Source organism: Micromonospora sp. NPDC127501 (genome assembly GCF_040302185.1).
GTDB lineage: Bacteria > Actinomycetota > Actinomycetes > Mycobacteriales > Micromonosporaceae > Micromonospora.
In genome coordinates this window covers 1-57,362 of the sequence record NZ_JBEORJ010000010.1, presented here as the reverse complement: position 1 = coordinate 57,362, position 57,362 = coordinate 1, and the positions used below count along the sequence as shown (strand labels likewise).

General features: G+C 72.4%; 53 protein-coding genes and 1 riboswitch (1 of these 54 running past the window's edge). Of the genes, 25 read left to right on the top strand and 28 right to left on the bottom strand.

Annotated elements, in window-relative coordinates:
• The 4 genes from ABTW72_RS22280 to ABTW72_RS22265 all read left to right on the top strand — a co-directional run.
• Positions 1-803 carry the 3' portion of an acetyl-CoA C-acetyltransferase gene (locus ABTW72_RS22280; protein WP_350861481.1) on the top strand. The gene continues 412 nt to the left of window position 1, outside the view, so only the last 803 of its 1,215 coding nucleotides appear in the window; the start codon falls outside the window, past its left edge; it ends in the stop codon at positions 801-803.
• A 14-nt stretch (positions 804-817) separates the two neighbouring features.
• Positions 818-2,974 carry a 3-hydroxyacyl-CoA dehydrogenase NAD-binding domain-containing protein gene (locus ABTW72_RS22275; protein ID WP_350861479.1) on the top strand — a complete coding sequence of 719 codons (2,157 nt, stop codon included), beginning with the start codon at positions 818-820 and terminating at the stop codon, positions 2,972-2,974.
• The gene (locus ABTW72_RS22270; protein ID WP_350861477.1) at positions 2,971-4,092 is read left to right on the top strand and encodes a CaiB/BaiF CoA transferase family protein; all 1,122 of its coding nucleotides are present in this window, start codon (positions 2,971-2,973) and stop codon (positions 4,090-4,092) included. Before ABTW72_RS22275 ends, ABTW72_RS22270 begins: the two co-directional genes overlap by 4 nt.
• An 84-nt stretch (positions 4,093-4,176) precedes the next feature.
• Positions 4,177-4,452, top strand: a complete 276-nt coding sequence (locus tag ABTW72_RS22265) for a hypothetical protein (RefSeq protein WP_350861475.1) — start codon at positions 4,177-4,179, stop codon at positions 4,450-4,452.
• On the opposite strand, the gene ABTW72_RS22260 is transcribed toward ABTW72_RS22265, so the two are convergent.
• Both ABTW72_RS22260 and ABTW72_RS22255 read right to left on the bottom strand, forming a co-directional pair.
• Positions 4,453-5,340: a cytochrome c oxidase assembly protein gene (locus tag ABTW72_RS22260; protein ID WP_350861473.1), complete on the bottom strand. Its 888-nt coding sequence runs from the start codon at positions 5,338-5,340 to the stop codon at positions 4,453-4,455.
• Entirely contained in the window at positions 5,301-5,783 is a 483-nt protein-coding gene (locus ABTW72_RS22255; protein ID WP_350861471.1) for a DUF2243 domain-containing protein, read from the bottom strand. Before ABTW72_RS22255 ends, ABTW72_RS22260 begins: the two co-directional genes overlap by 40 nt.
• A gap of 297 nt (positions 5,784-6,080) precedes the next feature.
• On the opposite strand from ABTW72_RS22255, the gene ABTW72_RS22250 reads away from it, so the two are divergent.
• The 4 genes from ABTW72_RS22250 (at position 6,081) to ABTW72_RS22235 (ending at position 9,840) form a co-directional block, all read left to right on the top strand.
• Entirely contained in the window at positions 6,081-7,337 is a 1,257-nt protein-coding gene (locus tag ABTW72_RS22250) for a DUF2786 domain-containing protein (RefSeq protein WP_350861469.1), read from the top strand.
• 147 nt (positions 7,338-7,484) lie between these two features.
• Positions 7,485-7,841 (top strand): YciI family protein, encoded by a 357-nt coding sequence (locus ABTW72_RS22245; protein WP_244219096.1) that lies wholly within the window; start codon positions 7,485-7,487, stop codon positions 7,839-7,841.
• Entirely contained in the window at positions 7,838-9,091 is a 1,254-nt protein-coding gene (locus ABTW72_RS22240) for an RNA polymerase sigma factor (protein ID WP_350861467.1), read from the top strand. The genes ABTW72_RS22245 and ABTW72_RS22240 overlap by 4 nt, the downstream gene beginning before the upstream one ends.
• A gap of 92 nt (positions 9,092-9,183) precedes the next feature.
• Positions 9,184-9,840: a class I SAM-dependent methyltransferase gene (locus ABTW72_RS22235; protein WP_350861466.1), complete on the top strand. Its 657-nt coding sequence runs from the start codon at positions 9,184-9,186 to the stop codon at positions 9,838-9,840.
• A gap of 47 nt (positions 9,841-9,887) precedes the next feature.
• Here ABTW72_RS22235 and ABTW72_RS22230 read toward each other — a convergent pair whose 3' ends face one another.
• From ABTW72_RS22230 to ABTW72_RS22200, 7 genes are all read right to left on the bottom strand, one after another.
• Positions 9,888-11,351, bottom strand: coding sequence for an alpha/beta hydrolase (locus tag ABTW72_RS22230; RefSeq protein WP_350861464.1), 1,464 nt, complete (start codon positions 11,349-11,351; stop codon positions 9,888-9,890).
• Positions 11,352-11,476: 125 nt separating this feature from the next.
• On the bottom strand, positions 11,477-11,746 hold the full coding sequence (locus ABTW72_RS22225) for a hypothetical protein (protein WP_350861462.1): 270 nt from the start codon (positions 11,744-11,746) through the stop codon (positions 11,477-11,479).
• Positions 11,743-12,090, bottom strand: a complete 348-nt coding sequence (locus ABTW72_RS22220; RefSeq protein ID WP_350861460.1) for an ArsR/SmtB family transcription factor — start codon at positions 12,088-12,090, stop codon at positions 11,743-11,745. The genes ABTW72_RS22225 and ABTW72_RS22220 overlap by 4 nt, the downstream gene beginning before the upstream one ends.
• Before the next feature lie 163 nt (positions 12,091-12,253).
• Positions 12,254-12,427 (bottom strand): CsbD family protein, encoded by a 174-nt coding sequence (locus ABTW72_RS22215; protein ID WP_203121024.1) that lies wholly within the window; start codon positions 12,425-12,427, stop codon positions 12,254-12,256.
• A gap of 83 nt (positions 12,428-12,510) precedes the next feature.
• Positions 12,511-14,757, bottom strand: a complete 2,247-nt coding sequence (locus tag ABTW72_RS22210; protein WP_350861458.1) for a heavy metal translocating P-type ATPase — start codon at positions 14,755-14,757, stop codon at positions 12,511-12,513.
• 12 nt (positions 14,758-14,769) lie between these two features.
• The gene (locus ABTW72_RS22205) at positions 14,770-15,720 is read right to left on the bottom strand and encodes a DUF8832 domain-containing protein (protein WP_350861456.1); all 951 of its coding nucleotides are present in this window, start codon (positions 15,718-15,720) and stop codon (positions 14,770-14,772) included.
• Positions 15,721-15,733: 13 nt separating this feature from the next.
• Positions 15,734-15,943, bottom strand: a complete 210-nt coding sequence (locus ABTW72_RS22200) for a heavy-metal-associated domain-containing protein (protein ID WP_350861454.1) — start codon at positions 15,941-15,943, stop codon at positions 15,734-15,736.
• A gap of 94 nt (positions 15,944-16,037) precedes the next feature.
• On the opposite strand from ABTW72_RS22200, the gene ABTW72_RS22195 reads away from it, so the two are divergent.
• Entirely contained in the window at positions 16,038-16,334 is a 297-nt protein-coding gene (locus ABTW72_RS22195; RefSeq protein ID WP_030329541.1) for a metal-sensitive transcriptional regulator, read from the top strand.
• 6 nt (positions 16,335-16,340) lie between these two features.
• On the opposite strand, the gene ABTW72_RS22190 is transcribed toward ABTW72_RS22195, so the two are convergent.
• A complete protein-coding gene (locus ABTW72_RS22190) occupies positions 16,341-18,362 on the bottom strand; it encodes a heavy metal translocating P-type ATPase (RefSeq protein WP_350861829.1) in 2,022 nt (673 codons plus the stop codon).
• Between the two features lie 362 nt (positions 18,363-18,724).
• On the opposite strand from ABTW72_RS22190, the gene ABTW72_RS22185 reads away from it, so the two are divergent.
• Positions 18,725-20,095 carry a YibE/F family protein gene (locus tag ABTW72_RS22185; RefSeq protein WP_350861452.1) on the top strand — a complete coding sequence of 457 codons (1,371 nt, stop codon included), beginning with the start codon at positions 18,725-18,727 and terminating at the stop codon, positions 20,093-20,095.
• Between the two features lie 166 nt (positions 20,096-20,261).
• Positions 20,262-20,392, top strand: a riboswitch (cyclic di-AMP (ydaO/yuaA leader).
• Between the two features lie 4 nt (positions 20,393-20,396).
• Positions 20,397-21,416 (top strand): coiled-coil domain-containing protein, encoded by a 1,020-nt coding sequence (locus ABTW72_RS22180; protein ID WP_350861450.1) that lies wholly within the window; start codon positions 20,397-20,399, stop codon positions 21,414-21,416.
• A gap of 56 nt (positions 21,417-21,472) precedes the next feature.
• Here ABTW72_RS22180 and ABTW72_RS22175 read toward each other — a convergent pair whose 3' ends face one another.
• A complete protein-coding gene (locus ABTW72_RS22175) occupies positions 21,473-22,210 on the bottom strand; it encodes a carbonic anhydrase (RefSeq protein WP_350861448.1) in 738 nt (245 codons plus the stop codon).
• Positions 22,211-22,435: 225 nt separating this feature from the next.
• On the opposite strand from ABTW72_RS22175, the gene ABTW72_RS22170 reads away from it, so the two are divergent.
• Positions 22,436-22,771 (top strand): helix-turn-helix transcriptional regulator, encoded by a 336-nt coding sequence (locus tag ABTW72_RS22170; protein WP_112677711.1) that lies wholly within the window; start codon positions 22,436-22,438, stop codon positions 22,769-22,771.
• Between the two features lie 51 nt (positions 22,772-22,822).
• The gene (gene mycP / locus ABTW72_RS22165; RefSeq protein ID WP_350861446.1) at positions 22,823-24,052 is read left to right on the top strand and encodes a type VII secretion-associated serine protease mycosin; all 1,230 of its coding nucleotides are present in this window, start codon (positions 22,823-22,825) and stop codon (positions 24,050-24,052) included.
• Between the two features lie 102 nt (positions 24,053-24,154).
• Here mycP and ABTW72_RS22160 read toward each other — a convergent pair whose 3' ends face one another.
• The 3 genes from ABTW72_RS22160 to eccCa form a co-directional block, all read right to left on the bottom strand.
• Positions 24,155-24,433, bottom strand: a complete 279-nt coding sequence (locus tag ABTW72_RS22160; protein ID WP_030329555.1) for a WXG100 family type VII secretion target — start codon at positions 24,431-24,433, stop codon at positions 24,155-24,157.
• Between the two features lie 25 nt (positions 24,434-24,458).
• Positions 24,459-24,767 carry a WXG100 family type VII secretion target gene (locus ABTW72_RS22155; protein WP_030329557.1) on the bottom strand — a complete coding sequence of 103 codons (309 nt, stop codon included), beginning with the start codon at positions 24,765-24,767 and terminating at the stop codon, positions 24,459-24,461.
• 204 nt (positions 24,768-24,971) lie between these two features.
• Complete coding sequence (eccCa, locus tag ABTW72_RS22150; RefSeq protein WP_350861444.1) at positions 24,972-28,937, bottom strand: type VII secretion protein EccCa; 3,966 nt, start codon at positions 28,935-28,937, stop codon at positions 24,972-24,974.
• A gap of 166 nt (positions 28,938-29,103) precedes the next feature.
• Here eccCa and eccD point away from each other — a divergent pair, with 166 nt between their 5' ends.
• Positions 29,104-30,501 (top strand): type VII secretion integral membrane protein EccD, encoded by a 1,398-nt coding sequence (eccD, locus tag ABTW72_RS22145; protein ID WP_350861442.1) that lies wholly within the window; start codon positions 29,104-29,106, stop codon positions 30,499-30,501.
• Positions 30,502-30,520: 19 nt separating this feature from the next.
• Here the strand turns inward: eccD and ABTW72_RS22140 are convergent, their stop codons facing one another.
• A complete protein-coding gene (locus ABTW72_RS22140; RefSeq protein ID WP_350861440.1) occupies positions 30,521-31,708 on the bottom strand; it encodes a type VII secretion protein EccE in 1,188 nt (395 codons plus the stop codon).
• Between the two features lie 163 nt (positions 31,709-31,871).
• On the opposite strand from ABTW72_RS22140, the gene eccB reads away from it, so the two are divergent.
• From eccB to ABTW72_RS22100, 8 genes are all read left to right on the top strand, one after another.
• Positions 31,872-33,491: a type VII secretion protein EccB gene (gene eccB / locus ABTW72_RS22135; RefSeq protein WP_350861438.1), complete on the top strand. Its 1,620-nt coding sequence runs from the start codon at positions 31,872-31,874 to the stop codon at positions 33,489-33,491.
• 46 nt (positions 33,492-33,537) lie between these two features.
• The gene (locus ABTW72_RS22130) at positions 33,538-33,948 is read left to right on the top strand and encodes a hypothetical protein (protein ID WP_350861436.1); all 411 of its coding nucleotides are present in this window, start codon (positions 33,538-33,540) and stop codon (positions 33,946-33,948) included.
• Positions 33,941-35,236 carry a WXG100 family type VII secretion target gene (locus tag ABTW72_RS22125; RefSeq protein WP_350861434.1) on the top strand — a complete coding sequence of 432 codons (1,296 nt, stop codon included), beginning with the start codon at positions 33,941-33,943 and terminating at the stop codon, positions 35,234-35,236. The genes ABTW72_RS22130 and ABTW72_RS22125 overlap by 8 nt, the downstream gene beginning before the upstream one ends.
• Before the next feature lie 244 nt (positions 35,237-35,480).
• On the top strand, positions 35,481-35,801 hold the full coding sequence (locus ABTW72_RS22120; RefSeq protein WP_350861432.1) for a hypothetical protein: 321 nt from the start codon (positions 35,481-35,483) through the stop codon (positions 35,799-35,801).
• 156 nt (positions 35,802-35,957) lie between these two features.
• Positions 35,958-36,776 carry a hypothetical protein gene (locus ABTW72_RS22115; protein ID WP_350861430.1) on the top strand — a complete coding sequence of 273 codons (819 nt, stop codon included), beginning with the start codon at positions 35,958-35,960 and terminating at the stop codon, positions 36,774-36,776.
• A gap of 33 nt (positions 36,777-36,809) precedes the next feature.
• Entirely contained in the window at positions 36,810-37,151 is a 342-nt protein-coding gene (locus ABTW72_RS22110) for a YkvA family protein (RefSeq protein WP_112581796.1), read from the top strand.
• 31 nt (positions 37,152-37,182) lie between these two features.
• Positions 37,183-37,590, top strand: coding sequence for a pyridoxamine 5'-phosphate oxidase family protein (locus tag ABTW72_RS22105; protein WP_112677704.1), 408 nt, complete (start codon positions 37,183-37,185; stop codon positions 37,588-37,590).
• Between the two features lie 224 nt (positions 37,591-37,814).
• Positions 37,815-38,459 (top strand): C39 family peptidase, encoded by a 645-nt coding sequence (locus ABTW72_RS22100; protein WP_091395184.1) that lies wholly within the window; start codon positions 37,815-37,817, stop codon positions 38,457-38,459.
• Positions 38,460-38,470: 11 nt separating this feature from the next.
• Here ABTW72_RS22100 and ABTW72_RS22095 read toward each other — a convergent pair whose 3' ends face one another.
• Positions 38,471-39,787 carry an FUSC family protein gene (locus tag ABTW72_RS22095; RefSeq protein WP_350861427.1) on the bottom strand — a complete coding sequence of 439 codons (1,317 nt, stop codon included), beginning with the start codon at positions 39,785-39,787 and terminating at the stop codon, positions 38,471-38,473.
• A gap of 200 nt (positions 39,788-39,987) precedes the next feature.
• Here ABTW72_RS22095 and ABTW72_RS22090 point away from each other — a divergent pair, with 200 nt between their 5' ends.
• On the top strand, positions 39,988-40,587 hold the full coding sequence (locus ABTW72_RS22090; protein WP_350861425.1) for a hemerythrin domain-containing protein: 600 nt from the start codon (positions 39,988-39,990) through the stop codon (positions 40,585-40,587).
• A 69-nt stretch (positions 40,588-40,656) separates the two neighbouring features.
• Here the strand turns inward: ABTW72_RS22090 and ABTW72_RS22085 are convergent, their stop codons facing one another.
• Positions 40,657-40,827 (bottom strand): antitoxin, encoded by a 171-nt coding sequence (locus ABTW72_RS22085; protein ID WP_274527910.1) that lies wholly within the window; start codon positions 40,825-40,827, stop codon positions 40,657-40,659.
• 213 nt (positions 40,828-41,040) lie between these two features.
• On the opposite strand from ABTW72_RS22085, the gene ABTW72_RS22080 reads away from it, so the two are divergent.
• Positions 41,041-42,141, top strand: coding sequence for an AI-2E family transporter (locus tag ABTW72_RS22080; protein WP_350861421.1), 1,101 nt, complete (start codon positions 41,041-41,043; stop codon positions 42,139-42,141).
• Here the strand turns inward: ABTW72_RS22080 and ABTW72_RS22075 are convergent, their stop codons facing one another.
• On the bottom strand, positions 42,142-42,792 hold the full coding sequence (locus ABTW72_RS22075; protein ID WP_350861419.1) for a dienelactone hydrolase family protein: 651 nt from the start codon (positions 42,790-42,792) through the stop codon (positions 42,142-42,144). It lies immediately after the preceding gene.
• Positions 42,793-42,982: 190 nt separating this feature from the next.
• Here ABTW72_RS22075 and ABTW72_RS22070 point away from each other — a divergent pair, with 190 nt between their 5' ends.
• Positions 42,983-43,177 carry a hypothetical protein gene (locus ABTW72_RS22070; RefSeq protein ID WP_112581801.1) on the top strand — a complete coding sequence of 65 codons (195 nt, stop codon included), beginning with the start codon at positions 42,983-42,985 and terminating at the stop codon, positions 43,175-43,177.
• A 72-nt stretch (positions 43,178-43,249) separates the two neighbouring features.
• Here the strand turns inward: ABTW72_RS22070 and ABTW72_RS22065 are convergent, their stop codons facing one another.
• The 10 genes from ABTW72_RS22065 to ABTW72_RS22020 form a co-directional block, all read right to left on the bottom strand.
• Positions 43,250-45,622, bottom strand: coding sequence for a glycoside hydrolase family 65 protein (locus ABTW72_RS22065; RefSeq protein ID WP_350861417.1), 2,373 nt, complete (start codon positions 45,620-45,622; stop codon positions 43,250-43,252).
• On the bottom strand, positions 45,619-46,422 hold the full coding sequence (locus ABTW72_RS22060) for an HAD family hydrolase (protein ID WP_350861415.1): 804 nt from the start codon (positions 46,420-46,422) through the stop codon (positions 45,619-45,621). Before ABTW72_RS22060 ends, ABTW72_RS22065 begins: the two co-directional genes overlap by 4 nt.
• 59 nt (positions 46,423-46,481) lie before the next feature.
• A complete protein-coding gene (locus ABTW72_RS22055) occupies positions 46,482-46,946 on the bottom strand; it encodes a DUF4442 domain-containing protein (protein ID WP_350861414.1) in 465 nt (154 codons plus the stop codon).
• Positions 46,947-47,007: 61 nt separating this feature from the next.
• On the bottom strand, positions 47,008-48,006 hold the full coding sequence (locus ABTW72_RS22050) for a ribosomal eL19 family protein (RefSeq protein ID WP_350861412.1): 999 nt from the start codon (positions 48,004-48,006) through the stop codon (positions 47,008-47,010).
• 93 nt (positions 48,007-48,099) lie between these two features.
• Positions 48,100-49,398: an ABC transporter ATP-binding protein gene (locus ABTW72_RS22045; RefSeq protein ID WP_350861410.1), complete on the bottom strand. Its 1,299-nt coding sequence runs from the start codon at positions 49,396-49,398 to the stop codon at positions 48,100-48,102.
• A 126-nt stretch (positions 49,399-49,524) separates the two neighbouring features.
• Positions 49,525-51,735, bottom strand: coding sequence for a bifunctional glycosyltransferase/CDP-glycerol:glycerophosphate glycerophosphotransferase (locus tag ABTW72_RS22040; protein ID WP_350861408.1), 2,211 nt, complete (start codon positions 51,733-51,735; stop codon positions 49,525-49,527).
• A gap of 14 nt (positions 51,736-51,749) precedes the next feature.
• Positions 51,750-53,810: a DUF5941 domain-containing protein gene (locus ABTW72_RS22035; protein WP_502892232.1), complete on the bottom strand. Its 2,061-nt coding sequence runs from the start codon at positions 53,808-53,810 to the stop codon at positions 51,750-51,752.
• A complete protein-coding gene (locus ABTW72_RS22030; protein WP_112581808.1) occupies positions 53,807-54,553 on the bottom strand; it encodes an ABC transporter ATP-binding protein in 747 nt (248 codons plus the stop codon). Before ABTW72_RS22030 ends, ABTW72_RS22035 begins: the two co-directional genes overlap by 4 nt.
• A gap of 1 nt (position 54,554) precedes the next feature.
• Positions 54,555-55,382, bottom strand: a complete 828-nt coding sequence (locus ABTW72_RS22025; RefSeq protein ID WP_350861406.1) for an ABC transporter permease — start codon at positions 55,380-55,382, stop codon at positions 54,555-54,557.
• Positions 55,383-55,453: 71 nt separating this feature from the next.
• A complete protein-coding gene (locus ABTW72_RS22020; protein ID WP_350861404.1) occupies positions 55,454-56,824 on the bottom strand; it encodes an L-serine ammonia-lyase in 1,371 nt (456 codons plus the stop codon).
• Positions 56,825-57,362 lie beyond the last annotated feature (538 nt).

Genomic DNA, 57,362 nt, shown 5'->3' with positions numbered 1-57,362 from the left:
ATCCGCAGACCGCGCTGGCCACGTCGTTCGTGCCGCAGGGCGTCAGCGCCGACCTGATCGCCACAGTGGAGGGTTTCACCCGCGACGATGTGGACGGCTACGCGCTGCGGTCGCAGGAGCGGGCCGCCAAGGCGTGGGCCGGCGGATACTTCGCCCGCTCCGTGGTGCCGGTCCGCGACGGCAACGGGCTGGACATCCTCACCGTCGACGAGCACCCGCGCCCGGAGACCACCCGGGAGGCGCTGGCGAAGCTCACCCCGTCCTTCGCCACGATGGGCGAGGCGGCCGGCTTCGACGCTGTCGCGTTGCAGAAGTTCCACTGGCTGGAGGCTATCGAGCACGTCCACCACGCGGGCAACTCGTCCGGCATCGTGGACGGCGCGGCGCTGGTGCTGATCGGTTCGGAGCAGGTTGGTCGGGATCTCGGCCTCACCCCGCGCGCCCGGATCGTCGGCGCGGCGGTCACCGGCGCCGACCCGACGCTGATGCTGACCGGCCCGATCCCGGCCACCCACAAGGCGCTCGCCGTCGCCGGGCTGACCCTCGACGACATCGACCTGTTCGAGATCAACGAGGCGTTCGCCGCGGTGGTGCTCAAGTACGTCCGTGACCTGGGCCTCGACCCGGACCGGGTGAACGTCAACGGCGGCGCGATCGCGCTCGGCCATCCGCTCGGCGCGACCGGGGCGATGCTGCTCGGTACGGCGTTGGACGAGTTGGAGCGTCGCGACCTGCGCCGGGCCGTGGTGACCCTCTGCATCGGCGGCGGCATGGGCGTCGCCACCGTTCTCGAGCGCTGCTGACCCGGAGGACGACCATGACCAACACCATCCGGTACGACCGCGGCGCCGACGGCATCGTCACGCTCACCCTGGACGACCCCACCCAGTCCGCCAACACCATGAACCGGGCGTACGCCGCCTCGATGAGCGCCGCGCTGGACCGGCTGGAGGCCGAGAGCGATCTCGTTGGCGTCATCGTGACCAGCGCGAAGTCGACCTTCTTCGCCGGCGGCGACCTGCCCGAGATGATCCGGGCCACCCGCGCCGACGCGCCCGACCTGGCCGACCTGCTCGGCACCATCAAGCGGGACCTGCGCCGCCTGGAGACGCTGGGCCGACCGGTGGTCGCCGCGGTCAACGGCTCCGCGCTCGGCGGTGGCCTGGAGATCACGCTCGCCTGCCACCACCGGATCGCGCTGGACGTGCCCGGCAGCCGGCTCGGTCTGCCCGAGGTGACACTGGGCCTGCTGCCCGGTGCGGGCGGCGTCACCCGGACCGTACGGATGCTCGGCCTGGCCGGCGCGCTGACCACGGTGCTGCTCACCGGCCGGCGGATGCGCCCGGCCGAGGCGCTGTCCGTCGGGCTGGTCGACGAGGTGGTCGCGACGCCCGCCGAGCTGCTGGAGCGGGCGCGGGCCTGGATCGCGGCGAACCCGCGCCCGGCACAGCCGTGGGACCGACCGGACTATCGGATGCCCGGCGGCACCCCGGCCAGCCGCTCGCTGGCCGCACAACTGCCCGCCTTCCCGGCAACGCTGCGCAAGCAGCTCAAGGGCGCCCGGCTACCCGCGCCCGAGGCGATCCTGGCCGCCGCCGTCGAGGGCGCACAGGTCGACCTGGAGACCGCCCTGACGGTGGAGACCCGGCACCTGATCGGCCTGCTCACCGGGCAGGTCGCCAAGAACATGATCGGTGCGTTCTTCTTCGACCTGAAGGCCGTCAACGGTGGCGCGGCCCGACCGGCCGATGTGGACGCCCCACCGGTACGCCGGGTGGCGGTGCTCGGGGCCGGCATGATGGGCGCGGGCATCGCGTACGCCTGCGCCAGCGCCGGGCTGGACGTCGTGGTCAAGGACGTCACGCCGGAGGCCGCCGGCCGGGCCCGGGGGCACGCCGAGCGGTTGCTGGCCCGGGCGGTACGCAAGGGTCGCACTACCGAGGCGGACGCCCGCGCCGTACTGGACCGGATCACCACCACCGACCAGGTGGACGCCCTCGCTGGATGCGACGCGGTCATCGAGGCGGTCTTCGAGGACCCGGCGCTGAAACAGCAGGTCTTCGCCGAGGTGCTGCCCGTCCTGGCGCCCGACGCGCTGCTCGCCTCCAACACCTCCACGCTGCCGATCACCGGGCTGGCCGCCGGCGTGGACCGGCCGGCGGACTTCATCGGCATGCACTTCTTCTCTCCGGTGGACCGGATGCCGCTGCTGGAGATCGTGGTGGGCGAGCGCACCGGGGACGTGGCCCTGGCCCGGGCGTTCGACCTGGGCCGGCGGATCGGCAAGACCCCGATCGTGGTCAACGACGGCCGGGGTTTCTTCACCAGCCGGGTGATCGGCAAGTTCATCGACGAGGCGGTCGGCATGGTCGCCGAGGGTGTCCCCGCCGCATCGGTGGAGCAGGCCGCCCTTCAGGCCGGCTACCCGACCGGGCCGCTGGCGCTGGCCGACGAGGTAAGTCTCACGCTGATCCAGCGGATTCGTCGCCAGTTCGAGGCGGCCAGCGAGGAGTTCCGCCCGCTGCCGGCGCACCGCCTGGTGGACGAGCTGGTCGACGCGTACGACCGGCCGGGGCGCGCCGCCGGACGAGGTTTCTACTCCTACGACGACGGCACCCGGGGCCGACTGTGGCCCGGCCTCGCCGACCTGACCACCGACGCCGGTCGGGCGGTGCCGTTCACCGACCTCCAGGAGCGTATGCTCTTCGCCGAGGCGCTGGACGCGCTGCGCTGCCTCGACGAGGGGGGGCTGCGGACCGAGACCGACGCCAACATCGGCTCGATCTTCGGCATCGGCTTCCCGGCGTGGACGGGCGGGGTGATCCGCTACGTCCGGCAGTACGCGGGCGGCCCGGCCGGCTTCGCGGCCCGCGCCACCGAATTGGCCGACCGTTACGGCGACCGGTTCACGCCTCCCGCCGACCTGACCGACCGGCTTGCCGCCCGTCGGGCCGAACCGGCTGACGTCGCGTGACGGCGGCGCGCGGCGGTCCGCTGGCCGGGGTGCGGGTCGTCGAACTGGCCAGCCTCGCGCCGGCGCCGTTCGGCTGCATGGTGCTCGCCGACCTCGGCGCGGACGTGGTGCGGGTGGACCGGCCGGGCGCCCCGGGAGCGGGCCGGCTGGCCGCACCGACCAGCGGGCCGTTGCAACGCGGCCGGCGGGTCACCGCGCTGGACCTGAAGTCCCCGGCCGGGGTGGCGGACCTGCTGCGCCTCGCCGAGCGCGCGGACGTGCTGGTCGAGGCGTACCGGCCGGGGGTGGCCGAGCGGCTCGGCTTCGGACCGGAGGTGTGCCGGGCCCGCAACCCCCGGCTGGTGTACGCCCGGATGACCGGCTGGGGTCAGGACGGCCCGCTGGCAGCCCGAGCCGGGCACGACATCGACTACATCGCGGTGGCCGGGGCGTTGGAGCCGCTGGGACGGGCCGGCGAACGCCCGTACGCGCCGATGAACCTGCTCGGCGACTTCGGCGGCGGCGGGATGCTGCTCGCCGTCGGGGTACTGGCCGCGCTGCTGGAGCGGGAGCGCTCCGGCTTCGGCCAGGTGGTCGACGCGGCGATGGTGGACGGCTCGGCGCTGCTCACCTCGTTCCTGCACGGGCTGCTCGGCACCGGCCTGTGGGCGGCCCCGCGCGGGCGCAACATGTTCGACGGCGGGGCGCCGTTCTATGACACGTACGCCACCGCCGACGGTGGATTCATGGCGGTCGGCGCGATGGAACCGGCCTTCTACGCCGTACTGCTCACCGGCCTCGGCCTCGCCGACGACCCGGACCTGCCCGCCCAGTACGACCCGAGCGGCTGGGACGAGCTGCGCCGCCGGTTCACCGAGCGGTTCGCCGAGCGCACCCGGGACGAGTGGACGGCGGTCTTCGCCGACCTGGACGCCTGCGTCGCGCCGGTGCTCGCCCCCGGCGAGGCGCACGCGCACCCGCACAACGCGGCCCGGGGCACGTTCGTCGAGGTGGGCGGCGAGATCCAGCCGGCCCCCGCACCCCGCTTCGACCGCACCCCGGCCGACCAACCAACCCCCGCACCTGACCCGGAGCAGGACGTCCTACCGGTCGAGGACATTCTCACCGCCTGGCGGTGAGCCCGGCGGTCGGCGGCAGCGCCGTTCCACAGGCACTTTCGCGGCACCTGGGACGGCGCCGAACTTCTTGGGGAGTCGATGAGCATGGGTACGGACAGTTGGAAGGGCCACGTGAACGGGATCCTCTACGGAATCCAGTTCGACCGGGTGCTCGACGACTCGGTGGTGACCCGGGTCGTCGACGGGGTGACCGCCGGGCTCTATCCGGGAGACCGGGCCGAGACGCGTGACGCGCTGGACCAGGCGCTGCGCTATTCGGGCCCGCTGAACGACCAGGCGGAGACGCACCACAGCGAGGACGAGATCCGCTCGTTCTTCCGCCGACTCTGCGCCGCACTAGCCACCCCACCTTCGAGCTGATCAAGAGGTTTGCGTCAAGGAACCGCCTTCCGGTGACGCAAACCTCTTGATCAACGGGGATGGGGACGGGGACGGGCGGGGGCGGCGGGAGTGGTACCACGCCGCGAAGAGGGCTGCTGCCAGGAGCAGCTCGGCCAGATCGCCGCCGTAGTACATGAGTTGGGCGGCCGAGCGGAACGCCTCCGGGTCCCGGTCGGTCAGGCCGGGCGGGAGGGTTTCGGCCTGGGCGTACAGGTACTTGGCCAGCACGGCGTGGCCGGCCGACGCGGCCAGTAACGCGCCAACCCGTACCGCCAGTCCGGGGCGACGCGGTGCCGGGTCCGGCCCGGCCAACGACCAGGCGAAGAGGTAGCCAGCGGCCAGGTAGTGCAGGTGCACGGCGTGGTGTAGGGCGGGTTGCCGTTCGGCCGCCGCGTACAGCGGTGTGAGCAGCACCAACGCCAACCCGCCGGTGGTCAACAGCGCGGCGGTGAACGGGTGGGCGAGCAGGTGCAGCGGGCGGGCGCGCAGCAGCCGACCCACCAGCCGGCGCATCGGCGGAGGCGCGACGTGGAGCAACAGCGTCACCGGGGCGCCGAGCACCAGCCCCAGCGGGGCCAGCATGCCGAGCAGCAGGTGCTGCGCCATGTGCCCGCTGGGGTTGTCGGGGAGTTGGGCCAGCGGCCCGACGGCGACCGCCAGCAGGGCGCACCCGACCAGCCAGGAGGCGGTGCGTCGGTGGTCCCAACCCCGCGGGTCGCGTACGGCGGCCAGCACGTAGCCGACCGCCACCACCGCGACCGGGAACAGCGGGAACCAACTCGGCCCGGCCGCACCGTGCCCAGCGTGCGCCAGCGGCCCGGCCACCGTCATCGGGGGCCGGAGTCGGGCCGCCGGGACCGGGCCCACCACAGCACCCCGGCGCCGGCCAACAGCAGCACCGCGCCGGACGCGATCCACAGCACGTCGTACGGCAGCAGGTGTACGCCGTAGCGGATCTGGTGCAGCCGGAGCACCTTGTGGTCGACCACCCCGTCGAAGACCTGGAACCCTCCGGCACCGAGCAGGAAGCCACCCCACGCCAGCCGGTTCGAGAGGACACGTCGTCGACGCAGGTCGGCGAACCAGAAGAACCCGCCGACCAGGATGATCAGCTCGGCGGCGTGCAGCAGTCCGTCGGAGAGCAGCGCCACCGATGGGGTGGACCGGTCGTAGAAGTGGTGCCACGCCAGCAACTGGTGGAAGACGATCTCGTCCACCGCAGCCATGATTGCGATGCCGATCAGGACGCCGACGAGCGTGGAGGAGCGTCGGTCGGCGGCGCGTGCGCTCGGCAGGCTCGAATCGACCACCACACACCTCGCATCCGCCTCGGGTCAGGTCGGAACTACCCCGAACATGCCGAAACATGCCCGGTCAGCGCCGCCGCGGGCATTCGCGTCGGTGATCAACACGGGATCGGTGACAGTGGGGTGTCCCGCCACCCCGGACCCCGACTTCCAAAACCCCTTGTCGATCAAGGTCGGCCCACGTCGATCGCGGCCGAGCCGGCCCCGGGCCATCCCCGTTTCACGACTCCCGCACCACTAGCGGCATGATCATGCAGCCTGAAGGGGCAGCGACAGCCAGATCCCGAGAAGGAGGTGCCCGTGCCGGACGCGGACGAACTCGTCGCCAACGCGCTCGCGGCGGTGCGCGGCACTGACGTACGGCAGGCCGAACGGCAGCTGGACCAACTGATGGTCGGCACCGGCGCCGCGGACGGCACCACGGCGGTGGACGCCGCTCTGCTGCGACGCCTGGTCCGCGGCCTGGGCCGGCTGTGGCCGCGCGGCTGGCAGCCCGTCGACGTGGACCGGATCACCAGTCGACGGCTCGACGCCCGTGCGGCCCGGCTGGTCCGTGCCGCGATGGCCGCCCAGCGGCGCGACCAGGCCGAGCCGGTCCCGGCCTGGTGGGACGACCAGCTACGCGAGTTGGCGGCCACCGAGGCCGACGGCAGCGTGCTGGCCGGCTGGGCCAGCCGGGAGGGTCTGGACCGGGCCGACGCGCTCCGCGCGGCCGTGGACACTCTCGCGCTGGTGGAGAGCCTGCCGCCGATCGCGGTGCTGCGCCCACCGCCGGGCACGAGCGGCGCGGCACTGCCCCGCACGGCGGGCACGGCTCGCAGCGGGTCGCCGATGCTGGATCGGGTGCGGGCGCTGCTGGCGAAGGCCGAGTCGACCACCTTCCCGGCGGAGGCGGAGGCGTTGACGGGGAAGGCCCAGGAGTTGATCGCCCGGCACAGCATCGACGAGGCGCTGCTGGCGGTCGGGTCGGAGCGCGGGGACCTGCCCGGCGGCGTCCGACTGAGCACCGACGCCCCGTACGCGGGCGCGAAGGCGCTGCTGGTGCAGGAGGTGGCGGCGGCGAACCGGTGCGAGGCGGTCTGGTCCGACGATCTGGGCTTCGCCACAGTGCTGGGCTGGCCGGCCGATCTGGTGGCGGTGGAGTTGCTCTACACGTCGCTGCTGGTCCAGGCCACGGCGGCGATGCTGCGTGGGCGCGCCGAACGCCGGCCGGGGTCGGGGCGACGGACGAAGGTCTGGGACGAGTCCTTCCTCAACGCGTTCGCGCTGCGGATCGGCGAGCGGCTGCGCACCGCCACCGAGGCGGCGACCACCGCGGCGGACCAGGCGGCGGCCGAAACGGCCGGGGCGGAACGGCTGTTGCCGGTGCTCGCGGCGCGGGGCGAGGCGGTCCGGGAACGGTTGGACACGCTCTTTCCCGGCGTCACCCGGCACCGGCTCAGCGTGCGGGATGCCGAGGGCTGGTCGTCCGGCACCTCGGCCGCCGACCGGGCTTCGCTGGACGTCGGCGGCGCCCGGAAGCCCCGACAGGTGCCCGGCCGACCCGATCCGCGCTGAACCATCCGGCGTGGGAACGCCCCCGGCGGATGTTTCTGCGATTTTCTTCGGTACGCGGTAGGGATCGGGGGAACGGCTCCGACCCTCCGGTGAGTCGCGCCCGGATCGGGGTGCGACCAGAGCCTGAGGAGCATCGCCGTGAAGTACATGCTGCTGATCTGGAACCGGCCCGGCTTCACCGAGGAGCTGAGCGAGCAGGAGCGCACCGCCCTCTTCGGTGAGGTCGACGAGATCATGAAGGAGCTGACCGAGACCGGCGAGCTGATCGGCGGCCAGGCGTTGGCCAATCCGTCGCAGACGTTGACGGTCCGGCTCGTGGACGGCAGCCCCGAGGTCCTCGACGGCCCGTTCATGGAGAGCAAGGAGCAGTTCGCCGGTTACCTGGCCGTCGACTGCGACAGCCCGCAGCGGGCTGCCGAGATCGCCGCCCGCTGGCCGGACGTCCGGTACGGCGGCGCGATGGAGGTCCGCCCGATCATGGACGAGGCCGGGACGGAGATGTGACCGAGGACCGGACGGTCGAGGATCTGCTGCGCACGTTCGCGCCGCAGGTCCTCGGCCTGCTGGTCCGTCGGCACGGACAGTTCGACAGGTGCGAGGACGCGGTCCAGGAGGCGCTGCTCGCGGCTGCGACGCAGTGGCCCGGGCAGGGCGTACCGAACAATCCGCGCGCCTGGTTGCTCACCGTGGCCACCCGCCGACTCACCGACGAGTGGCGCAGTGAGAGCGCGCGCCGGGACCGCGAGGTGGCGGTGGCGCGGCGCGAGCCGACGTACGCCGGGGTGGCGCCCGCGGCGGACGCGGAGCCCACCGTTCCGGCCGATGACGACACCCTCACGCTGCTGTTCCTCTGCTGCCACCCGGCGCTGCCCGGATCGGCGCAGGTGGCGCTCACCCTGCGGGCGGTCGGCGGTCTCAGCACCGCCCAGATCGCCCGGGCGCACCTGGTGCCCGAGGCGACGATGAGTCAACGGATCCGGCGGGCCAAGCAGCGGATCGAGGCTGCCGGGGCAAGGTTCACCATGCCCGGGCCGGCCGAGCGGGGTGAGCGGCTTACAACGGTGCTGCGGGTGCTCTACCTGATCTTCAACGAGGGCTACACCGCGTCCAGTGGCCCGGACCTGCGCCGGGCCGAGCTGACCGGCGAGGCGATCCGGTTGGCCCGCATCCTGCGCGGGCTGCTGCCCGACGACGGCGAGGTGACCGGGCTGCTGGCACTGATGCTGCTGACCGACGCGCACCGGGCGGCCCGGGTGGGGCCGGACGGGGAGTTGGTGCCGCTGGCGGAGCAGGACCGTTCCCGGTGGGACGCCGCCGCCATCGCGGAGGGGGTCGCCCTGATCACCGAGGCGCTGACCTGGTCGCCTCCCGGCCCGTACCAGCTCCAGGCGGCGATCGCCGCGGTGCACGCCGAGGCGTCGACGGCGGCGGAGACGGACTGGCGGCAGATCGTCGCCCTCTACCGACTGCTGGCCCGGATCGCGCCGAACCCGATGGTCACCCTCAACCAGGCGGTGGCGGTGGCCATGGTCGACGGGCCCCGGGCCGGGCTCGCCCTGCTCACGCCGTTGGACGCCGACGAACGCACGGCCGGGCACCACCGGCTGGCCGCTGTCCGGGCTCACCTGTTGGAGCTGGCCGGGGAGGTCGGTGCGGCGCGGGAGGCGTACCTGATGGCGGCGCGGGGCACCACGAGCCGGCCCGAGCAGCGCTACCTGGAGGGACGGGCGGCCCGGCTGACCGGGCAGGGGTGAGCGACGTCGTCTTGCCGTTTTGGCAACAATCTTTGCGCATCGCCCGGTCACCGGTCACAGTCGTGGCGGACGCGCGAAGGGGGTAGGCACAGATGACCGAGCAGCACGAGTTCGACAAGGACTACTGGGAGCGGCACTGGCACCAGGCGCACCACGACCGTCCCGGCGCGATGAGCACGAGTCCCGCGCACCCGTACCTGGCCCGGGAGATCGGCGCTCTGGTGCCGGGCTCGGCGCTGGACGCCGGGTGCGGCGCGGGCGCCGAGGCGATCTCGCTGGCCGCCCACGGCTGGCAGGTCACCGCCGTCGACATCGCGCCCGTCGCCCTCGCTCGGGCCGCTGAACGCGCGACGGAGAGCGGGGTCTCCGAACGCGTGCGGTGGGTGGAGGCGGACCTCACGGCCTGGGCCCCGGAGACGCGGTTCGACCTGGTCACGACGCACTACGCGCACCCCGCGATGCCGCAGTTGGCCTTCTACGACCGCATCGCCGGCTGGGTTGCCCCCGGCGGCACCCTCCTGATCGTCGGGCATCTGCACACCTCGGAGGCAGGCGAACAGGGGCACGGCCACGGCCACGGCCACGGGCACCACCCGCCCGACGAGGCATCGGTCACCCTCGCGGACATCACCGCCGGCCTGGACAGCAGCACCTGGGAGATCGTCACCGCCGAGGAGCACCGCCGCACGATGCCGGGCCGGGAGGTCCCGCTGTACGACGTGGTCGTACGCGCCACCCGACGCCAGTGAGCACACCGCTGCCGACCGCCGGACGCCCCGGCGGCCGGCAGCGGCGGTCACACAGCGGGTTCGACGGCCGGGCAGCTGGCACCCCGGGCGGGCACCACCTGATCGATCAGGTACGAGTCGACGGCTCGTTGCACGCACGGGCTGCTGCTGTAACTGCCGTGCCCCCACCCCTGGTAGGTGAGCAGCGCGCCGTGCCGGCCCAACTGCCGCGCCACGTTGCGCGCCCAGCCGTAGCCGCTGGCCGGGTCGTGCACGGTGGCGGCGATCAGCAGCGGCACGTCGGTGTGGACCCGCAGCCGATGCTGCGGGTTGGCGACCGGCGTCGGAGTGCCCAGGCAGGTGACCAGCGCGAACAACGCCGGCGGGTAGCGCAGGTCCGGCGCGAGCCGGGCCGCCCGGCGCAGATGTCCGGCGTACTCGCTGTAGTCGCGGACCGGCAGGCTCCAGTCCTGACAGAAGACCGCGAAGGGGTACGGGGCCACGGACTGGTCCGCCAACGGGCGGACGCTCGGTGTGGTGGCGGCGCCCTCCAGTCGGACGAGCCACTCGGCCAGCCCCGGCCACCGCCAGGTGTCGTAGAGCTTCTTGTGGGCGAGGCGGCTCAGCTCGAACGGGGCGAGCGCGGCCCCGGCCTGGTCCGGGTCGGTCAGCGAGCCACGCTCGGCCCGGGCGTGCAGCCCGGCCCAGCTGGCCCGGACGTCGCGACCGTGCAGGACACAGTCGGCCGAGCGGGCGCACCAGGCCAGGAACTCGTCGAACGCGCCCTCCGCGGTGACGGCCTGGGTGTCCAGGAAGTCACGGGTGCCGAGGCTGTGATCCATCGCTGCCTCCAGCACCATGGCCCGGACCCGGCCGGGGTACAGCTCGGCGTACCGCTGCCCGAGCACTGTGCCGTACGAGCTGCCGTGGAAGGTCAACTGCCGTTCGCCGAGCGCGGCGCGGACCGCGTCCAGGTCACGGGCGGCGCTGGTGGTGTCGACGTGGTCGTAGAGCGCTCCGGTGCGGGCCCGGCAGTCGGCGCGCAGCAGCGCGTTGTTGGCCAGCACGGCGTCGAACCGGGCCTGATCGGCGATCAGTTGCGGTTGCCGGGCGAGCAGGTCCCGGGCGCAGACCACCGGGTGACTGCCGCCGGTGCCGCGGGGGTCGAAGCTGACGATGTCGAACCGGGCACGCAGGTCGGCGCTGAACCGGGAGCTGCCGTTCACCACCCGGTCGACCCCGCTGTCGCCCGGTCCGCCGGGACCGAAGACCAGCGCACCTTCCCGGGTGGCCGGATCGGCGACCCGGCGGGCCAGGGAAAGGTCGAAGCGCTCACCCCGGGGTCGGTCCCAGTCCACCGGCAGCGACAGGGTGCCGCACTCGGCGCTGGTGTCCGCGGCGCAGGGCCGCCAGTCGATCGTCGGGACGGGCTGTGGGCGGGCGGCGGCGGCCGGGCTCGCCGGGGTCAGGCCGGCGGCCGTGAGGGCCAGGGCGACCGCCCAGCCGACGGCGGATTTGCGTACGCGCAGCATGAGGTGCTGTCCTCTCCTCGAAGGAGCGTTGCCGGTGAAACTCGCCCAGCAGGCGAGGTGATGCTGCTTCCACCCGGGCCGTCGAGTAGCCGCTCGACGGCTCGGGGCCGCTCTCGTCCGCCGGGTCAGTCGACCTCGCGCAGGACGCGTTCGAGCGTGGTCATCCTGGTCTCCATCCCGCCCAGCCGACCGTCCATCGCCGCGAGCAGTCGGGCGTTCTCCGCCTGGGTCTGAGCTGCCGTCTCGGCGAGCCGCCGGTAGTCGTCCGCCCGGTCCGCCTCGTACCGGGCCCGCCGGGTCTTGGCGAGCTGTACGACGGTCACCGTGACCACGCTGATCAGGAAGGCGAAGATGCCGATCGCGCCGACCACCTCGGTCCAGTCGTGCTCGCTCATCGCTGTGCTCCCGGCTGCTCGCCCGAGTCGGGCACGGTCAGCGTCTCGACCGCGGCCGCGATGAATGCGGGGGTGAGTGTGAGCACGAACGGCTCCACCTCGTAGTAGTTCATGGCCTTCCCGTCCTCCGACAACTCCAGGCGGGCGGTGACCAGCCCGGCCGCCGCCAGCTTCCGTAGGTGGACCTGCAACAGCGCTCGGCTGATGCCCAGTTGCCGGGCCAGCCCGCTGACGTACGCACGCTCGCGGGCCAACGCGGCGACGACCCGCAGCCGATGCGGGTTGGCCAGGGTGGCCAGCACCCGGACCAGGTCGTCGCCGGTCGGCGGTGAGGCGGCGCTCATAACCAGCCCTTGCACATGCCAAGGAAAGTTAGCAGGTGCCGGCGCGCTGCGGTGCGGGACGAAAGCGGAATCAGGGGGATCTCAGGGTCGGCGAAAGAGGCCTGACACACAGCACGCCGGGCCGGTGATGATCACCGGCCCGGCGTGCGGGTTACGTCGTACGTCAGCTCTTGAAGGCGTCCTTGATCTTCTCGCCCGCCTGCTTGAGCTTGGCGGTGGACTGGTCAGTGCGACCCTCCGCCTCCAACTGCTCGTTGTCGGTGGCCCGACCGGCGCCTTCCTTCAGCTTGCCGGTCGCGTCCTCGGTGGCGTTGTTGATCTTGTCGTCGATACCCATTGCCAACCTCCATTGCAAGCATTGCAAGCTTCGCTACAACCACAGAGGTACCCCCGTCGTCACCGGCCCAACCATTACCGTCGTCACAGATCGGCAGCGGCCGGACGGAAGCGACGCAGCCGCAGGCTGTTGGCCACCACGAAGACCGAGGACAGCGCCATCGTGGCACCGGCGATCATCGGGTTGAGCAGCCCGGCGGCGGCCAACGGCAGGGCCGCCACGTTGTAGCCGAACGCCCAGAACAGGTTGCCCCGGATGATGCCGAGCGTGCGCCGGGACAGCCGGATGGCGTCCACCGCCGCGTCCAGATCACCCCGGACGAGGGTGAGGTCGGCCGCCTCGATCGCCACGTCGGCGCCGGTGCCCATGGCCAGCCCCAGGTCGGCCTGGGCCAGCGCCGGGGCGTCGTTGACCCCGTCACCGACCATCGCCACCGACCGCCCCTCGGCCTGGAGCCGCTTGATCACGTCGACCTTCCCGGCCGGCAGCACCTCGGCGATCACCTCGTCGACGCCCACCTCGGCGGCGACCGCGCGAGCCACTGTGGTGTTGTCCCCGGTCAGCAGGACCGGGGTCAGCCCCAGCCCGCGCAGCCGGGCCACCGCCGCCCGGCTGGTCGGCCGGACCACGTCGGCGACAGTGAGCACGCCCCGGGCCCGTCCGTCCCAGCCGGCGACGATCGCCGTACGGCCGGCGGCCTCCGCGTCGCGCACGGCCCACTCGACCTCCGGCGGTACGTCGATCTCACGCTCGCGCAGCAGCCGGACCCGGCCGACCAGCACGGCCCGCCCCTCGACGGTGCCGGTCACCCCCAGCCCTTCGAGGTTGCCGAAGGCGCTCACCGACGGCAGCGCGCCCGCCTCGGTGGCAGCGGCCGCGACCGCACGGGCGATCGGGTGCTCGGAGGCGGCCTCCACCGCCCCGGCCAGCCGGAGCAGCTCGGCCCGGTCCACACCGCTCGCCGGCACCGCGTCCACCACTGTCATCCGGCCGGTCGTCACGGTGCCGGTCTTGTCGAGGACCACGGTGTCCACCCGGCGGGTCGACTCCAGCACCTCCGGGCCCTTGATCAGCACGCCGAGCTGGGCGCCCCGACCGGTGCCGACCAGCAGCGCCGTCGGGGTGGCCAGGCCGAGCGCGCAGGGACAGGCGATGATCAGCACGGCCACGGCGGCGGTGAACGCGGCGGTCGGGCCGGCCCCGGTGCCGAGCCACCAGCCGAGCGTGCCGATGGCGAGGGTGATGACGATCGGCACGAAGACCCCGGAGATCCGGTCCGCCAACCGCTGAACGGCCGCCTTGCCGCTCTGCGCCTGCTCCACCAGGTCGGCCATCCGGGAGAGTTGGGTGTCAGCGCCGACCCGGGTGGCGGTGACGATCAGCCGCCCACCCGCATTGATCGTGGCGCCGACCACGCCGTCACCGGGGACGACCTCGACCGGCACCGACTCACCGGTGAGCATGCTGGCGTCGACCGCGGAGGTGCCCTCGTCGACCACGCCGTCGGTGGCGATCTTCTCCCCGGGGCGGACCACGAACCGGTCACCGACGGCGAGCCGGTCCACGGGGATCAGGGTCTCCACGCCGTCACGCAGCACCGTCACGTCCTTGGCGCCGAGGTCGAGCAGTGCGCGCAGGGCGGCGCCGGCGGTCCGCTTGGACCGGGCCTCGAAGTAGCGACCGGCCAGGATGAACACGGTGACCCCGGCGGCCGCCTCCAGGTAGATGTTGCCGGCGCCGTCGGTCCGGGTGATGTCGAAGCGGAACGGGTGCGTCATGCCGGGCATCCCCGCGTCACCCAGGAAGAGCGCCCAGATCGACCAGCCGAACGCGGCCAGAGTGCCGAGCGACACCAGGGTGTCCATGGTGGCCGCGCCGTGCCGCAGGTTGGTCCAGGCGGCCCGGTGGAACGGCAGCCCACCCCAGACCACCACCGGGGCGGCCAGGGTCAGCGACAACCATTGCCAGTAGTCGAACTGCCAGGCCGGGACCATGGCCAGCAGGACCACCGGCACGCTCAGGGCCACCGACACCCACAGCCGGGTACGCGGTCCCCGCAACGGGTCCACCGGGGGTTCCGCGCTGGGCGGGGCCGGCAGCGCCGCGGTGTAACCGGTCTTCTGCACGGTCCCGATCAGGTCGTCCGGCGTGACGCCGTCGGCGTACCGGACGGTCGCCTTCTCGGTGGCGTAGTTGACGGTGGCGCTCACCCCGTCCATCCGGTTGAGCTTCTTCTCGATCCGGGCGGCGCACGCGGCGCAGGTCATCCCGCCGATCGCCAGTTCGATCCGGTTCGGCGCCTCGGGCAGCGGTCTGCTGGTGGTGGTCATCGTCTGGTCCCGTCAGTTGTGTCCGTGCCCGGGGGTGCCGTGGTCGGTCCCGCCGGTCGGTGCGGGTCCGCTCGGAGTGGGTGCCTCTCCGGTCGGGGCGACGCCGGCGACCACTGTGAACTCGGCGGTGTGCACCCGCCCGCCGTGTTGGAAGTCGAGGTAGAGCCGGTAGCTGCCGGCCGAGGGCACCTCGGCGAGGAAGGTGACGGCCGGACCGGGCCGGGTGCGCCCATCGCCGGGCGTTCCGTCCGGGTGCACGTGCAGGTACGCCAGATTGCCCCGACGTAGTGCCACCAGATGCCCGTACGCGCCCAGGTAGGGCTCCAGGTCGGTGACCGGCTGCCCGTCCCGGCTGATGGTCAGCGTCAGCGACGACGTGCGGCCGGGCTGCGGCGCTCCGGTCAGGGTGACCGTGTAGCCGTCGACGGTGGTGCTGGTCGCCGGGGCGGGCAACGGCCGTTCGGTCAACTCGCCGGGGACTGTCACGTCCACGCCGAGGGTCAGCGGCTCACCCCCGGTCGGCGTGAAGTCGGCGAACGCCCGCCACTGCCCGGGGCCGGCCAGCGGGGTGTCGACCCGCCAGGTGCCGTCCGGGGCCAACTCCGGGTGGACGTGACGGAAGCCGGAGAGGTCCCGACGGGCGACGATCAGGTGCATCTGCTTGTCGTGCGCCACGTCGTACCGGGTGACCGGGCGGCCGTCCGGACCGGCGATCCGGAAGGCGAACTCGCCGGCCGGGGCGGCGGCCAGTTCGAGGGTGTAGCCGCGCTCGGAGACGAGCAGCCCGCCGGGAAGCCGGTCGCCCGTCCCGCCCCGCTCCTCCGCCGTCGGGGCGGTGGCGGCATCGTCGTGTCGGCTCTCGGTGACCGGGGCGGGGTCGACGACCCTGCCGATCCCGTAGGTCGCGCCGAAGACCGCCGCCAGGCCGACGGCGAACCCGGCCAGTCTCGTCACGGTACGCACGCCGGCCCGCCGATCACGCGTCGACGAGGTCGTAGCCGGCCTCGTCGACCGCGGCTCGGACCACAGCGGTGTCCAGCGGCTGATCGCTGCTGACGGTGACCCGGCCGGCCGCGAGGTCGACCTGGACGTCGCGCACCCCTTCGATGGCGCTGACCTCGGCGCTCACCGCGCTCACGCAGTGCCCGCAGGTCATGCCCTGGACCTGGTACGTCGTGTTGACCATTGGATCGTCTCCTTCGCGGTACCGGTACCCCGTGGGGGTATCTCAACAGAACCGACCGTACCATACCCCCTGGGGGTACGCTATCCTTGTCGACATGACCGCACCCACTCCGATCCGCGGATACACCGCCAGCAAGGACCAGCTGCTCGCGCGGCTCCGCCGCGTCGAGGGGCAGGTCCGGGGCATCGAGAAGATGGTCGACGACGACCGCTACTGCATCGACGTGCTCACCCAGATCTCCGCGATCCAGGCCGCCCTCGACAAGGTGGCCCTCGGGCTGCTCGACGGGCACGCCCGGCACTGCATGCACGAGGGCGCCGCCGAGGGTCGGGCCGACGAGATGGCCACCGAGATGATGGCAGCGGTCGGTCGGCTCATGAAGCGCGGCTGACCGCGCTCAGTCCGGCGCGGGGTCGAGACGGACCCGGCGCAGCAACTGCGCGTTGAGCGCCACCACGATGGTGGACGCCGACATCAGCACCGCGGCCAGCGCCGGGCTCAACGCCACCCCGGCCCAGGCCAGCACCCCGGCGGCCAGCGGCAGCGCCACCACGTTGTAGCCGGCCGCCCAGGCCAGATTCTGTCGCATCTTCCGGTACGACGCCCGGGACAGCCGGACCACGGCCCCCACCCCGCGCGGGTCCGAGGATGCCAGCACCACCCCGGCGGACTCGATGGCCACATCGGTGCCCGCGCCGATCGCGATGCCCACGTCCGCCCGGGCCAGCGCCGGCGCGTCGTTCACCCCGTCACCGACCATCGCCACGACCAACCCCCGCCGCTGGAGCTCGGCCACCCGGTCGTCCTTCTCCGCCGGCAGCACCTCGGCAAAGACCTCGTCGACGCTAGGTCGGAAGCCGAGGTCGGCGGCGACCGCCTCGGCCACCGACCGGGCGTCACCGGTGATCATGGCGATGGTGCGGACACCCTCGGCACGCAACTCGTCGACGGCGCGCCGGGCCTCCGGACGCACCTCGTCGGTCAACGCGAACGCGCCGAGCACGGCGTCCGGCAGCCGCACCAGGTGCAACACCGCGGCACCCCGCGCCGACCACCGCCCGGTCGCGGCCTCCAACTCCGCCGGGAGCGGAAGGCCCAGCTCCCGCAGCAGCGCCGGCCCGCCCACCGCGAACTCCGTACCGTCGATTGTCGCTTTCACACCGCGGCCCGGCAGCGCCCGGAACCCGGCCGCCCGGGCCGGACCGGCGCGCCCGGCCGCCGCCACGATCGCCCGAGCCAACGGATGCTCGCTCTCCGACTCGACACCGGCCGCGAGCCGCAGCACCTCGTCCCGCTCGACGCCGGACGCCGTCACCAGGTCGGTCACCCCGTGCTCGCCCCGGGTCAGCGTGCCGGTCTTGTCGAAGAGCACCGCGCCGACGGTCCGCATCCGCTCCAGGGCCAACCGGTCCTTGACCAGAATCCCGGACCGTGCGGCGAGCGCGGTGGAGAGCGCGACGACCAGCGGGATGGCGAGACCCAGCGCGTGCGGGCAGGCGATCACCAGGACGGTGACCGCACGAACCACCGCCTCGTCCGGCTGACCGAGCGCGGTCCAGACCACCACGGTCAGCACGGCGGTGCCGGTGGCCAGGTAGAACAGCGCAGCGGCGAACCGGTCGGCCAACAGTTGGGCCCGTCCACCGGAAGCCTGGGCCTGCGCGACCATCCGCTGGATGCCGGCGAGGGCGGTCTGCTCACCCAACGCCTCGACGCGCACCCGGATCACCGAGTCGGTGGCGACGGTGCCGGCCACCACCCGATCGCCCGTCGACCGGGCGACCGGCCGCGACTCCCCGGTGATCATCGACTCGTCCAGCTCAGCGCCGCCCTCGACGACCCGGCCGTCCGCCGGCACCCGACCCCCCGGCCGGACCAGCACCACGTCGCCGATCCGCAGACCGGTCACCGGCACCGCCTCGACCCGCCCGTCCGCCGCCACCCGTTCGGCCTCGTCCGGCAACAGCGCGGCCAGCGCCGCCAGCGCTCCCCGAGCCTGCCCGATGGCCTTCATCTCCTGCCAGTGCCCGAGCAGCATGATGGTGACCAGCGCGGCCAACTCCCACCAGAAGTCCAGGTCGAAGGCGCCGACGCTGGTCGCCAGGGACGCGGCGTACGCGACGGTGATCGCCATCGCGACCAGCAGCATCATCCCGGGCGCCCGGTCCCGCACCTCCCGAACCGCACCGACCAGGAACGGCCACCCACCCCACCAGAACACCACCGAGCCGAGCACCGGCCCCACCCAGGCCTGACCGGGGACGCCGTCGTCCCCGGCGAGGCCCAGCTGATCGGACACGAGACGACTCGTCAGCACCACCGGGACGGTCAACACCAGGCAGACCCAGAACCGGCGGCGGAACATCGCCGGATCGTGCCCGGCGTGCTTGTCGTGCCCGGCGTGCTTGTCGTGCGGCATGGGTTCGGCGCGTCGCGGTCGGTCCGGATCGGGCGGTGACGAGGCGGGCATGGCTCCAACATGCCGCCCCGGAGAGCGCCACGCGAGCGGTTCGGCCGCCCGACACTCCGCCACGACCTGCAACCCCCAGGAGGGCTGGTTAGCATCTCCCACGATGGCCCTCCGAATGCCGCTGCACAGTCGGGCACCGGCGCCGCCACGTCGTGGCGTCGCTCCCGGCCGACCGGGCCGAGCACTGACCGTCCGTGATCAAGCGGTCGTCAGGCAGCGATCCGCCCCGCCGTCCGTCGCGTTTCCACCGCAACGGTGAACCGCCCGGCCCGCTGACCCGTATCCCGCACCGGATCGTTGGGAGTCTCGCCTTGGGTTCCGACCACACCCACAGTGCTCCGTCCGCCCCACCACGGGTGCGACGGATCCTCGTCGTGACGGTGGTACCCCTCTTCGTCGCCACGGTGCTGGCCGCGGTGCTGCTCTGGCCGCGCGGTGGTTCACCGCAGACCGACGGTGGTGCGGACGTGCCGCGCTACCCCGGCACCGTCACCCGGGTGGTGAGCGAGCCGTGCCCGTCGGTGCCATCGGTCCCCGAGGGCACACCGAGGGTCGGCGATGGGCGGTGCGGCACCGTCGACGTCCGGGTGGACGACGGGCCGACCGCCGGCCAGCAGGTACGGACACCGGTGCCCGACGGACCCGGGGCACCCCGGGTCGAGGTCGGCGACGAGGTCATCCTGGTCGAACTGGCCGACCCGACCGATCCCACCACCAGCAACTGGAACATCGCCGAGCACCAACGCGGCACCCCGATGGTGTGGCTGGCGGTGATCTTCGCGGCCGCCATCGTCGCGTTCGGTCGGTGGCGAGGTCTGGCCGCGCTCGCCGGGCTGGCCGCCAGCTTCGCCATCCTGCTCACCTTCGTGCTGCCGGGCATCAGCGCCGGCAGGTCACCGCTGCTGGTGGCGGTGGTCGGCGCGGCCCTGATCATGTTCGTGGTGCTCTATCTGACCCACGGGGTCACCGCACAGACCTCGGTCGCGGTGCTCGGCACCCTCGGCAGTCTGGTGCTGACCGGCGTGCTCGCCACCATCGCCACGGCCGCGACCCACCTCACCGGCTTCGGCAGCGAAGACGCCACCACCCTGTCGATGTTCCAGGGCGACGTGGACCTGCACGGTCTGCTGCTCGCCGGGATCATCATCGGATCGCTCGGGGTGCTCGACGACGTGACGGTCACCCAGGCGGCCACCGTCACCGAACTGGCGAACGCCAACCCCGGGCTGACCCGGTTGCAGCTGTACCGCGCCGCCACCCGGGTCGGCCGCGCGCACATCGCCTCCACTGTCAACACCATCGTGCTGGCGTACGCGGGTGCGTCACTGCCCCTGCTGCTCCTGCTCACCGCCGACTCGCGGCCGATCGGGCAGATCCTCACCAGTGAGTTCCTCGCGCAGGAGATCGTCCGCAGCGCGGTCGCCACCCTCGGTCTGATCGCCGCCGTTCCGTTGACCACCGGGTTGGCCGCGGTGGTGAGCGCTGCCGGGCGTAACGCTGCAGAGGCGTCCACCGACGCTCCCGCGCCCCGGCCCCAGCCGGACCGCAGCGAGGCACTGGCCGCACTCAGCTCACCGCGAACGGCCGGCTCCGACGAGCCGGGCCGGACGCGGACCGCACCCCCATCCGAGGCCACCGACCGGTGGCCGAAGTCGAACAGGAGCACGGATACGGCATGGTGACACTCCTCAGCGTGACCAGATCGGGCATCCACCCTGAGAACCGCGTCACTGGTCACTCAACGCTATGGCGAAATGACGCTTTTGGTCGGCATCCAGGCGTAGCTCACCCGGTCGACTCTCGGGTAACCTCGCTGCCGGTCACCGATGAAGGCGCGAAGCGGCGCCTGCGGTGCCACCGCCCAATCGCCAACCGGCGAGCCGGGGACCCAGGTACCTGGGGTGAATCCGCGTCAGCGGTAGGGGCCACTTCCGCCCCGAACCCGTCAGCTAACCCGGTCGGCGGTCGACGGAAGGGAACATTGTGACGGCACCCCTACGCCGCTGGATGACACCCGTGGTGGCCGTGATCGCCGCACTGACCGTGCTCGCCGGGCCGCTCCCGGCGCACGCCGCCCCGACGAATCCCACACCCTCCGGGCACGAGGAGGACGGCGAGCCCAAGCTGCTCAACGACGTCATCGAACAGGCCAACCGCGACTACTCCGCCGCAAAGTCCAAGCTGGACAAGTCCAAGAAGCGCCAGGCCGAGTTGGCCGCGGAGGTCGACAGGGCCAAGGCCGACCTGGACGCGTTGGCCCCGCAGGTCGGGCAGATCGCCGCCCAGGCGTACCGGACCGGCCGGATCGGCGCTGTCGCGATGCTGCTGGAGAGCGAAGCTCCCGACTCGTTCGTCCGGCGCGCCGGGATGCTCGACGAGATGAACATGGTCAACGAGAAGAAGCTCTCCGAGGTCAACGAGGTGAAGGCCCGCGCCGAGCAGGCCAAGCTGGCCCTCGACACCGAGGTCCGCGAGCAGCAGAAGCAGACCGCCCTGATGGCCAAGCGCAAGAGCGAGGCCGACAAGGCGCTCTCCCTCGTCGGCGGCAAGGGTTTCACCGGCGGCCTGGTGGACGCCACCTCCAAGGTCGCGAAGATCGGCCCGGGTCGCACGGCCGACGGTGACTGGAAGCCCCAGTCGTGCAGCGAGAACGACCCCACCACGTCGGGCTGCATCACGCCGCGCACGCTGCACGCGTACAAGGAGGTCAAGGCGGCCGGCTTCAACCGGTTCGTCGGCTGCTACCGCCCCGGCGGGCCGTGGGAGCACCCGAAGGGCCGCGCCTGCGACTGGTCGCTACAGAAGAGCGGGTTCTCCCCGTGGCACAACAACGACACCCGGACGTACGGCAACAACGTCGCCGCGTTCCTCATCCGTAACGCCGACCGGCTCGGCATCTACTACGTGATCTGGAACCGGCAGATCTGGTTCCCGGCCACCGGCTGGAGTTCGTACAGCGGGCCGTCGAACCACACCGACCACGTCCACATGTCGCTGCTCTGACCCGCACGATCCCCGTCGAGGGCCGTTCCGCGTGACGCGGAGCGGCCCTCGTCGCGTCAGACCGTGGCAGCCGCGGCCGAGTCGGTCGACCCGGGCGATCCGGCCGGGGTCGCCAACGTCGCGAGGTCGGCCGGTACGGCGGCCACCGGGCGCACCGCTCCGGCGGCCAGCCGGTAGGACACCCCCACCACCGCGCACCGCCCCCGCGCCACCGCGTCGGCCAGCACGGGCGACTGCCCGAGCAACGTCTCGACGGTCTGGGCGATGTGGACGTCGACGATGCCGTCGATGTCGTCCACGCCCTCGGCCGCGGCCCGACGCAGGCTGGGCAGCACGGCGTCGACCACCGCGCGCAGATGGCCACTCGGCGCGGTACCGGTCGCGGCGGACTCCCGGGCGGCCTGCACCGCACCGCACGAGTCGTGGCCGAGCACCACCACCAGCGGGGTGCCGAGGACGGTCACCGCGTACTCGACGCTGCCGAGCACCTCGGGGCCGGTGGTGTGCCCGGCGGTGCGAACCACGAACAGGTCGCCCAGGCCCCGGTCGAAGATGATCTCGGCGGCCAGTCGCGAGTCGGAGCAGCCGACGATCACCGCGAACGGGTGTTGCCCGTCGGCCACGGCGGCCCGGTGCCCGGCGTCCTGGTTGGGGTGGCGTGGGGCGCCATCGACGAAGCGCCGATTGCCAGCGACCAGCTCGGCGTACGCCCGGGTCGGCTCGCTCAGCGCGGTGGCCCGCTCGGTGGTCCGCTGCGAACCCGGCTGACCGCCGGAGCTCCCGGTATGACTCATCCCGCACCTCGTCTCGACGCATCTGACCTGGTCAAGCCGGCTTTCCGCCGGCCCGGCGGCGGGCGCTGGCTCGCGCTCAACCGTCACACGCACCGTAAGATGCGTCAAGGTATGCGTGATTTAGATTTCATACGTTGACTTCGGCCACCCCCTGGGCAATCTTCCCGGGGCGGGGCGGACCAGACTCTCGCGAAGGCAGGCGGACATCGGGAAAGGCGGTCACGGATGGCGAGCACGGTGACGGACGACACCGGCGGCGGGCGGAACTGGACGTTCCTCACCAATCACGGGCACGTCCTGCTGGCCATCGCCCGCGACCCGACCGCCCGGCTACGCGACGTCGCCGCCGAGGTCGGGGTGACCGAACGGGCCGCGCAGGCGATCGTCGCCGACCTGGAGGCGGGCGGTTACCTGCACCGCACCCGGGTCGGACGACGCAACGAATACACCCTCAACCCGGCCGGGCGGTTCCGGCACCCCGCCGAGGCCGACCGGCAGGTCGGCGACCTGCTCGCGCTGTTCGCCGACGCTTCCACCGCGAAGGCGGAGCCCCAGGCCTGACCCCGGTCACCGGGGGCCGCTGACCGACGGTCACGGCGGTAACCTTTGCGGGTGCGCGAATGCCCGCCGTTGAGCGCGACCCCGTCCCGCCGAGCCCTTCGCGGCGTCCTCAGTGGAACGCTGGCGGTCCTGCTCGGCGCCGGCCTGGTGGCACCCTCCCCCGCGACCGCGGCACCGCCCATCTGCGGTCCAGGCGGCAACACGAGCCTGACCGACGCGCCGTGGGCGCTCCGCCGGCTGGAGCCGTCGTCGGCCTGGCCGTTGTCCCGGGGCGCCGGAGTGACGGTGGCCGTGATCGACTCCGGGGTGTCCGCCGCTCACCCGCTCCTCAAGGGGCAGGTGCTCGAGGGTCGCGACTTCAACGGCTTGGCGGCCCGGCAGGGCCAGTGCGACGAGGCCGGGCACGGCACGCTGATCGCCGGCATCATCGCGGGCCGGGAGGGCGCGGGTGTTCCCTTCAGCGGTGTCGCCCCGGCTGCCCGCATCCTGCCGATCCGGGTGCTGCCCAAGCCCGGCGAGGTCAGCGACCCGGATCTCCCCGTCGAGATCGCGGCGGCCATCGACTGGGCGGTCGCGCAGGGTGCCGACGTGATCAACCTGTCCCTGACCACGATTCCCCGCCCCGAACTGACGGCGGCCGTCGAGCGCGCGCTGGCCAAGCGGGTGGTGCTGGTCGCCGCCGCGGGCAACCGGTCGGAGGATTCACAGAACCTGCCGGGTTACCCGGCCGCGTACCCCGGGGTGATCGCGGTCGGCGGGGTGGACGAGCAGGGCGGCCACGTCGGCACCTCGATCAGCGGCGACTACGTCGACATCGCCGCACCCGGGGTGAACATCGTCGGGCCGGCGCCCGGAAACAGCGGCTACCGCACCGTGCCGGAGGGCGGCACCAGCTACGCCGCCGCGTACGTCTCGGGAGTGGCCGCGCTGGTCCGGGCCGCCTACCCCACCCTCGACCCGCAGCAGGTCGCGGATCGGCTGGCACGCACCGCGGACAACCCACCCGAGGGTCACAACGCCGACATCGGATACGGGATGATCAACCCTTACCGGGCGGTGTCGAGCCTGCTCGGCAGCCGGACGAACCCGCCCGCCGGCGCCCTGCCGGCGCCCGCCGTGCGCGACGACCCGCTGAGCTGGCAGCGCACTACCGCGATCTGGGCGGCGGTCATCGGCGGGCTGCTCGCCGGGCTGCTGCTGGTCGCGCGACCGATCACGGCCCTTGGCCGCCGACGCGACTGGCGCCCCGGCCGACGCACCGATGCGCCAACTGCCAGCTGAGCGGCGCGCCGCAGCCCGGTGCCGACGCCTACGCCCGCCAACGCCAGACACAGAGCGGCTCCGGGCCGGGCGAACCGGACCGGAGCCGCTCGTGCGAATGCCTCAGCTCCACACCTTGGAGTTGCTCATCTCCGTGGTGAGGTAGTTTTCGCGGGCGATGCCCACGGCACCGCCGATCTCGTTCAGGATCCGGTTGATGTCCCGGACCGCCGCGTCCCACTTCGCCTGGTGCTGCTCGTAGGCAACCCGGTCCTCGCCGTCCCAGTGCAGCTTGGTCAGCATCGACCGCAGCGTGTCAAGCTTTTCCTCAAGGGTCTTCGAGATGGCCTGCATCTGCTGGTTGCTGCTCTCGAGGACCGCATAGTCAACTTTGATCGTCACGATTTCCTCCTCTGCCGGCTACGGATCACGGGTTGAGAGCAGAGTGGAACTTGTCCAGCATCTGCTGCTGCTCTTCGTCGTTGACCTGGTGCGTCGTACCCGACTTGTCGAGCAGGTCAGCGATGCTGTCCATCGCCGTCAGCAGTTTGACGGTGTCCTCGTTCCAGCGCGTCATCAGCGACTGGAAGCCCGTGGACGCCTGACCCTTCCACGCGATGGCCAGGTCGTCGACCACGTTCCACAGCTTCTTCAGCTCGCCGTCGACCTCGCTGCGCGTGGACCGCACGTCACTCGCGGCGGTATGCAGAGTCGCAGCTTCGACCTCGAACGCCATGCTTCACACCCTTCCGTCTGTTGTGGTGGCGGCTTCGCCGCATCCTCCCCCGCGGCAAGGCAGCAACACCCCACCGACGGACACTCCTGTGAAGACCGTAGCGGAACGTGTCCAGCCCTCGCAGCCCTGACCCGTGACGTTCGATGGATGGTGGTGAATCGGACCGGAACGGCCCACCACCCCCTACCGAACGACCGACAGCTCTCAGGTCGGCTCGGACCAGGCGGTCTGAATCAGCTGCTGACCATCACGACGGCGAACCAGGGTGCCCCGGCCGGGCGGTTGCGGGCTCGGCCGCAACGTGCCGAAGACCGCGCCCTCCTCCCGGTTTCCGGACATCAGCAGGCCCGGCGAGTCCAACTCGCGAAGCCGTTGCAGCACCGGCTCGTAGAGCGCCCTGGACACACCGCCGACCCGGCGCGTGACGATCAGGTGCAGACCGATGTCGCGGGCCTGCGGCAACAGCTCGTGCAGGGCGCTCAGCGGGTTGCTGCCGCCCGAGGCCACCAGGTCGTAGTCGTCCACCAGGATGTACAGGTCCGGACCCTTCCACCAGCTCCGATCACGCAGCTGGGCGGTCGTCACGTCCGGGCCGGGCAGTCGGTTGGAGAGCGCGCTGCGGATCGACCCGAGCCCCTGGGCGAACGCCTGGTTCGACGGGGCGTAGTCGAGCAGGTGGTCACCCTCCACAGCCCCCAGCAGGCCCCGCCGGTAGTCGGCGATCACCAGCCGGGCCTGCGCCGGCGTGTACCGCTCGGTGATCCCCCGTGCGATCAGGCGCAGCAGGTTGGTCTTGCCGCACTCCGCGTCGCCGAAGACCGTCAGGTGCGGCTCGTTGGCCAGGTCCAGGTAGACCGGCGCGAGTGCCGACTCGTTGACGCCGATCGGGAGACCGGGTGCCGAGCGGTCGATGATCCGGGCCAGCTCCGCCACCGGCAGCCGGCGCGGCAGCAACCGCACCTTCGGCGCCGGGCGACCCGGCCAGTTCGCCGCCACGTGCCCGGCCAGGGACAGCGAGGCCTCGCTCAGATCGTCGATGTCGCGACGACCGTCGATCCGCGAGATGGCGGTGAGGAAGTGCAGCTTGTCCCGGGTCAGGCCACGACCGGGCGACTTCTCCGGCACGTTGTTCGCCGCCCGACGGTCGATCTCGGACTCCGACGCGTCGCCGAGGCGCAGCTCCAACTTGGTGCCGAGCAGATCCCGCATGTTGATCCGGATCTCCGCCCACCGTACGGCGGTGAGCACCACGTGCACACCGAAGCCGAGACCCCGGTTGGCCAACGTGGTGATGGTCTGCTCCAGCTCCTCGTACTCCTGGCGCAGGGTGTTCCACCCGTCCACCACCAGGAACACGTCGCCGAACGGGTCGTCGGCGAACTCGCCGGCGGCACGGCGACGGCGGTAGCTCGCCACCGAGTCGATGCCGTGCTGGGCGAAACGAGCCTCCCGCTCGTCCAGCACGGCGACCACCTCGGCCACCGTCCGACGGACCGCCTCGACGTCGCGCCGACCGGCCACCCCGGCCAGGTGCGGCAACCGCTCCATGCTGCGCAGCGCGCCCCCGCCGAAGTCCAGGCAGAAGAACTGCACCTCCCGTGGCGTGTGCGTGAGCGCCAACGAGGCCAACAGCGTACGCAGCATCGTGCTCTTGCCACTCATCGACCGGCCGACGATGACCACGTTGCCGCCGGCACCGGCCAGCTCGACCATCATCGGGTCCCGACGCTGCTCGTACGGGCGGTCCACGACGCCGACCGGCACGGTGAGTCGTCCGCGCCCGGGCCAGGAGGCGGTGCACAACCCGTAGGTCGGATCCACCGCCAGCGGGCCGAGCAGCTCACCCAGGCCCGGCGGGTCGGCCAGCGGCGGCAGCCACACCTGGTGCGCCGGGCGGCCCCGGCCCTTGAGCTGGTCGATCAGCACGTCGAGCATCGCCACGGCCTTGCCGTCGGCCGGCTGCTCCGGCTCCGGCGCGGTGGCCACCGGAACCTGCGGAACCTGCACCGGAACGAAGTCGAGGCCGTACGGCACGATCCGGCGCTGCACCAGCGCCTGCGAGGCGGAGGCCTGCTGCCCCGGGGCCCGGTACGCCCCCGACACGTACGCGGCCCGGAACCGCAGCATGGTGCTGGTGTCCGTCTTCAGGTAGCCGTGGCCCGGCGCGTTCGGCAGCTCGTACGCGTCCGGTACGCCGAGCACGATCCGGCTCTCCACAGCGGAGAACGTCCGCAGACCGATCCGGTACGACAGGTGCGTGTCGAGGCCCCGCAGCTTGCCCTCTTCGAGGCGCTGGCTGGCCAGCAGCAGGTGCACGCCGAGGGACCGCCCCAACCGGCCGATCATCACGAACAGGTCGATGAAGTCCGGTTTGGCGGCGAGCAGTTCGCTGAACTCGTCACAGATGATCAACAAGCTGGGCATCGGCGCCAGCGGCTCACCGGCCGAGCGCGCCTTCTCGTACTCGAAGCGGGAGACGTAGTTGCCGGCCGCCCGCAGCAGCTCCTGCCGGCGCACCATCTCGCCAGCGAGCGCGTCGCGCATCCGGTCGACCAACGGCAGCTCGTCGGCCAGGTTGGTGATCACCGCGCTGGTGTGCGGCAGCGCCTCCAGCGAGGCGAAGGTCGCGCCGCCCTTGAAGTCGACCAGGACGAAGTTCAGTTCCTCCGACGAGTGGGTCACCGCCAACGCGGCCACCACCGTACGCAGCAGCTCGCTCTTGCCGGAGCCGGTCGCACCGATCACCAGACCGTGCGGACCCATGCCCTCGTGCGCCGACTCCTTGAAGTCGAGCTCGACCACGTTGCCGTCCGGGCCGACGCCGAGCGGGATGCGCAGCCGGTCGCGGTGCCCACGCGGACGCCAGGTGTTCTGCACGTCCACCGCCGCGGCGTCACCGACGCCGAGCAGGTCCGGCAGCTCCGTGCTGCGGGCCAGCGGCTCGTCGCCGCCGGTCTGCTGCTGGGAGAGCCGGAAGGGGGCGATCTGTCGGGCCAGCCCCTCGGCGGCCTCGGCGCTGAGCCGGTCGGGCCGACCCAGCGTCGACGACGAGCTGCCCCGGACCAGGTCGAGCGAGCTTCCGTCATTCACGTCGAGGCAGAGCAGCCAGCGGCCGGCGTCGCGCGGCACCGTCCCGGAGAGGTCGATCACCGTGGCGCCGAGCAGCCCCGGGCCCACCAGCTGGCAGGTCGGCGAGATCTCCCCGCCGTCGATCACCACGACCAGGTGCGGGGCGGTGGTCAGCGGCTTGGCCTCCGGCGCGAACCGGGGCCGCCCGCCCAGCTCGGCGGCGAGCGAGGCCTCGGCCTCGGCCAGGCTGGCGAAGACCAGCCGGCGCGCGCCGGCCGCGTCCGTACGACCGCTGTGGTGGGCGTGTGGCAGCCACTTCACCCAGCCCCAGGACGACTGCCGGTCGGGTGCGGCGACCACCGCGATCACCAGGTCGTCCGGTGCGTGGAAGGTGGCCAGCTGCCCCAGCGCCGCCCGGGTCAGGTCGAGCACCGGCTCGCGGTCGCCGCGCAGCACCACGCGGCTGAACGCGCGCACCGACAGCGCCGTCGGCAGGTCGGGCACCGTGGAGTGTGCCCGGACGAACCGGCGAAGCGCGATGGCGCTCATCGGCTCCAGGTCCTCCACCGGCTTCGTCTCCGGTGGGACGATCTCCACGGCGAGCCGCTGCGGGCCGAGGGCGATCCGGGTCTCGCCGAAGTCGTCCTCGGTGATCCGCCGCTCCCAGAGTCGCCGGGAGGCGGCGATCGACCAGAGCGCGTCGGGCTCCGGGTGCCGCCAGGCCATCGCGGCCCGCTGCTGCTCGGCGGCACGCCGGGTGCGCTTGCGCATCTGCGCCAGGTAGCGCATGTAGTCGCGGCGGTCGGCGTTCAGCTCGGCCTTGTCCTTGCCACCGCTGTTGGCCAGCGAGCCGATCGCCATGCCGAGCATCGAGACACCGAACAGACCACCGGCGACGTAGGTCATCATGCCGCCGCCCTTGCCGGCGTAGAGGAACGCCATGGCACCGACCCCGCAGAACATCGGCAGGATCATGAGCAGCTGCCCCATCCCGCGGGGCGTCGGCTCGGGCAGCTCGGGAGGCGACTCCAGCAGCACCTCGCCGCGCGGTAAGGCCGGCCCCGGCTGACGCGGGAGCCGGCGGAACACCACCGTGCTCACGGCTGTCTCCTCCCCAGAAGCGGCCCTGATGACGTGCGGCCCGCGGAACACCGCCCGCGGGTGGGCATCGTACGTGCCGTCATCGTAGGTAATCTGCCGTGTGCGCGGTGGACCCGGACCGCAGCATTCCAGCCAGCCGATCGCAGACGCACACCTGGAGGCCACTGTGGCGACGAAGACGGCGACCGGTGGTCTCAGCCGGATCACCATCGTGGCTCCACGTACCCGGATGGATCTGGCGCTGCCGTCGGATGTGCCGCTGGCCGACCTGCTCCCCACCCTGCTGCGCTACGCCGGTGAGGACATGGCCGACGAGGGCGCTCGGCACGGCGGCTGGGCACTGTCCCGGTTGGGCGGTGCGCCCCTCGACGGTGGTCGTACCGCGGCGCAGCTCAGCGTCCGGGACGGTGAGGTGCTGTACTTCAACCCCCGGTCCGACGCCGCGCCGGAAATCGTCTTCGACGACGTGGTGGACGCGGTCGCCACCGCGACCAACCAGCGCCCCGGCGCCTGGCAGGTCGGCGCGACCCGCTCCTTCGCCGTGGTCTTCGCGGCGGCGGCGCTCGGCGCTGGCGCGCTGGCCGCCCTCTTCGCCGGTCCGCCGCACCTGCCCGGCGCGCTCGCCGCGCTGCTGGTCGCGGTGGCGCTGCTGGTGGGCGCGGCGGTGCTCTCCAGGGCCGCCGGTGACAGCGGCATCGGCGCGGTGCTGGCCCTGGTCGGCCTGGTACACGCGGCCACCGGCGGCCTGCTGCTGCTCGCCGGCGATCGATCGCTGACCGACCTGGCCAGTCCGCATGTCCTGCTCGCGGCGACCGCAGCGGTGGTGGCCGGCGCGGTGGCCGTGCTGGCGGTCGGCGACCGGTACCCCCTCTTCTTCGCCGCGATCGGGGTCGCGGCCGCGACCGGCCTGGGCGCGGTGCTCTGCCTGGTCCTGGGCCTCGACGCGGCGGCCTCCGCCGCGGTGGTCGCGGCGGTCGCGTTCGGCGTGGTGCCGGCGCTGCCGATGATGGCCTACCGGCTGGCCCGGCTGCCGGTGCCGTCGATTCCGACCGGTCCGGAGGACCTGAAGACCGACAGCGAGTCGGTGGACGGCCGGCAGGTGCTCCAGCAGAGTGAGCGGGCCGACCAGTTCCTGACCGGTCTGCTGTGGACGGTGTCGCTGCTGGTGCTGGGCGCGCAACTCGTGCTGGCGCTGGACGGTCGCCTGCCCGCGGTGCTGCTGTGCCTGGTGCTGGCCCTGCTGGCGCTGCTGCGGGCCCGCCCCCTCCTGGGCCGGGCCCAGCGCACCCCGGTGCTGCTGGCCGGCACCGTGGGTCTGGGCCTGGCCGCCGCGACCACCTTCGCCGGTGGGTCGCTGCCGGTCCGGCTCGGCCTGATCCTGGGCGGCCTGGTGCTCGCCGCGGTGATCAGCCTGATCTACGGTCTGACCGTCGCCGGCAAGCGCATCTCGCCGGTCTGGGGCCGGCTGCTCGACATCGCCGAGATCCTGCTCATCATCTCGCTGGTGCCGCTCGCCTTCTGGGTCTGCGGCCTCTACGGCTGGATCGTCAACCTCCGACCCTGACCGTGCGCCGCCGCACCGGTCAGCGCGACCGCGGACCGGTGGAGACGCCCAGCGCCGAGGCGACCGGAGCGGTGGCGTAGACGCCCGGAGCATGCTGACCGTCCATCGGCCGGGTGGACGCACCCACCCGGCCGGCAACCTCACGAACCACCTTGACCAGGGCCTCGACGTGGTTGTCCATCGCCGCGACCCGCAGCAGCGGTGCCGCCACCCGACCGTCCGACGAGACGGTCACGGCCACCGTGTGCGACGGCGCCGAGGTCGCGGTGATCGCGTCCACGAGCGGACCGAGCGGCGCGTCGAAGCGGCCCCGCAGAGCCATGCAGCGGTGCGTCCAGCCGCCGCCGCGCAACCCACGCCAACTCTCCGCCGGCGCCTCGGGCACCAGGTCCAGACCGGCGGCCGAGACGATTGCCGCACGTAGCTCCTCCCGGCCGAGCGGGCGATGGGCCAGCCCCGCCGAGGTCAGCGCCTTGCCGAGCCGGCCGATCCCGGCCGCCACCGTCCGGTGTACGCCGGTCAGCCCGCCGCCGCGGCTCACCGCCTCGACCCGGGCGTCCCGGACGGTGAGCCGCAGCGCCACCCACACGGTCCGGTGCGCTGCCGGCGGCGCACCGGGTGCCGGGTACCAGACCAACGTGTGCGCGACGACCTGGGCCCGGGAGACCGGGGCGCTGAAGTCCGCGAGCACCCGCAGCGCGCGGTCCACCGCGGCGGCGTCGACGGAGCCGACCGCCGCACCGGTCGCGGACTGTAGCGCGACGGCGGCGAACCAGCCCTGGTCGTCCCGCCCGATGCCGAGCCGGGTGCCTCGGTCGGTCAGCTCGATGACGCTCAGCTCCGGGGCGAGCGCGGCCAACCTCGGGTCGGTTGCCGTGCCGCTGGCCAGCGCGGCGGACGCCCGCTCACCGCGTCGCCGCAACCGCCGGCGCAGCAGCAGGTCCTCGAACCACCAGCGGCCGCCGCGACGGGCGAAGGCCGCCAGGACGACCAGCAGCGCCGCGGTGCCCGCCGCGGCGAGCACCCAGCTGGGTCCGGCCGTGGCGGCCCAGACGCCGACCACGCACAACTCCAGGACGACGAGCTGCCCGACCAGCACGGGGCCGACCCGCCCACGGCCGGGCCGCTCGGCCGGGGGCACCGGCCGGGTCGGAACGTCGACAGGGTCCGTGACCGCTCGGGCGGGTGGCGCCTGAACCTGCGTCATCGCTGACTGTCCCTCCTGCACGGTACGACTCTGCGCCGGGTCTCCTCCGGTGCCGGCCACGAGCGGTGGTCCCAAGGAACCACCGTCGGCCCCTTATCGTAGGGAAGCCCGCGACGGCACCCCGACCCTGATCGTCGCGGATCCACCCCGCCGGAGGTAAGTCATGCGGACCCGCCGCGATCAGGTGCAGGCGTACCGCTTCGTCACCCGCCGCATCGTCTCCGCCTTGCTGTCGGGCGATCCGGAGACCACCAACCTGCCGATGCGACGGCTCGGCATGGCCGTCTTCGGCAGTGTCCTCACCGCGGCCATCGTGCTCGGCGGGGTGGGTGCCTACGGCCAGTTGACCGGTGGCGCGGCGCCGCTGGACGACCAGACCCTGGTCATCGAACGGGAGACCGGCGCGACGTACGTGTTCATCGAGGGCAAGCTGCACCCGACGCTCAACTACACCTCGGCGCGCCTCATCGTGAACGACGCGAGTGCCCAGGTGCGGACGATGTCCCAGGCGTCGCTGCGGGACCGGCCCCGCGGCGTCACCGTCGGCATCGTCGGGGCACCGGACGCCCTGCCGGACCGTAAGTCGCTGACCGGTCTGCCCTGGTCGGTCTGCGACGTGCCCGACCCGGTCGACCGGCAGCGGTCCAGCACCCGACTGGTGATCGACCGGGCCCTGCCCGGCGGCACGCCCCTGGGTGACCGGGGGGTGCTGGTCTCGGTGAACGACCAGCGGTACCTGGTCACCAACAACACCCGACTCCAACTGCTCGACCCGTCTCGCACGATCACGGCGCTGCGGATGGCCGGCACCGAGCGCCTCCAGGTCGGGCAGCAACTGCTCAACGCCGTGCCGGCCGGGCCACCGCTGCGCCGGCCGTCGCTGCCCGGTGAGGGCGAGCCCAGCAGTCGCACGGTGGCCGGGCAGTCGTACGACGTCGGTTCGGTGTTCAAGGCCGCCGGGCGGCACTACGTGCTGACCCGGGACGCTCTCGTCTCGATCAGTGAGATCACCGCTCTGCTGCTCGTCAGCAACGGCGGTCGGATCACCGACATCACCCCGAACCAGGCCAGCGAGGCGTTCGAGGAGCGGCGGATCGAGGAGGAGGGGGTGCCCCCGACGATGCCCGCCCTCTACCCGGCCCAGCCCGGTCAGACCACGTTGTGCGCGACGTACCGCAAGGACAGCTCGGGCGGCCCGCCGACCACCACCCTGGAGGTCTTCGACCGGGTGCCGACCGAGTTGACCGACAGCGATCCGGGTCTGGTGCCGGTGCGCCAGACCAGGCGCGACGCCGTACGCACCGCAGAGGCGGTGCTGCTGCCCGGCGGTAAGGGTGTCATCGCGCAGGCCTCGCCCGGTGCCGGGACCAGCGGGTCCGGCGCCGCCGGGTCGACGATCTACCTGATCAGCCCGCAGGGCATCCGGTATCCGCTCGGCTCGGCGGAGACCCTGGACGTGCTCGGCTACGGCGGGATCACGCCGTTGGCGGTGCCCGGCTCCCTGCTCGCACTGATCCCGACCGGGCCGACCCTGGACCGCGAGGACGCGTTCGCCGTCTTCGCTCCGGACGGGCCGGCACCGTCCGCGCCACCGTCGGCCGCGCCGAGGTCAGGCTCACCATCAGCGGCACCGCCCTCGGGCACGCCGTCCGCGGCGCCACCGTCGGGGTCGTCGTCCGCCGCGCCACCGTCGGGGTCGACGCCGTCGAGTCCGGCCGGTGGCACCCCGTCGAGCGGCGGGACCGGTGGGGGGTCCACGGAATCGACCGACGCCGACGGCTGAGCAGCCTCGGCGGGTCGCCCGGAGTCGCACTGGTGGACTAACCTGGATGTCGCTGACGGTTGTCAACCAGAACGACGGGGATGTTGCCATGGCCGGGCGTACGGAAGTCGACCTGTTGTCCCTTGAGGACTTCCACGAGCACCTGGCGTCGCGGTTGAGCCAGGCCGAGTCGGTGCTGCGCAAGCTCAACACCGAGATGCAGTGCCGTCCTCCGGCGCTGGGCTCGTTCTTCGACGCCACCGACAAGGCGCGTCGCTACAGCGAGGTCCACCAGTCCTATGTCGACCAGGCCGAACGGGTCCGGCAGGCGGTGCTGGCGGCACAGCAGGCGACCAGCACGATCCTGAGCAACTACCGCACCGCCGAGGCGCGTAACGCGGCCAACGCCGAAGATGTCACCGCCGCGCTGACCCCGGTCGACCGGGCGTTCCAGCCGAAGGAGGACGGGCGTGTCTGACTACACCCAGCGCTACCAGGGCAACAGCCACCAGCAGCTGTACGACGGCCTGATGGCGGGCAAGCCGGAGCAGATCGAGGGCGTGGCCACCCAGTGGGCCGAGCTCAAGGGCATCCTCGACGGCCTCGGTCGGGATCTGAGCGGCGACCTCGACAAGCTCGCCAACACGTGGACGGGTTCGGCGGGTCGGGAGTTCCATCGGCGACTCAGCCTGATCGTCGCCCACACCGACGCGTTGGGCGAAGGGATGGCCGGCATCAAGCAGGGGTTGACCATGATGGCCGACCATCTGCGCGCCGCCCACAAGCAGGCCGAGAGCCCGGAGGAGACCGACGACAACGACAAGGCGATCGGCGGCGCGATCAAGGGTGGCGCGGCCTTCGGTCTGACCGGTCTGATCGTCGGGGGCATCGCCGGTCACCAGCAGGACAAGGCTGAGCAGGAGAAGGCCCACCAGCGGATGGTGAACCTGGTGGCCGGCCTGGCCAACAGTTACGAGCTCTCCGCCTACGACCGGGTGGTCGAGCCACCCCCGCCGGACCCGGACACTCCGACCACCGCCCGCAAGGATCCGACGACGCCACAGAGTGTCTCGGCCATCGCCAGGGTGTCGGGCGGCCCCAACACCGGCGCGGACACCGCGCGCACCAGTGACGCGACCATCTCGTCGCCCGACCGCGTCGCCCAACTGCCGGGCGACGGTTCGACTCCGGGCGAGGTCGGCTCGGGCACCGGTGGCAGCCCGGCTGTCGGCGCCGTGCCGATCGGCGCCGGCAGCGACCTCGCTGACCGTGGCACCTCCCTCGCCGGGGCCGACCCACTGGTCGGCGGCGCGCTGCTCGGCGGTGGTGCCGCCGGGCTGGTCGGGCTGTCCGGGCCGGCCGGCGCGCCCGCCGCGGCGAGCACCGGTCCCGGCCTGCTCTACGGAGCACAGGGCGGGTCACCGGCCGGCGGGGTCTTGCGCAGCGGCGCCCTCGCGGGCTCGGGCAACGCGCCCGCCAGCTCGGCTCGACCGACCGGCGGTGGTGCGGCCCCGGCGGAGACCCGAGCCGCCAACGGGGTCGGGCGCAGCATCGACGGCCAGCGCGGTGGGAGCGGCGGACGCCCGGCCATGACCGGCGGCAACGCCCGACCGGGGTCCGGCGGCGCCCGCCCCGGTGTGCTCGGCGGGCAGGGTCGAGCGCAGGACGACGAGTCCGACGAGCGGCTGACCTGGTTGACCGAGGACGAGATGGTGTGGCAGGGCGACGAGAAGGCCGCGCCCCGGGTGCTCGGCACCGGCGACTGACCACGTCCGCCGCCGGCACGCCCGCCCCGCCGGCGGTGCCACCCCGACGATGCGCGGTGCCCCCGATCGGAGCCGATCCGGTCGGGGGCACTGCCGTTCCCGGCCCCCGACCGACGCCGTCCACAGTGCGCATGGTGGTGGCGGTCACGCCCGCGTGGTCGTTCGCCGTGCTGCGGTGGAGCAGGACGGGCGATAGGTTGGTCGGGTGTCGTCCGCAGCGTCTGTCCGCCCAGCCAGGTGGGCTGTGCTGCGGTCACTGCGGGAACTGACCCGTCTGGCGGTCACCGCGCTGGTGCTCGCGGTCGGCCTCGGTGCCGCTCTCGCCGCGACCCCACCGCCCGCCCCCACGCAGCTGCGGCCCAGTGCCGTGAGCAGCCGGGTGGCAAGTGTCCGCCCCGACGCCGGCCCGGCCAACCAGCGGGCCGCCCAGCCCGCTGAAGCCCCGCCGGCTGGCACGCTCGATACCGCCACGACGACCGGCACGGTCGCGGCGGGCCCGGTGCACGTCCCGGCCATCGATCCCGGCCGCGGCTCTCCTGCACGACGCGGCCCGCCCGCCCGCTGAGCCAGGCCCGGCGATCCCGGGGCCCGAACCCGGCTGATCATCCCGCACGGCACCTGAGTTCGCCGTCGACGGGACCATCCCGCCACCGGGCCGACCGGTGCTGCCGCGCCTTCCTGCCGCCCGTCGATACCCGCCTTCGACCGCGAGGTGCTGATCATGCAAACCATCCTCTCCGCCGTCCTGCCAGACCTCTCCCGGGCCGCCGTCATCTGGCTGAGCCTGCTCGGGGTGGTAGCCGTCGCCGTCTCCGCTCTCCTGCTGCGGCCCGGCCGGTTCCGCTTCGACCCGGGCTCCCGGATCCGCCGCGCCGCCATGCCGAGCCAACTCGAGCAGGCGCAGGAGGAGCGGGAGCAGAGCCGCTACGCGCAGGAGGTCGCGGTAGCTGCGGAGCGGGCGACCACCACCGTGCGGCGCCGCCGGACGGAGTGGGTGGCCGCGCAGGAGGCGGTCGAGGCGGCCTGGCTGGCGTACGAGGCGGCCGAGGCTGGCGTACGGCGGCTCGACGCGGCGGCCGCGATGCCGCTGCCGCACACCGCACGCACCCCCGCCGAGTACGCGGACCGCGAGCGCTACCTGCACCGGGCGGCGCTGGATGCGTACTGGCGGCGGGAGCTGTCGGTGGAGCAGCTCAGCGACGTCTTCGCGCACCGCGACGGTTGGGACCCGCGACTGCACCCGGTCGAGCAGGAGCTGGTGCTCCAGCGGGCGATCCGGGACAACCTGGCGGCCCGGCACTCCGCGGCTCGCGAGCGGGAGCAGGCCGCGTGGCGGGCGGCGGAGTTGGCGGTGGCTGCGGCTCGCAGTCTCCGCGAGGAGGCGCACGCAGCGACCGGACGACGGGTCGCCGAGTCGGCGTCGGTGCTGCCGCTGAGCGAGGTCGCCCGACCCGTGGGCGCGCAGCCCCGGGAGAACGTCGAGCAGACCCGGGAGAACAAGGTGACGGCGCGCGGCCGTGCGACGGTGCCCGCGTTCTGAGCCGCGCGGGCTCGGGTGGGTTAGCGTGACGGCATGTCCCGACAGGCGTGGGTCCTCGTGGTGATCGCCAGCATCCTGGCGCTCGCCACACTGGTCGGTGCCGTGGTGCTGGCGGTGCGGGTGGTGCGTACCCGGCGGCTGCTGACCGGGCTGGGCGCGGGCGGCAAGGTCGCCTTCTACGGGGCGCTGATCTACACGATCTTCCCGGTCGACGTTCTGCCGGACCCGATCTACCTGGACGACATGGGGGTCCTGGCCGCCGCGCTGATCTACCTGACCCGGCTGGTGCACCAACGTCGGGCGGCGGGTCGCCAGTTGCCCGGTCAGCCGGACGCCCCACCGGATCGGGGCCAGGTGCGTCGCCGCGTGCCATGATCGGAGTCGGTTCGGCGGACAGGGGACGGGCGTGACGGGCGATCATCGGTTGGACGTGCACGATGAGCGGGTTGTCGCCTTCTGCGCCGAACGGCACCTGGCGACGCTGACCACAGTGCGGGCGGACGGCACCCCGCACGTCGTACCGGTCGGGGTGACTCTCGACCCGGCGGCCGGCCTGGCCCGGGTCATCACCTCCGGCGCCTCCCGCAAGGCCCGTCAGGTGGCGGCGGCGGGCGCGGCGGGCGCGGCGGTGGCGGTGTGCCACGTGGATGGCCGGCGCTGGTTGACCATCGAGGGTCGCGCGGTGCTGCGGTCGGATCCGGCCGCCGTGGCGGAGGCGGAGCGGCGGTACGCCGAGCGGTATCGGACACCGCGTCCGAATCCGGAACGGGTGGTCATCGAAATCACCGTGACCAGGCTGTTGGGCAGCCTCTGAGCTGACCGGGTGTCCCCGATGACCGGTTCGGGTCGGACAGGGACGCCGCGCGGGTCCCGGTGCTCACAGCCGGCGGAATTCTCCATGGAGCAGGGCGGTTACGCCCTCGGTACGCCCAGGGCCGAGACCACCGATGGTCGGCCCCCGTGTTGCGCCGAGCGCCATTCCCGGTGCTGCCGCCCTCCGCTGGCCGGAGGCGCCAACCCCCGAACGGAGACTCGACCATGAATCCGATCGTCCAGAAGAGCGGTCTGTCCGTCGTCGGCCTGCTGGTGGCCGGCGGCTGCGCCCTCGGCCCGGCGGTGGCCGCGCAGGCCGCCCCGGCGCAGGCCGCCCCGGCCTCGTCGAGCCAGAACGACAGGCACGCCGAGCGGATCCTCGGCGTCGACTACCAGGCCCAGCCGAACTTCTACTACTGCGGCCCGGCCGCGACCCGGATCGCGTTGTCCGCGCAGGGCAAGGCGCTGTCCCAGGACGAGGTGGCCCGGCTGCTCGGCACCACCGAGGCGGGTACCCCCTCAGCCCTGGACACCACCCGGGTGCTGAACGAGCTGACCGGTGGCAAGTACCGGACCACCGAGATCCGTGATTCGGTGGCCCGACCCGACCAGGTCGAGCAGCTGCGCCGTGACGTGCTGGCCGCGGTGGACGCCGGCCGCCCGGTGGTCGCGAACATCAAGGGCACGACGGTGGACACCGACGGCAACCCGCACTCGTACGAGGGTGGCCACTACCTGACCCTCGTCGGCTACCGCGACGGTGGTGACACGATCCGGGTCGCCGACCCGGCCGACCCGGCGTTGGGCGAGTACTGGATGAGCCTGCCGAAGGTCGCCAACTGGATCGCGGAGCGGGGCTACTCCTCCTGATCCGGACGGTTTCACCGGGCCGGCCTCTCCCGTGCGGGGAGGCCGGCCCGACTGTCGTTACGGGCGCGGGCGGCGAGGTGGGCGCGCCGACGGGCTCGGGCGGCCCGCGTCGGTCGGGTCCGGTGCAGTTGTCGGCGGACCGGCGGGTGGATCTCCGCCTCGCCTGCTCCGGCCGCCCGGCGCACGATCCGGTTGGCGTCTTCGGGTTCGGAACCGGCGGCCCGGAGCAGGTCGCTGGCCGCGGTACGCAGTCCGGTGACGAGGGATTCGCCGAACGACTTGACGCCGGCCGCGGAGGCCCGCCCGGCCAATTCGGCGCACTCCTCGACCAACCGGCGGGTACGCCGGGGGTCGTCACCGACCCTGCACTCCATCCGCATCTCCGCCACCGCCTGACCCAACCGGCCCATCGCATCCGGCAGCTCCTGCGGAATCGGCTCGCCGTACTGCAACGCGGTGGTCGACCAACGGGCCATGGCGCGGGTGTCCAGCAGCAGCCGTTCCAGGTGACCGGCGCTGCGGGCGTAACGGTGGTACTGCTGCCGACGGTGCCAGCGCACCGGGGCGATGGTCACCACCTCATCGGCGCCGCTCAACGCATCGTGCAGCCGGCCCAGGTCTCCCTCGGTGCTTCGGAGCCGCTCCAGGACGCCCAGGGTCCGCTCGCCGTCGCGCTCCCGCAGCGCCCGCGCCAGTTCGGCGAGCTGCTCGCAGAGGATCGCGAAGATCGGTGCCGCGGCCCGGTCCAGCACCCGCAGCGGGTTGATCGGCAGCAGCAGCGCGACCACCACCAGGCCGACCGCCCCACCGACGAGCGCGTCGAAGATCCGAGGTAACTCCAGGCCCCGTTCCATCGGGGCCAGCGTGGCGATCAGCACGGCGGTACCGCCGGCCTGGCCGACCAGCGCACCACCCCTTCCGGCCACCAGCAACGCGGCGGCGATGGCCAGCGCGACCACTGCACCGGTCTGCCACGGGCCCGAGCCGAGCAGGAAACGCAGCGTGTCGCCGATGATGATGCCGAGGGCCACGCCGCCCAACAGTTCAAAGGTGCGCCGCGCCCGCTGCCCGATGGCGGTGGCGATCGTACCGACGGCGGCGGCGGGGGCGAAGACGTGCGCTCCGGGGCCGAGCAGGTTCTGGGCGAGCAGGGCGGCGATCGCCGCGGCCAGGCCGGCCTGAATGGAGATCACCAGAGTGACCTCCCACTGCCGGGCCCGGATCCGGCCGGCCTCTCCGCCACGGTGCCGCACCTGCCGGACCGCCCACTCGGCGGTCTCGTCGAGCCGCGACCGACCGCGGTCGGCGGGTGGGCGGTCGTCGGCCATGGCGGCGGTTACCCCGGCGGCGGCAGGGCAATCGTGGCGGCCGGGCACCACCGCCACCGCGAGCGGTGGCCGGGCACCACAGCCACCGCCAGCACCACCGACACCGTCGAACGCATCGTCAACCGTAGGTTTGTGCAGCCCCGTGGGGGTACCAGAGCCACACACCTCCCACCGATCCGCAACCGGTAAGGGGCCGTGACATGACCAATCCACCGACCGCCGACGACCACGACGCCGTCGACATCCTGGTCTCCGATCATCGTGAGATCGAGGCAGTCCTCGTCGAGTTGGCGACCCGGCAGGGCACCCCCGAGCACCGCCGGCGCCTCGCCGACGTGGTGATCGCCGAACTCGTCCGCCACTCGGTCGCCGAGGAGGCGTACGTGTATCCGATCGCCCGAAAGGTGCTGCCCGACGGCAACGAGATCGCCGACCGGGAGATCGCGGAGCACGCCGACGCCGAGCGGACCATGAAGGAGTTGGAGTCCATTGACCCGTCCGACACCCGCTTCGACGAGCTGCTCGCCCAACTGACCAGCACCGTCCGGCACCACGTGGCGGAGGAGGAGAAGGAGCTCTTTCCCCGGCTGCGCGCGGCGACCGCCCGGGAGGAGCTGGTCGAGATCGCCGCCCGGGTGACGGCGATCAAAGAGATCGGGCCGACCCGGCCACATCCGGGGAGCCCGGAGCACCCACCGGCGAACAAGCTGCTCGCCCCCGGCATCGGTGTGGTCGATCGGTTACGCGACGCGTTGAGCGGCCGGCCCACCTCGATGGACGAGCTACGCGACAGGCGCTGACCCGCGCATCATCCGGACCGGCACTCCCGGGTCGCCGACGGCTCGGCGGCCCGGGAGTAGCGCGCTGGGTCAGCGGACCTGGTCGCCCTCACCGGTGCGCGCCTGGGCCTGGTCCACGCCCTTGTCGATCTGATCGTCGTACTTGCCGCCGGTGCGCTTGTCGGCCATGTCGCCGGCCTTCTCCGCACCCTGGTCGACCTGCTTGTCATGCTTGTCCGCGAAGTCCTTGGCCTTGTCCATGAAATCACCCACGGCGTTCCTCCTCAGTCCGGTCCGTCCCCTTCGCGTTCCCTCGGCCCGACGACGCAAACGCCGCCGCTCCGGACGTGATTCGCGAACACCCACTCACCTCACTCCGGCCGACGTACGATCCGCGCGGGCAACGGCCAGCGATTCGGGTGTCGGGGCACGACCGACCGGGTACCGACCTCGTCGACATCGAGGAGGACCGACATGGCCGCAGAGGAACCCGGACCGACAGGCGCCCCCGGGCCGCGCCAGACCTGGGCGGCGCTGCCGTGGCTGGTCCGGAGCGCTGTGTTGTGGAGCGCCTGCCTGGTGGTGATCGTCGCGGGGCTCTACCTGCTCGGCCGGATCGCCGTCCTGTTGGCGCCGCTGGCCATCGCGCTGGCCGCCACCATCTTCCTCACCGCGCTGCTCGACCCGGTCCTGCTGCTGCTGCGCCGGTTGCGCCTGCCGGCGGCGCTGGCCGCGCTCTGCACCGTACTGCTGCTGCTCGGCATCCTGGTCGGCGTCGGCGCCCTGGTGTGGAACCTGACCGCCAACCAGTTCGATCAGCTCAGCCAGGAGTTGACACAGGGGGTCGAACGCAGCCGGGACTTCGTGACGTCCACCCTGCCGGTCAGCGAGGCACAGCTGGACCGGCTGGTCGACCAGGCCCGGGAGGGGCTCGGTGGCAGCTCTCCGGACCCGGTGGCCGGCGCCCGGACCGCCACCGAGGTGTTCGGCTCCGCGCTGCTGGCTCTGGTGCTGCTCTTCTTCCTGCTCAAGGACGGCCGGTCCATGTGGCACTGGGTGCTGTCCCGGGTCTCCGGCCCGAACCAACCAGTGCTGGCCGAGGCGGGCCGCAACGGTTGGCAGACGTTGGGCGCGTACAGCCGGGGCACCATGTTCATCGCCGCGATCGACGCGCTGGGCATCGGGCTGGCTCTCGTGGTGCTGCGGGTGCCGCTCGCCCTGCCGCTGGCGTTGATCACGTTCCTCGGCGGGTTCGTGCCGATCATCGGGGCGACGGTGGCGGGCGCGGTGGCGGTGCTGGTGGCGCTGGCCGCGAACGGTCCCACCACCGCGCTGCTCACCCTCGCGGCGGTGATCGCCGTGCAGCAGATCGAAGGCAACCTGCTGGAGCCGCTGGTCATGAAGCGGCAGGTCCGACTGCATCCGGCGGTGATCCTGGTGGCGGTCACCGCAGGCACGCTGATCGCGGGCATCGCTGGCGCCTTCGTCAGCGTCCCGATCACCGCCGTCCTCTGGCGTGTGATCGACACCGTCCAACAGCGCCGCTCGGCCTCGGCTCTCCTACCCTCGGACTGATCACCGACCGAGGTGCGTGGTGAACCAGGTGCCAGCCTGGTCGGCGACCTGCTCCAGGGTGCCCGGCTCCTCGAAGAGATGGGTGGCGCCGGGGATCACCCGCAGCTCGCCGACCTCCCCCAACTCGGCCAGCGCCCGCTCGTTGAGCGTGATCACCTCTTCGTCCAGCCCGCCGACCAGGAGCAACGTGGGGGTACGCACCTGGGCCAGCGCGTTCCCGGCCAGGTCCGGCCGACCGCCCCGGCTGACCACGGCGGCCACCCGATCGGCGCGGGACGACGCCGCGACCAGGGCAGCGGCAGCACCCGTGCTGGCCCCGAACAGACCGATCGGTACATCGCCGGCAGGACGCTCGACGGCCAGCCAGTCGACGATCCCGGCCAGCCGGCTGGCCAGCAGCCCGATGTCGAAGCGCAGTTCGGCTGTTCGCGCGTCCACCTCGTCCTCGGCCGGGGTGAGCAGGTCCGCCAGCACCGTGCCGAGCCCACGGCCGTTCAGCGTCCGGGCCACCGCCACGTTGCGCGGGCTGTGCCGCGAACTGCCGCTGCCGTGCGCGAACAGCACCACGCCGACCGACTGGGCGGGCAGCGTCAGGTCGGCGGGGAGTTGGGCGTCCCCGATCGGAATGGTCACGCTGCGCTGCTCGTCCATGCCTCACCTCCGCGTACTCGCCGGTGGTCCGGGTACCCCGCCCGCCGCCCGGCACGCACGCCGCGACGGGGTCACCCCGGGCCGTGGGCCCGCCGCCGGGCCACGTTTGCCCACTGGGGCGCCGGGTACGCGACGAGCGACCGCAGACCGTGTCGGCGCAGCCGCGCCCCGACGGATCGCGAGGATCGCCATGGCCAAGCAGCAGATTTCCCGGCAGCAGCAGCTGACCGAGCGAACCCAGCGTGAACAGGATGCCGAGCGCAACCAGGACGTCGGGGACCAGGATTTCGGAGACCAGGCCGCTTCGGCCCGGCTGCCCGACGACCCGAAGGCGGCGGCGCCCCGGGACGCGATCGGGCGTCCGTCGACCGGTGAGCCGATCTGACGAACTGGGACCGGTGAGCCGGTCCGACCCACAGCGCGGACGGGTGGGGCGGGAAGATTCCCGCCCCACCCGTCACTGTTCGCGCTCGGGCAGCCGCAGCAGCGGAGACCGGCCCGGTGGTTGCTCGGGCGGTGGGCCGGACGGCTCGGCCGGCGGCACCGGCACCGTCACCGGCTCGTCGCAGGTCACCCGCAGTATCTGGTCGTGGTGGCGCAGCTCCACCACGTCGTCCGGACCGCCGTGGCGCAGCGAGTACGTCGTCTGGTGCGGCCGGACATCCACTCGCAGCGCCAGCCCCCGCCACTGGAGCGAGAACTCCAACCGGCTGAGTCGGCTGGAGAGCCGGGGGGCGAAGGACAGCTCGCCGTCGTGGTCCCGTAGACCGCCGAACCCGCTGACCAGGGCGAGCCACGCGCCGGCCAACGACGCCATGTGCACGCCGTCGCGGGTGTTCTCGTTGAGGTCGTGCAGGTCCATCAGAGCGGCCTCACGCAGGTAGGTGTGCGCGAGTTCGGGGTGGCCCACCTCGGCGGCGAGCACCGACTGGGTGCACGCCGACAACGACGAGTCGCGTACGGTGCGGCGCTCGTAGTAGAGGAAGTTGCGCACCTTCTCCTCGGGGGTGAAGGCGTCCCCCCGCCAGTGCATGGCGAGGACCAGGTCGGCCTGCTTCACCACCTGCTTGCGGTACAGCTCGAAGTACGGGTAGTGCAGCAGCAACGGGTACTTCTCCGCCGGTGTGTGCGTGAAGTCCCATTCCTGGAGTCGGGTGAAGCCCTCCACCTGCTGGTGGACCTCGAGTTCCTCGTCGTACGGGACGTGCATGGAGGTGGCGGCGTCCCGCCAGCTCGCGGCCTCCTCGTCGGTGACGCCGAGGTGGAACGCCTCGTCCCGGTAGCGCATGACCACGTCGGCGGCGGCGAGCAGGTTCCGCTGCGCCATCAGGTTGGTGTAGACGTTGTCGTTCTTCACGGCGGTGTACTCGTCCGGGCCGGTGACACCATCGATGTGGAACTGCCCGTGCCGGTCGTGGTGGCCGATCGAGCGCCACAGCCGGGCGGTCTCCACCAGCAGCTCCAGCCCGATCTCCCGTTCCGACTGGGTGTCCCCGGTGACCATCACGTAGCGGCGCACGGCGTCGGCGATGTCGGCGGCGATGTGGAACGCTGCCGTGCCGGCGGGCCAGTACCCGGATGATTCCGGGCCCTCGATGGTCCGCCAGGGGAAGGCGGCGCCCCGGAGGTTGAGCGTCTCGGCACGTTCCCGCGCCGAATCCAGCGTGCTGTGTCGCCACTGCAACGCGCTGCGCACCGCGCTCGGCTGGGTGTACGTGAGCACCGGCAGGACGAACATCTCGGTGTCCCAGAAGGCGTGACCGTCGTAACCGGGGCCGGTCAGTCCCTTCGCCGAGATCGGCCGCTGCTCGGCCCGCGCGCCGGCCTGCAACACGTGGAAGAGCCCGAACCGGACCGCCTGCTGCACTTCCGGGTCGCCCTCGACCAGCACGTCGGAGGCGTCCCAGAACGCGTCGAGGTAGTTGCGCTGCTCCCGGTGCAGCCCGTCCCATCCGTCGAGCCGCGCACCGGCCAGCGCCGCGCCGACCTGGTCGCGCAGCGCCGGCAGGGACCGACGACTCGACCAGCTGTACGTCAGGTATTTGATCACCCGCAGCTTCTCGCCGGGCTGGAGCACGCAGGCGATGGTGGTGCGCACCCAGTCCTGGTATCCCTCGGACTCGATGGTGGTGTGGTCCGGGCCGTGCACCTCGTGCTCCATGGCGGCGGCGACCCGCAGACCGGAGACCTTGGTGCGGTGGATCAGCTGCCCGCCGTCGGGGGTGGTCAGCTCCTCCTCGGCCTGGAGCGGCGACTCCAGCACCGCCGCGACCCGGGGGTCCTTGCTCTGCGCCGGCAGCGACTCGTTCGCCACCAACTCGGACTGCACGATCAGCCGCAGCGGGCCGTCGACGGCCTCCACCTCGTAGCTGATGGCGGCCACGGACCGCTGGGTGAACGAGACGAGACGGGTGCTGCGGACCTTGACCTCCCGGCCGGCGGGCGAGCGCCAGTGCAGCTCCCGGTGCAGCGTGCCGGCCCGCAGGTCGAGGATCCGCTCGTGGGCGATCAGCTCGCCGTAACGCACGTCGAGCGGTTCGTCGTCGACCAGCAGCCGGATCAGTTTGCCGTTGGTGACGTTGACGATGGTCTGCCCGGACTCGGGGAAGCCGTAGCCCGCCTCCGCGTACGGCAACGGGCGCAGTTCGTAGAACGAGTTGAGGTAGGTGCCGGGCAGGCCGTGCGGTTCGCCCTCGTCGAGGTTGCCGCGCAGGCCGACGTGCCCGTTGGAGAGCGCGAAGACCGACTCCGACTGGGCCAGCACGTCCATGTCCAGCCGGGTCTCCCGGACGTGCCACGGCTCCACCGGATAGGCGCGCTCCCGGATCATCCGGAGCCTCGTTGGGTGGCGAGCGGGTCGGTAGCGGTGCGGTTCGGTGCCGGTGGGTCCGCACGGTCGAGAAGGTCGGCGAGGTCCGTCACCACGATGTCGGCGCCGTGGGCGAGCAACTCGTCGGCCTGCCCGACCCGGTCGACGCCGACCACGTAGCCGAAGCCACCGGCGCGGCCGGCGGCCACCCCGGAGAGCGCGTCCTCGAAGACGGCGGCCTGCGTCGGGTCGACGCCGAGCACCCTGGCCCCGGCGAGGAACGTGTCGGGGTGTGGTTTGCCGCGCAGCCCCTGCGCACGGGCGACCAGCCCGTCCACCCGGGCCTCCAGCAGCGGCTCGAATCCGGCGACGGCGACCACCTCACCCCCGTTCGCGCTGGCGGTGACCACGGCTCGGCGGAGCCCGGCGGCGGTCGCCGCCTCCAGGTACCGCACCGAGCCCGGGTAGACCTCGACGCCGTCGGTACGCAGACGGTGCAGCAGCAGGACGTTCTTGCGGTTGCCCAGGCCGTTGACGGTCTCCGCCTCCGGCGGGTCGTCCGGGCTGCCCTCGGGCAGCACGATCCCGCGGGAGGCGAGGAACGACCGGACACCGTCGGCCCGGGGGCGGCCGTCGACATAGCGGTTGTAGTCCGGGCCCGGATCGAACGGTTGGAACGGTTCGCCGGAGACCGTGGCGCGCTGGCGGAGAAACTCGTCGAACGTCTGCGTCCAGGCGGCGTTGTGTACGCGGGCGGTCTGCGTCAGCACACCGTCCAGATCGAAGAGACAGGCGGTCACGTGAGCAGGTAGGCCCAGCACGGTACGAATCTATCCACCCTGCTGGGCCCGCAAACCCGTTTCGGCCGCCATGGGGCGTTTCAGTTCGGTCGCAGCGTCCAGATCACGGTCATCTCCGAGGTCGGCTTGCCGTCCTCGGTGGCGATCTGGACCGCGACGGGGAATTCCGGGCGCCGACCGGCGGCCAGCTCCTCGGTCACCTCGGCCGCCGGCCGGCCGAGTCGCGCGGTGGCCAGCACCGGACCCATGGCGAGTTTCCGGTAGGCGATCTCGGCCCGGACGGCCAACGGCACGGCCCGGTCGAGCAACTGCCCGAAGGCGGCCAGCACGACGGCGCCGGAGGCCGTCTCGCCGAGGGCGAACATGGCGCCGGCGTGCGGGCCCCCGATGTGGTTGTGGGTGGCCGGCGAGTCGGGCAGCCGGACGACTGCCCGCACGCCGCCCTCCGCCTCGGGTGCCACCTCGACGAACTCGATACCGAGCGTACGAGCGAACGGCACCGCTTCCAGCATGCCGGCCGCCACCTGGCGGGAGTCGATAGTCATGGCCTGACGTTACTAACCGGTAACCAGGCCGGCAACCAGCGACCTTGCCATCGGGGGACGGTCAGAGGTTGCCGATGATGCGCAGGATCTCCGCATAGAAGTTGCCGTCGATGCTGCGGAAGAAGGAGAAATCCTGCCCCGGGTCGCCAAAGAACGGCCGCAGCGTCCAGGCCAGCTGGGTGCCGACAAAGCCGAAGAGCAGGATCCAGATGTAGAGCAGGGTCATGCTGGCCGGACGCTGCGTCGGCTCCCCGCGCCGGACCGCACGGCCGTCCCACGGGCGTTGCGCCACGTAGCCGGGCGGCAGCATGCCGGGCGGGAACGAGGCACCGGCCGGCTGCCCGGCCCACTGCGTCGGAACCTGGGCCGGAGCCGTCGCGGTGGTCACGGCACCGTTCGCAGTCGACTCGGCCACGGCGGCCCCGGCCGGTACGGCGACCGGCTCGGCGCTCTGAGCGGCGACCGGCGTCGGCCCGGCGGGCACCGCGGCCGGCACGGCCTGGACCGACGCCGGGGCGCTGGCCTGCCCGTCGACAGTGGCGTTGGCGGCGTCGGGCGCGAGCAGGCCGTGGTCGTTGAGCACCTGCATCCCGCTGGTCAGAAAGCGCAACCCGACCAGCGCCGACAGGGTCAGGATCGACACGTTGAGCAGCTTGAAGAACCCGTAGTCGTTGGCGGTGATCAGGAAGAAGAGGCTGATCGGTGCGAACGCCACCGCGAGCATCGAGGTGACCGTGATCGCCACCATCACCAGCGCCAACGACTGCCGCACCGAGAGCCGGGCGCCGAAGACCAGGTTGAACAGGTAGAGCGTGGGCAGGCAGATGACCAGGGTGACCAGGAACAGCAGCGGCAGCTTCAGCGCCGAGGTCAGCGCCATCAGTGGGCTGTGGAAGAAGCCCAACACCGCCCCGTAGCAGGCCAACGCGATGGCGGAGCTGGTCAGCATCCGCCCGGTCAGGGCGTTGAGGTCACGCTCGGCCACGATCTGCTGCCAGATGCTCTGGCGATCCCGCAGGATGCGCTCGATGACGAGCGGGCTGGGACGGTCACCCGACACGGGTGCACCCCTCTCGGTGGTCTTTCACAGTGGACTGGTGGGCAGACGGTAGGGCACCGGGTGGCGGGCCCGCCACCCCGTCCGGGCACGTCGTCAGCGCCAACCCACGTCGATCCGATCGCCGCGCTCGTCGAAGAAGTGCAGCGCGTCCATCCGTACCGAGACGGCGAGCGGGTGACCGGCGTTGACCGCCGGGTACGGCGCCAGCCGCACCGCCAGCTCCGCCGGGCGGCGGTGGTGCCGGCCCGGATCGGGGAGCACGCTGGTCTGGACGCCACTGGCCGGGGCCTCCTGCGTCTCCACCGGCTTGCCGGTGAGCCGCTGCATCACCGAGCCGAAGCGGCGCAGGCCGCGCTGGCCCACCGGCGGCGGTTCGAGCGGGGCACCCATCTCGTCGACCACGATCGCGGTCGCACCGATGTCGAGGAACGCCAACGACTCGTGCCCGTGGTGCTCCAGGTAGCGGATCCGCCCGCGCAGCACGTCGCCGGGGCTGTCCGGTGCGACAGGGGTGAGCGCCTCGGCCCGCATGCCGACCACGATCCGCTCACCGTGGTAGTGCGCCACCGCCCGACTGCGGATGTCGTTCCAGGGCAGGTAGAGCGACTGGTCACCGAGGTTGAGCGTGACGTACCGGTCGAGATGGACGTAGACCGACGCCTCCAGCAGGTTCATCCGTGGGCTGCCCAGGAACGCCGCCACGTAGAGCGTCGCCGGCCGGCCGTACACCTGGGTCGGTGTGCCCACGTCCTGGAGCACGCCGCGGCGCATGATGGCCACCCGGTCGGCCATGGTGAGCGCCTCGGCCTGGTCGTGCGTGACGTAGACCGTGGTGACGCCCAGCTCGCGGGTCAGACCGGAGATCTCCGCGCGCAGCTCGGCCCGCAGGCCGCTGTCCAGGTTGGACAACGGTTCGTCCATCAGGAACAGACCGGGCCGGCGGATGATCGCCCGCCCCATCGCCACCCGCTGCCGCTGCCCGCCGGAGAGCTGGCCCGGCTTGCGGGCCAGCACGTCACCGATGCCCAGCGCGCTCGCCACGTCGCTGACCCGCTCGCCCCGCGGCTCGGGCTCGACCCCGGCCAGCCGCAGCGGAAACGCGATGTTGTCGCCGACGGTCATGTGCGGGTAGAGGGCGAAGTCCTGGAAGACCATGGCGATCCTGCGGTCCCGTGGGGGCAGGTCGTTCGCCACCTCCCCGTCGAGCATGACCGCACCGGTGGTCGGCTCCTCCAACCCGGCGATCATTCGCAGCACCGTCGACTTGCCGCACCCGGACGGCCCAAGCAGCACCATGAACTCGCCGTCGTTCACATCGAGGTTGATGCTGTCGACGGCCAGCGTGCCATCTCGGAAAACCTTGGTCACATCCTTGAGCGTGACGGTGCTCACCGTCTTCCCCCCAGCGCGCGTCGACCGAACCCCCACAAGACTGTGACCAGGATCATGGGTTTGTGACATCGGGTAAACGTCTCATGTTCGATCGATGACACTGCTATTACACGACAGAAGCCGCGATCAGCAGGGCGTGGACCGCTCGCCCGGCTCCCCGAGGAACACCTGCCGCACCACTCGCTCCGCCGCCCGCCCGTCGTCCAGAGTGCAGAACCGGGCCCGGAAATGCTCGCGGGCCTTGGTCGCCGCGTCCGAGCGCACCCCGTCGGTACGGAACAAATCGAGCAGATCGGCGAAAGTGGAGGCTACCGCGCCCGGCGGTTCGGCGGTGACGTCGAAGTAGACCCCCCGGGCCAGCCGGTACGCCTCCCAGTCCGGGGTGTAGAGCACGATCGGCCGGTCCAACACCGCATAGTCGAACATGGCCGACGAGTAGTCGGTGACCAGCACGTCCGCCACCAGGTAGAGATCCTCCACCCGTTGATGGCCGCTGACGTCACGAACCCGCTCCCAGTCCCTCGGCTGGCCGGGGCGTCGATCACGGTCGTGGAAGTAGTGGCTGCGCATCAGCAACCGGCCCGAGTCACCCAGCGCCTGGACGAACCGGTCCGGGTCGAACGGCGGCCGGTAGCCGGGCAGGTGCTCGCGGTGCGTCGGGGCGTACAGGACGACCTGCTCGTCGGGGTCGAGGCCGAACTCCGCGCGGAGTCGGCGCACCTCGTCCGGGCTGGCGGTGACCAGGCGGTCGTTGCGCGGGTACCCCACCTCCAGTGTGGTGTAGGTGGCCGGGTAGGCCCGGTCCCACATCTGGGTGGAGAAGCTGTTGGCGCTGACGCTGTAGTCCCAGCGGTCCACCCGGCGCAGCAGCCCGGCGAAGTCCATCCGGCCCGCGCCGATCGGGTAGCGCTGCTGATCCAGCCCCATCACCTTGACCGGCGTGCCGTGGTGGGTCTGCACGTGCACCTGTTCCGGTCGCTTGCGGACGAAGTCCGGAAAGTTGACGTTGTTGACCAGCCACCGGGCACGGGCGAGCACCCGGTAGTACGCGGGCGTGCCGGCCACCACGTACTCCACCCCGGCCGGCACGGTGTCCACCCGGTCCCGACGCACCACCCACACCCCGCGCACCCCCGGCGCCAACCGGCGGGCGACCTCGTAGATGGCCGCCGGGTTGCAGGAGTAACCCCGGTACCAGTACGCCGCGTACACCGCGAGCGTCGGGTCGACCGGCCGCCGCAACTCGGCCCGGTAGTACTCGCGCAGCAGCCCGTCCCGGGTCAGCCGGGCACCGCGCCGGGCGACCGGGCCGACAGTGCGCCGCGCCGTGCGGGCCTGCCGGCGGGCGGCGTCGCGGGCCCGGCTGGCGGCCCGCAACGCGCTGAAGGTGCGCCACCGGCCGGAGGCGACCAGCTTGTGCTTGATCCCCTCGACCCCGTCCGGCACCGGATAACCGCCGGCCGGCAGCCAGCGCTCGTAGTCCGCGGTGATCTGCGCGAAGAACGCCTCTCGCAGCTCCGGCGCGATCCGCTGACCGTTGCCGAGGACTGTCAGGTAGTGCCAGATCATCCGTTCGAAAACCGCCGGCCGCAGGGCCTCCGTCACCGACCCCCACGAATCCATCAGGTGGAAGACCCGGTGCCACTGCGGGAAGACCTCGAAGTGCCGGTCACCCCGGGTCCGGGTGATCGCGCCGGCGCGACGTTGGCGGTAGTTGACGCAGACCCGGTCGAGTACGCCGATCCGGCGCGCGGCCATCAGCACCGGGTAGCTGAACGAGACGTCCTCGTACCAGCCGGGCGCGAAGCGCAGCCCCAGATCGGCGAGGAACTCCCGACGGACCAGCCGGTTCCACGCGGTGTGCAGCAGGTGCATCGCCTGCGGCCGGTCCCGCAGGCGGAAGGTGTCCGGGCCCGGCGACTCCGGAAACACCTCGGCCATGGCGCTGCGGGTGGCGGTGTCGTTCCAGTGGGTGCGGACGTGGTCGACCAGCAGGACGTCCGGGCGGGTGACCCGCAACCGTTCGGCGACCTCGGTCAGGCACTCCGGGGCCAGCCAGTCGTCGCCGTCGAGGAACCACACGTACTCGCCGACGGCCCGGTCCAGCCCGATGTTCCGGGCCGGACCGAGGCCGACGTTCTCCGACAGCCGGACCGAGTGGACCCGCTGGTCGCGGGCCGCGTACTCGTCGATGATGTCGCCGCTGGCGTCCGGCGAGCAGTCGTCGACGGCGATCACCTCGATGTCGGTCTCCGGCTGACCGAGGATGGAGTCCAGGCATTCCCGCAGGTATCCCTGCACCCGGAAGGCCGGCACCACGAAGCTGATCAGAGTCATCCGGCCGCCCTCCGTCAGCGCGGCGCGGCACCTCCAGCGCCCGCCGGCGCCACCGACGCCCGCGCGCTACGGGCCGGTCGCACGAACCAGGCCAGGACGACGCTCACCACGAAAACCACGAGAAGGTACGCACCGAGTGTAGCCAGTCCGATACCCGCAATACCGGCGATCGCCGCGAGGGCCAGCAGCACCGAGCGCCCCTCCCAGCCCAGCGTCGCCGCGTGCAGGGGCGGTGCCGCCTGTCGCTTCTCCAGCCGGGCGGTCAGGTCGTAGTGGTGCACGGTGAGCACGAAGACGTACCCGAAGATCAGCCAGCCGGGCGCCGCACCGACCACCCCGACCGCGATGGCGAACAGGTACTCGGCGGCCCGCAACGCCGCGGGCACCAGCCAGTCCAGCGGACCGTTGTGCGCCGCTCCGGCACCCAGACCGCCGACCAGCAGCACCAGCAGCGCCACCGGCACCGCCCAGCGCAGCCCCTCGGGCGCGTCGCTCAGCAGCGCCCCGACCAGCAGCACCGCCGGGCCGAGCGCGGCGATCACCGCCAGGGTCAGCGGCCCCATCGGGCGGACCACCGGCAACCAGCGGGCCAGCGGCCCGTCGTCGCGGTGCAGGGTGGCGTCGACCGTGTCCAGCACCGGCACCCACATCCAGCGGGCCCGCAGCGTCCGCAGCGCCCCGGTGTACGCGAACGCCAGCACCCCCCAGACCAGCACGGCGATCAGGCTGACCAGCGGGTTGAACAGCGCCACGGTCAGCGCGATCAGCGCCCACCGCTCACCGATCGGGAAGACCACCGTCCGCTTCAACCAGTACGACACCGACCCGGTGTCCGCCTGCACCCGGGTCGACGCCGCGTTGAGCCGGTCACCGATCCCGCCGCTGGCGTTCGTCGCTGTACGCGGACGACGGGCCGCCTCGTCGTGCAGCACCCCGTACCAGGTGTCGGTCATGTGCCGGACGGTCTGCAACGTCATCGCGGCGATCGCGAGCGCCCAGCCGTTGCCCAGCCCGGCGTGGCTCACCCCGAACCCCAGCCCGGCGTAGACCAGGTACTCCTTGGCCCGGTCCGCCATCGTGTCCAGCCAGCCACCCCAGGCGCTGAAGTGCCGGGTGTAGCGGGCCAGTTGGCCGTCCACGCAGTCCAGCACGAAGCCCAGGTAGAGCAGCACCGCGCCACCGACCAGCGCGGGCCGCCCACCGACCCCGAACAGCACCGCCGCGCCCAACGCGAAGAGCACCGAGATCGCTGTCACCCCGGTCGGGGTGAGCCGGAGCCGGGCCGAGAGCCGGACCACGTACGGCGACCAGGTGCTGACGAAGTAGGTAGAGAAGAAGTCGTCCTTCTCCTTCACCGACAGCCGCAGCTCGGCCCGGTCCTCGTCGACGGCGGTCACCGCCGCCTCGGCAGCGGTCAGCCCGGCCTGGTCCTCGACCCGGTGGGCGACGAGCAGGCGTACCCGCTGGGCGAAGATCAGGGTGCCGAGCCCCGCGAGACCCGCGAAGAGCCGGTCCACGGCGGACCCGGGGCCACCGGCAGCGACCGTCCCTCCGGACCCGGCCCCGCCGGTCGCCGGCAGCGGCGCCACGTCGCCGGCCGGGCCGATCGGGGCGGCGACGGGGAGCACCCCGGACGCGGCGGCCCGGGCAGCGGCCGCGAGGGTCGGCAGGTCGTCCACGCCGACCCGCAGCGCGCCGCCGAACACGCCGGTGGCGGCCCCGTCGAGGGCGTCCAGCGCGCCGGCGTCGACCACCTGGCCGCGCTCCTCCCGCACGGCGGTCCGACCGGGCACCGGCGGGTCGCCGAGGACCAGCGCCACCGTGGGGCCCACCGGGCTGGTGGCCAGATGCCGCAGGACGGCGGTGTGCGCGACCAGGTCCGTGCCGGTGATCAGCACCGGGGCGGTCGCGGTGGTGATCAGGTCGGACAGCTCGTCGAGGGTGGCGGCGAAGCGCACCTCGTCCGCCCCGGCCAGGCGCAACTGGGCGGCCAGCCGGTCGGCCAGCGGCTCACCGGTCGCCGTGGTCAGGCCCGCCGCGGGCGTCCCGGCGGCGAGCACGATCGCGAGCGTCACCGCGGGACCGCGGCGTGGTACGCGTCGAGCGCCTCGGCGATGGTGCCGTCGAGCGTCAACCGGCCCGCGTCGAGGTACAACCCCCGACGGCAGAACCGGGTCAGGTCCTTTTCGTTGTGTGACACCAGCACCAGCGTGCGCCCCTCCCCGAGCAGACGATCAATCGTCGCGTAACACTTCTTGCGGAACTCCGCGTCCCCGACCGCGGTCACCTCGTCCATCAGCAGGATCGGGTGCGGCAGGTGCGAGATGATCGCGAAGCCCAGCCGCACCTTCATCCCCGACGAGTAGTGCCGCACCGACGTGTCGATGGCCCGTTCCACCTGCTCACCGGCGAACTCGACGATCTCGTCGAAGTGCCGCTTCAGGTAGCTCGTCGACAGTCCGTGCAGCCCACCGACCAGGTGCAGGTTCTCCCGCCCGGTCAGGTCGTTGGAGAAACCGGCGGACAACTCCAGCAACGGCGCCACCGCGCCGTGCACCCGGATGCTGCCCTCGTCCGGTATGAGCACCCCGGCGATCAGCCGCAGCAGGGTGCTCTTGCCGGTGCCGTTGCGCCCGATCACCCCGACCGTCTCGCCGGGCTGCACGGTGAACGACACGTCCCGCAACGGCCAGAACTGGCCGGGCAACGCGCCGCGGGCCCCCCGGTGGATGAACAACTCGCGCAGCCGCAGCTGGCGGCGACGATTGCGGACGAACCGAATGCCCAGGCCGTCGGCCTCGATGATCGGCGCGGCCACCTCAGAGCTCCTTGAGCACGGCGGGCTCCAACCGGCGGAACGACCACCAACCGGCGGCCAGCACCAGCAGGCTTCCGACGATCGTGGTGGCGAGCAGCCGGGCGTCCGGGAACTCGTCCGGATACCAGATCGCGTGGTGCAGCTGGAAGATCCCGACCAGCGGGTTCAGCTCGTACACCACCTTCAACCAGCCGGGCAGCCCGGACTCCCGGACCAGGCTGAGCGGATAGATGATCGGCGTGGCGTAGAAGAGCACCCGGATGATCAGCCGCATCAGCCGTTCCACGTCGCGCATCAGCACGTTCCACGCGGACAGCAGCAGGGCGAGCCCGGTCAACAGGACGGCCTGGACGACCACCGCCAGCGGCAGGGAGAGCAGCGACCAACCGGGGTGGATCCGACCGTGCACCGCGTAGATCACCGCGATGGCGATCAGGATCGGCAGGCCGGCCGCGTACTCGGCGAACCGGCCGGTGACCCGGCCGATCGGAAAGACCTGACGCGGCACGTTCATCGTGGTGATCAACCGGGACTGGCCGGTCAGCGCGTTCGTCGCCTCGCTCAGCGCCGAACTGGTCCACATCCAGGCGAAGATGCCGGTGATCAGGAACAACGGGTACGACCCGGCCGCCTCACCGAGGTGCCGACCGGTGTCCCGGGAGTAAAGCACCCCGAAGACGAACCAGTAGATGGCGCCCATGCCGAGCGGCTCGATCAACGACCAGAAGTAGCCCAGCACCGACTGCTGGTACTTGACCGCGAGATCCCGCCTGACCAGGATGCGCAGCGAGTTGCGGTGCGACCACAACGCCGCGACGCCAGAGGTCACCGCAGCCTCCCGCCTCCTGAAACGGACGACAGGTTAGCAGTCGGTGAACGATTGCCCCGAATCGACCGGACTCAGCACTCGATCACGTTGACGGCCAAACCGCCACGCGCCGTCTCCTTGTACTTGACCTTCATGTCGGCGCCCGTCTCCCGCATGGTCTTGATGACCTTGTCCAGCGACACCTTGTGCACCCCGTCGCCGCGCAGCGCCAGCCGGGCGGCCGTGATCGCCTTGATGCTAGCCACCGCGTTCCGCTCGATGCAGGGGATCTGCACCAGGCCACCCACCGGGTCACAGGTCAACCCGAGGTTGTGCTCCATCCCGATCTCGGCCGCGTTCTCCACCTGCTCCGGGGTGCCACCGAGCGCCTCGGCCAGCCCCGCCGCCGCCATCGAGCACGCCGAACCGACCTCACCCTGGCAGCCCACCTCGGCACCCGAGATCGAGGCGTTCTCCTTGAACAGCACACCGATCGCGCCCGCCGTCAGCAGGAACCGCACCACACCCTCGTCATCGGCGTCCGGCACGAACCGGGTGTAGTAGTGCAGCACCGCCGGAATGATCCCGGCCGCACCGTTGGTCGGCGCGGTGACCACCCGGCCGCCCGCGGCGTTCTCCTCGTTGACCGCGAGCGCGAACAGCGTCACCCAGTCCATCGCGTGCAGCGGGTCGACCGTCCCCGCCTCCGCCTCCAGGCCGCGCCGCAGCTCCGCCGCGCGCCGCCGAACCTTCAACCCCCCGGGGAGTACGCCGTCGCGCTCGCAGCCGCGCTGCACGCACTCCTGCATCACCCGCCAGATCTCCAGCAGACCGGCCCGAATGTCCGCCTCGCTGCGCCAGGAACGCTCGTTGGCCAGCATCACCTCGCTGATCGACAGCCCGGTGCGGGTGGTGACGTCGAGCAGTTGCGCCCCGGTCAGGAAGGGGTACCGCACCACGGTGCTGTCCGGCTTGATCCGGTCCGCCCCGGCCGCCGCCTCGTCCACCACGAACCCGCCACCGACGGAGTAGTAGGTGCGGCTGCGCAGCTCGGCGCCGGCCCCGTCGTACGCCACGAACGTCATCCCGTTCGGGTGGTACGGCAACGACCGGCGGCGGTGCAGCGTCAGGTCCCGATCCGGGTCAAAGTCGATCTCGTGCGCGTCGAGGATGTTGATCCGCCGCTCGGCCCGGATCCGCTCGACCCGAGGACCGACCGTGTCGGTGTCGACCGTCTCCGGCGACTCGCCGGCCAACCCGAGCAGCACCGCCGGACCGCTGCCGTGGCCGTGGCCGGTGGCACCCAGCGAGCCGAACAGCTCGGCCTGCACCCGCGCCGTGTCGCTGAGCAGCCCGTCGGCCTTCAGCCCGCCAACGAACGTCCGCGCGGCCCGCATCGGCCCCACCGTGTGTGAACTGGACGGCCCGATACCGACGCTGAAGAGGTCGAAAACACTGATCATGGCTGCGCTTCCTCGCCGTCGTCCCGGCGTACGGGACCCGGCCGGGTCGTGACCGCCGGTCTGGCGGCCCCGATGGAGACCGTCCGGGGTATGGGGTGCCGGCCCTCCGGGGTGTGGAAGGCCGATCAATCAGCCTACCCGCCCAGCTCACCGCCCACCCGGTCCGGGACGTGAACACCCGACCACCGTCTCCCGCCCGCCCACGCGCCCCTCCCCGCTCACTCCGTTCGCCCGTCGCCCGTCGCCCGCCGCTTGCCCCGCTCGCCCCGCTCGCCCCGCAAGATCGCGCTCGATCCTGGTTGTAGTGGCATCAAGGCGGCAGGACACCACTACATCCTGGATCGAGCACGATCTCTGCCTGGCCGCGGCGGACGCGGCATCGCGGGAGGCAGGCGGGCGCGGCGCGGGCGGGCGCGGACGCGGGCGGGCGCGGGCGGGCGCGGGCGGGCGCGGGCGCGGGCGGGCGGGCGCGGGCGCGGGCGGGCGGGCGCGGGCGCGGGCGGCCCCGCGCGGGCGCGGCCGGGCGGGAGCCCCAGCG

Coding starts and splice junctions, on each gene's coding strand:
- ABTW72_RS22130 (WP_350861436.1), top strand. CDS start 33,538: ATGTCGCTGACGGTTGTCAACCAGAACGACGGGGATGTTGCCATGGCC.
- ABTW72_RS22225 (WP_350861462.1), bottom strand. CDS start 11,746: ATGAGCGAGCACGACTGGACCGAGGTGGTCGGCGCGATCGGCATCTTC.
- ABTW72_RS22140 (WP_350861440.1), bottom strand. CDS start 31,708: ATGACGCAGGTTCAGGCGCCACCCGCCCGAGCGGTCACGGACCCTGTC.
- ABTW72_RS22230 (WP_350861464.1), bottom strand. CDS start 11,351: ATGCTGCGCGTACGCAAATCCGCCGTCGGCTGGGCGGTCGCCCTGGCC.
- ABTW72_RS22245 (WP_244219096.1), top strand. CDS start 7,485: ATGCTGCTGATCTGGAACCGGCCCGGCTTCACCGAGGAGCTGAGCGAG.
- eccB (WP_350861438.1), top strand. CDS start 31,872: ATGCGGACCCGCCGCGATCAGGTGCAGGCGTACCGCTTCGTCACCCGC.
- ABTW72_RS22220 (WP_350861460.1), bottom strand. CDS start 12,090: ATGAGCGCCGCCTCACCGCCGACCGGCGACGACCTGGTCCGGGTGCTG.
- ABTW72_RS22275 (WP_350861479.1), top strand. CDS start 818: ATGACCAACACCATCCGGTACGACCGCGGCGCCGACGGCATCGTCACG.
- ABTW72_RS22020 (WP_350861404.1), bottom strand. CDS start 56,824: ATGATCAGTGTTTTCGACCTCTTCAGCGTCGGTATCGGGCCGTCCAGT.
- ABTW72_RS22195 (WP_030329541.1), top strand. CDS start 16,038: ATGACCGCACCCACTCCGATCCGCGGATACACCGCCAGCAAGGACCAG.
- ABTW72_RS22115 (WP_350861430.1), top strand. CDS start 35,958: ATGCAAACCATCCTCTCCGCCGTCCTGCCAGACCTCTCCCGGGCCGCC.
- ABTW72_RS22110 (WP_112581796.1), top strand. CDS start 36,810: ATGTCCCGACAGGCGTGGGTCCTCGTGGTGATCGCCAGCATCCTGGCG.
- ABTW72_RS22200 (WP_350861454.1), bottom strand. CDS start 15,943: ATGGTCAACACGACGTACCAGGTCCAGGGCATGACCTGCGGGCACTGC.
- ABTW72_RS22215 (WP_203121024.1), bottom strand. CDS start 12,427: ATGGGTATCGACGACAAGATCAACAACGCCACCGAGGACGCGACCGGC.
- ABTW72_RS22210 (WP_350861458.1), bottom strand. CDS start 14,757: ATGACCACCACCAGCAGACCGCTGCCCGAGGCGCCGAACCGGATCGAA.
- ABTW72_RS22080 (WP_350861421.1), top strand. CDS start 41,041: ATGGCCGCAGAGGAACCCGGACCGACAGGCGCCCCCGGGCCGCGCCAG.
- ABTW72_RS22090 (WP_350861425.1), top strand. CDS start 39,988: ATGACCAATCCACCGACCGCCGACGACCACGACGCCGTCGACATCCTG.
- ABTW72_RS22170 (WP_112677711.1), top strand. CDS start 22,436: ATGGCGAGCACGGTGACGGACGACACCGGCGGCGGGCGGAACTGGACG.
- ABTW72_RS22040 (WP_350861408.1), bottom strand. CDS start 51,735: ATGACTCTGATCAGCTTCGTGGTGCCGGCCTTCCGGGTGCAGGGATAC.
- ABTW72_RS22075 (WP_350861419.1), bottom strand. CDS start 42,792: ATGGACGAGCAGCGCAGCGTGACCATTCCGATCGGGGACGCCCAACTC.
- ABTW72_RS22065 (WP_350861417.1), bottom strand. CDS start 45,622: ATGATCCGGGAGCGCGCCTATCCGGTGGAGCCGTGGCACGTCCGGGAG.
- ABTW72_RS22175 (WP_350861448.1), bottom strand. CDS start 22,210: ATGAGTCATACCGGGAGCTCCGGCGGTCAGCCGGGTTCGCAGCGGACC.
- ABTW72_RS22190 (WP_350861829.1), bottom strand. CDS start 18,362: ATGCCGCACGACAAGCACGCCGGGCACGACAAGCACGCCGGGCACGAT.
- ABTW72_RS22100 (WP_091395184.1), top strand. CDS start 37,815: ATGAATCCGATCGTCCAGAAGAGCGGTCTGTCCGTCGTCGGCCTGCTG.
- ABTW72_RS22265 (WP_350861475.1), top strand. CDS start 4,177: ATGGGTACGGACAGTTGGAAGGGCCACGTGAACGGGATCCTCTACGGA.
- ABTW72_RS22095 (WP_350861427.1), bottom strand. CDS start 39,787: ATGGCCGACGACCGCCCACCCGCCGACCGCGGTCGGTCGCGGCTCGAC.
- ABTW72_RS22070 (WP_112581801.1), top strand. CDS start 42,983: ATGGCCAAGCAGCAGATTTCCCGGCAGCAGCAGCTGACCGAGCGAACC.
- ABTW72_RS22155 (WP_030329557.1), bottom strand. CDS start 24,767: ATGGCGTTCGAGGTCGAAGCTGCGACTCTGCATACCGCCGCGAGTGAC.
- ABTW72_RS22085 (WP_274527910.1), bottom strand. CDS start 40,827: ATGGACAAGGCCAAGGACTTCGCGGACAAGCATGACAAGCAGGTCGAC.
- ABTW72_RS22235 (WP_350861466.1), top strand. CDS start 9,184: ATGACCGAGCAGCACGAGTTCGACAAGGACTACTGGGAGCGGCACTGG.
- ABTW72_RS22055 (WP_350861414.1), bottom strand. CDS start 46,946: ATGACTATCGACTCCCGCCAGGTGGCGGCCGGCATGCTGGAAGCGGTG.